Genomic DNA, 54743 nt, shown 5'->3' with positions numbered 1-54743 from the left:
CGGAGTTCCATCAGGCTGTGGTCGAGGTGTTCGACTCCCTGGGGCCGGTGTTGAGGAAACACCCCGAGTTCGTCGACGCGGCGGTATTGGAGCGGTTGTGCGAACCCGAGCGGCAGATCATCTTCCGGGTCCCCTGGGTCGATGATGCCGGGACCGTACAGATCAACCGGGGGTTCCGGGTGGAGTTCAACTCCGCGTTGGGGCCCTTCAAGGGCGGCCTGCGCTTCCACCCGTCCGTGTACCTGGGGATCGTGAAGTTCCTCGGTTTCGAGCAGGTCTTCAAGAACGCGCTCACCGGCATGCCGATCGGCGGTGGGAAGGGTGGCTCGGATTTCGACCCCAAGGGCAAGTCCGACGCGGAGGTCATGCGGTTCTGTCAGTCCTTCATGACGGAGTTGTACCGGCACATCGGTGAGTACACGGATGTGCCGGCGGGCGACATCGGAGTCGGCGGACGGGAGATCGGGTACCTGTTCGGGCAGTACAAGAGGATCACGAACCGGTATGAATCAGGGGTACTGACCGGCAAGGGGATCAGCTGGGGCGGGTCGTTGGTTCGTCCGGAAGCGACAGGTTACGGAGCGGTCCTGTTCGCCCGGGAGATGCTTCGGGCGCGGGGGCTCGACTTCGAGGGACAGCGGGTCATCGTGTCGGGGTCGGGCAATGTCGCGGTTCACGCCATCGCGAAGGCAGAGCACTTCGGTGCGACCGTCGTCGCGTGTTCGGATTCCTCCGGCTACGTCGTGGACGAAGCAGGTATCGACGTCGACCTGCTGCGCGACGTGAAGGAGAATGAGCGTGGACGGATCTCCGACTACGCGCAGCGTCGAGGCTCCGGTGCCCATTTCGTGGCGGGAGGGTCGATCTGGGACGTAGGCGCGACCGTCGCCCTGCCCTGTGCCACCCAGAACGAACTCGATGAGGCAGCGGCCGGATCACTCATTCGTTCCGAGGTGCTGGCAGTTGCAGAAGGGGCGAACATGCCATGTACCCCTCAAGCAGTGGAAGCCTTCCAGCAGGCCGGTGTCCTGTTCGGTCCCGGAAAGGCGGCCAACGCCGGTGGTGTTGCAACCTCTGCACTGGAGATGCAGCAGAACGCCAGCCGCGATTCCTGGACCTTCGAGCATACCGAGCAGCGCCTCACCGAGATCATGGTGGGTATCCATGACAGGTGCGCGGCGACCGCGGAGGAGTATGGCCTGCCGGGAGACTACGTCGCGGGCGCCAACATCAGCGGCTTCGTGAAGGTCGCGGACGCCATGCTTGCACTCGGAGTCGTCTGATCATCGGCGGGCGCTCGCGTCCCGGACTTCGCGGCGAGGGTGTCGGGCGGACCGGACGCAGTCGGACCTCGGTAGAATCGGGGATTGGTCCTTCCCAGCTGGTCTCACAGCGCTGATGCGCTGAGTTGGTGTACCGACGCTGCCCCGGCAGTGCTGCGCCCATCCGACCGAGGAAGCCCCGTGATCAAGACCTACACCTTCGACGACCGCTTCGATGTCGTCCGCTTCGCGCGCTGCGCCGTCTCCGTCCGTGCCAGGAAGAACGTCTCCATCTCGAAGATGGATGCGCTCATGATCCTCCGGCGCAGCTTCGAACTGACGGACAACCGGCAGTACGTCGTCCTGCTCGTGGTCGACAACATCATGGACATCACCGCTGACGCCCGCCACGTGTTGTCCTCGTCACGGAACATTCTTGCCGCGGCGATGCTGGGTCAGGGAGCGATGGACGAGGTTCTCGCGGCACCTTACCTGCGTGCCGTGTACCCGGGCGAGTACTTCACGGACGAAGTCATGGCTCTGCGGTGGCTCGCCGTGATGCACGACCTCGTATGCGCGGATCCTGTTCCACACACCCAGAGTCTCACCGTCGACCTCGACCCGTTCCGTCCGAGGAGATCACGAGTGGGCTGAACCGAGGACATAGCGGGCATGGTTCAGGGCGTTACGCGACGATGCGGTGTGGCGTGGACCCGGCCGGAACCGAGGTGTACTCCCCAACCTCTGCAGCGGGTCATGTGCATTCATCGATACTCCTCGGACACCCGCAGTCTGCACCCGGATGAACGGAACGCCGTGCTGATGGCGTCGTGGTGGTACCAGCTCCCCGAGGGGAACCAGTACCACCACAGCAGGCGGGGGTCTCATGTCCGCTGCCACCTCCTCGATGGGGGCTCGAGGAGCGTCCCAAGTCTAACCGTACAGACCGGTCTGTCTGCCGCGGGTATGATGGCGGTCGATCCTGATTCCGGCAGAAGAGGGCGAATGTCTCCTGTAAGGGAACTTCCTACGGCGAACGCACGACAGCGGATCCTTGACGCGTCCTACGACCTGTTCGTCGAGCGAGGCGTCCGAGCAGTGGGTGTCAACGAGATCATCCGCACCGCGGGAGTCGCGAAAGCGTCGTTCTACAGCCACTTCCCCTCCAAGAACGACCTCGTCATGGCGTTCCTGAGTCGCCGGCAGGAGCTTTTCACCGTCGGTTATCTCGGCGCCGAAGCCCGGAAGCGGGGGGCTTCTCCACACGACCGACTCCTGGCGATCTTCGACATCTTCGACGAGTGGTTCCAGGCGGAGGACTTCACCGGCTGCCCCTACATCAGGGCTCTGGTCGAGCTGGGCGCCGATGATGAAGTGGGTCGGGCCAGCGCCGGCTACCTGCGGGACATGCGCGATGAGGTCGAGAGTACTGCCGCAGCGATGGGACTCCTCGACGTGGGTGACTTCGCGGAATGCTGGATGATCCTCCTTCAAGGGTCGGTCGTCGCCGCCATGGGAACCGGCTACACCTCGGCCGCCAGGATCAGGAAACTCGGGCAACTGCTCATCGCAAGCCACACGCCTGGCAAGGCCGCCCACTGACGCACCTGTAAGACTGAACCCTTACAGGTGCCACCCTTGGCATGGGCTGCGTGGTCGGGGCCTATCCGTCGGTGGGGGAGGCGATGTCGCTGACCACCGGTTCTGGGCCCGGCCCGGCCTCGACACGCACGATGTCCCGTGAGCGACGGAGAAAACCTATGACGGTGGCTGCGACGGCTCGGGGAGCGCTGTGGTGAGCAGCGTGAGGCGCCCCGTCGATGGTGGTCGCTTCACCATGCTGGGACTGGTGGGCGAGCCGTTCGGACCAGGCGGTCCCGGCGACGAGGTCGCGTGAACCCCGGAGCACCAGGACCGGTTGGGCTGCAAGTGGTAATCGCTCCTCGAGGGGATAGCTCATGGCCAGTCTCAGTTGAGCGAGATACCAGCGTGGCCCGCACCGCAGGACGTCGAAGAACTGCACCATGCTCAGCAGCGGTTTCTCGAGGAGCGAGTTGATGCTGAGCGTCAGGGCTTGCTGACGGATGGTCCGGCGCTCGACGTCGACGGCGGCGCCGATCAGTACGAGGTGTGACACAAGATCGGGTCGCAGGAGAGCGAGCTCAGTGGCGCTCTGCACACCCATCGAATGCCCCACCACGACGCAGGTTGACGAGCCTGCTTCGTCGAGAAGCTTCCCGATCAGCTCGGCCGTCGCCGTCGTACTGGAGGCGTGTGCCGGTCGTCGCGTCCACCCGTACCCGGGCAGGTCGATGAGATGGACGTCGCCGTAGTCGGCCAGGAGGAAGCCGAGCCGGCGGAAGTAGCGGTGCGACATGCCGATGCCGTGGATGAGCACGAAGACCGGTGCCGGGTCCTCACTGTCCGGACCTGGGCGGCCTTCGGTGCTGCGTCCTATCAGGTAGGAGCGGCATTGCCGGTCCCCGACGGTGATGCTGCGCAGTTCGACGGCCTTCTCCGGAGAGCGCAGGCTCGGGGGATAGGACCTGACCGAGCGGTTCCTGTAGACGGGCTCGCCCCGCGAGGATTCGGGGGCGCTTGGCGCCCGTAGGGTCTGGAGCGGCGGGTGGTTGCGGACGAGATCCAGGACGGCTGTTGCGATGGTGGAAGCACCGCCCCGGTGAGCGGCGTGTGGCTCGCCCGGTATCTCGACGAGGTGACCGTGCCGGGCGTTGCAGCTGAGCTTGTCGCACCAGTCATGACCGGCGATGATGTCGCGCGTACCGCGGACGATCAGGACGGGACAGCTCACCAGCGGCAGCCTGTCGTCAAGGCGGTAGTCCAGCATGGCGGGCAGTTCCTGCAGGTACCAGGGAATCCCGCACTGGGCGTAGGCGGTCGCGACCATCAGGTTGGTCACGGGCCGCTCGATCAGCGTGTCCACGGCAAGCATGAGTGTGTGCTTCACGGGCGACCGATGCTCGCTGTCGGTAACAGGGCCGATCAGCACGAGGTGGGACACGAGATCAGGACGGCTGATGGCGAGTTCGGTCGAGAACTGCGCCCCCATGGAGTGACCGATCACCACGCACCCCTGTGCGCCCTCCTGATCCAGGGTGTGGGCGATGACGGCAGCATGGTCCGCGACGTCGAGCGGCCGATCGGGCGTGGTTGTTCCGCCGAACCCGGGCAGATCCAGGACGAGGGTGTCCCCGTACTCGATGAGCTTTCGCTCCAGCTTGTCCCAATAGCGGTGGGACATCCCGATACCGTGCACCATCACGAAAAGCGGCCGAACCTGATCCGGCACCGGAGTTCGCCGGGACAGGTGCACCCGAGCCGACAGCGGTTCCCGCCTGGTCGGGACGGTGCTCGTATCGGCTGTCGGTCGATCCGTCACTCCGATGACGCTGGTGGAGGCTGCGGGTGATCCGACACCGTGGTCGGGGAGACATCGTCCACGAAGTCCGCCCTGGGGCGTGGGGGCAGGTCATCGATCAGCTCGTTGAGTGCCACAGCGACCCTGTTCCGTTCGCTCTGGGGCAACAGGTACATGCCGTGCAGGTACGCGTCCAACTCGAGGGGCTCGAGGGCGCCGCCGACACTGTAGTAGTGCAGCCAGAGATCACTGGCCGTCAGGCCTGCCGCATGGGCTGCCCGCCAGGCGCTGCGCTGTTGGGTTTGCTGGGTCATGAAGATGCCTAATCGGGCGTGTGACCGGGAAATGGAACGTGTCTGTGCTCTTCAAAACACACTGGAGAACCGGACGAGCTCCAGATAGACACCTCGTACGGTCGATTTTACCCTCTGCTTCCACGAGCAATCAGCACTGAGTAGCACTCCCGTAACCGTGCTTTTCGTGCCTTCGGTGCAGCCGGCGGCGCCGGAGTGCCCTGTCGCATCGACGAAACGTCCATCCTTCTGGGCATGCTGCGTGATTCAGGACGGGCATGCGTGCACGCGGTGAGGCTCATCACGGGTCGGTGCTCGATTCTCTGACGACCCAGGACCATCAGGGGTCGCTTCAGGGATCCGTGGTGCCGCTCATGGCACGAACCGCGGGTGGCTGACAGGGCCTGCACCTCGCCGACGACGGGCAGCCCATGATCAGGCCGGTCCCGCTGGAGCTTGAAGCGGGAAGGACTGGAGCGGGGGCAGGAGCCGGTTCCGTCCACTGAACGGCACCGGCTCCTGCCCGAGAGGCTTGAGCGCCGGCCGGCTTCATGACCGACTACTAAGCCTACTGATCAGTTGATCATGAACCAGGAGGGGGAGGTCAAGGTCTGGAGCCCAGATTTCCGGCCTCCTGAGAGGGCGCTCCACTGAAGCTTCAGGTCGTCCGTCGGGCACTGCGGTTCCGCGTGCGTCCGATGTCCGGCGTCGCATCGTTCTGTCAGTGGCAGGAGCTATGGTGGCGGAAAGGGGGTTTCCAACCGGCGGACTCGACCACTGCACGTGTTCCTGGAAAGCGACATCATGATCAGCCCGAACGTACAACAGTGGACGGCTGTTCAATCGCTCCGGTCCGCGCGTCTCGAAGTGACGTCGGTGTGGTTCACCTATGCGAGTTTCGGGGGCCAACGCAACCTTCCAGAGGTGGTTGCCTACCTTCAAGGCGCAGAACAGCTACCCATCGTGGACCGGGATCTGGTCGCGCACGCTTTGAACGAGATGATCGACGAGTTCAGGCTTCTGGCAGAGGGCGCTCATTACAGTTCTCAGCAGATCGCAGACCGGTCACCATACCGGGACGCACTGCGTGTTCTGGTCCTCGATCCGGACGGGTACAGGTTCGACAGGCCTGCGGCGACGGCGCCCCGAGGAATCTCCTGTGACGGCCTGGACGCGGGTGACGCGGACGAGCGCGCGGCAGAAGCAGAGGACCGGCGGTGCCGTGCCCTGCATGCGACGGGCCTGCTCGACACAGGAGCCGAGGCCCGTTTCGATCGCATCACTCGGCGCACGCGTGAACATTTCGGAGTGAGCTCCGCCTCGATCGCCCTGGTTGCCGAGGACCGGCAGGTCATCAAGTCGGTCGCGGGACCCGTCGGGCAGGACCTCCCGCGCGCAAGCGCCCTGTGCGCTCGAACCATCGACGCTCCCCGCACCCTGGTCATCATGGATGCCCGCACGGATCCCGAGTTCCGGCACCACCCGCTCGTGGTCGATGGCCCTCACATCCGCTTCTACGCCGGTCACCCGATCACGACCGCTGACGGGTGGCGGATCGGGACGCTGTGCCTCATCGACGAGCAGCCGCGCTACTTCAGTGAGGATGATGCGCGGGACCTCCGACGCATGACCCTGGATGTCCAGATCGAGATCTGGCTGCGCAGCACGCCCTGAGGGCCGGCCGATCCCACGGGGATGATCCCTACGGCCCGGGCGTCATGAAGCCGCTCAGAAGTCGAGGGTGCGGTCGAGGACCTGCGCGGCGGTGTCATGCAGGGTCTGGTTGTGGGACCGGGCGTAGTTGCGTAACCGCCGGAATGCTTCACTGATGTCGACACCAGCGGTATGGGAGATGACGCCCTTGGCCTGCTCGATGGTGATGCGTGAGTTCAGGGCGCGCTGGAGTCGGTCGTTGACGATCCGGCTTTCGCGGAGCGAGCGTTCCTGAAGCAACGCGATGGTCGCCACATCGGTGAGCGCCTGCCCGATCGCGGCGTCTTCCTGACTCAGCGCTCCGCTGGTCCCGCCGAACAGTCCCATCGCGCCGAGCGCACGGCCGTGAAGGCGCATGGGGATGGCGTGGACGGAACGGAAACCCTGATCGAGGGCAGCTCGCTGGAAGGCCGGCCACTGGCCCTTCATCGTTGTGATGTCGTCGACGGTGACTACACCGGCGGTCTTGTAGGCATCGATGCACGGTCCTTCACCGGCCTGCAGTTGCAGGACCTCCACGATCTGGCTTTCCTCGCTCGTGGAGGCCATGACCTGCAGCTCTCCATTCGGGTCCGCCAGCAGCAGCCCTGCCTGGGCAGCGCCCAGCAGGTTGACGGATTGCTCGACGAGAGTGTTGAGCAGTTCCAGGATGTCGTACGGGGCAACGAGGGTGCTGGTGAGCTTGACGAAAGCAGCGCTGATTCTCTCGGGCGCGTAGTGGTCACCATTTCAGAAGTCTAGGTCAGGCCGTCAGATGCCGGTGCGGGCCCACTGGGTGGTGTGAAAGTGATGTTCCTATGGATGACCGTCAGAGCCGTTCCCTGCAGGGTCTGCCGTCGGGCGAAAGCATGCAGGGCGTGACCTGGTCTTCCCGCCGGGATGATGAAGCCCTGACCCACGACCTGCGGCCTGCTGCCCCACATCGATCACACCGGTCGGCGCGGGTGTCGGTCCCGGTGGTGACCTGTGATTTCTTGACAGCCGGCTGGAGAACCAGCGACGCTGAGCTGATTGCCCCAGACCCCGGCAAGAGCCGTAATTGCCATGCCGACCAGGGGGCCCTGTGCCGCAAGTATCCGATGATCCCACCCATGCTCGGCCGCGGCTGTTCCCCGCTGCCAACCAGAATCTGCATCTCCCACCGCTGGTAGGAGGCCTGAGCGATCGGCAAGCGGTCATAGCCGCCATGGTCGCCGGCGGACACAGCTGTCACGACATCGCCGCCGATCTGCTTCTTCCGCTACGGGCCGTTCAAGGGCACCTGTACGAAGCGATCACGACGCTCGGGCTGTCCTCGGTGGCCGAGCTCACCCCTGCTGTCCTGGCAGTGCATTCCATCACCGGTGCGCCGACTGCATCGGTAGGGACCGATCCGGCACCAGCAGGTTCAGCCCATCGACCCGCACCGGTTCCGGGAGACGGCCCCGGACCAACGGGACCGTCAGCCGAACCTCTGCTCGGCTCACTACCCGAGCCTTCCCCCTCCGGTTCCCCGGTGAGTTCGGTGGCGGTCCTCATCGCAGAAGAAGCAGCACAGGTCGTCCAGGAACCAGAGCTGGATGCCACGCTCAGTCGCGAACTAGCTGCTACCAGGATGCTGCTGCAACAGAAAGTGGACAAACTGCAGGAGCTCCAGACGGCCCTGAGGAGTCGGGACACCATCGGGCAGGCAAAAGGCATCCTGATGGAACGACACAGGATCAGTGCGCATCGCGCGTTCACGATCTTGCAGGAGGAGAGCTCCCGCAGCAGCACGAAGCTGGTGAACATCGCCGAGGACCTCATCCACACAGGGGGTGAAGGGGTCGGCGGCTAGTCGGGCCCTGCGGGTCCGGACCTGGCGCAACCGTTCACAGGAGAGACAGGACGAAGGACAGGACGAAACCGGCGGCGGTGCTCATGGCAACCGCGGGGCCGCCGTGTTCGTAGGCTTCGGGCATGAGGGTGTCGGCCAGGGATGCGATCACAGCGCCGGCAGCGAAGGCCAGGGGCAACGAGATGGCTTCCGGGTCCGCACCGGACAGCGGGCCGGCGCCGATCACGACGGCCAGGACCAGCAGTACCGCGCAAGCGCCCCAGAGACCGAGAATGCGCCCCATCGACCGGCCCTGGGCGCGCATGGACGACGCCCCGACGAGGGCTTCGGGGAGGTTCGACACGAAGATCGCGGCCAGCAGGGCCAGGCCGCCGGTCCCCCCGCCGAGCGCCACGCCCAGCGCCACATTCTCGGGTACACCATCCAGGGTGACAGCGGCCAGGAGGGCGAGACCCGCCGCGCCGCGCGTCGATGCTTTGGAGGATGTCTCCTCGGTCGCCGCGGCATCGGTGTCCAGTTTGGCGCTGCCCTGATAGTCGTCCGCCGCTTCCGTGTCGGAACCGGCCTGGGCCCACCGGTCGAGCAGTGCGCTCAGGACCGTGAAGACGAGGGCGCCCGCGAGTAGGCCGAGAGCAGCCCGCCAGATCCCACCCTGTTCGAAGGCATCCTCGAACAGCTCGAACGCCAGCGCGGTGATGAGTGATCCCGCAGCGAAGGACAGGAGGATCGCCAGCACCCGCTTGGGCAGATTGAACCGGGCCCCGACCACCGCGCCGATGATCAGCGCACTGGAGGCCACCACACCGAACAGCAGCGACATCATCATGGGCTCAGTATAGGAATCAGGACCACGGCGTAAAGGAGTCCGTCGACGAGTTCATCAGATGCTCAGCCAGGTCCTCGCGGGACATCCTCGGGGGCTCTATCGGCCGAACCCTTCGGAACCCGATGTACATCGCGCGGCGGAATGACTTTTTCGTGGGTCCGAGTCGGCTTTCGTGAGGTACTTGAACTCACTGCGGTCGCTGTCGGGCAGCGGTGCGAGCGGGCGGGACGCCCGTCGTGGATCAGGAGAAGGACGGGTTGATGATGAATGCGCTCGGCGTGGTTGTGACCGGCATGGGAGCGATGACTCCCCTCGGGGGGACAGTTGCGCGGACCTGGGAGGGTCTTCTCGACGGGCAGTCCGGAATCGGGGTCCTGCACGAGCCGTGGGCGCAGGAGCTGCCGGTTCGGGTCGCCGGGCTCGTCACGGCCGACCCCGCAGCGTCGCTGTCCACCAGGGAGTACCGGAGGATGGATCGCTGCGGGCACCTGTCACTGGTCGCATCGCGTGAGGCATGGGACCAAGCCGGCAGGCCCGCCGTCGAACCTGACAGGCTCGCCGTGGTGATCGGTTCCGGATACGGAGGTCTGGGTACGGTGTTGTCCCAGATCCGGGCCCTGGATGCCGGTGGTTCGCGCCGTGTATCCCCCCACACGCTGACCCAGATGATGGTCAACGGTCCTTCAGCCTGGGTATCGATCGACATCGGCGCGCAGGGAGGTGCGCGGACGCCGGTGAGTGCCTGCGCCTCAGGAGCAGAAGCGATCGCCCAGGGTGTCGAGATGATTCTCTCGGGGGTGGTCGACGTCGTCGTCGCCGGGGGAGTCGACGCCTGCGTCAACGAGCTGGCGATCAGCGGGTTCGCCCAGCTTCGGGCCCTGTCGACGAGCCAGGGGGATCCGGCGGGTGCGTCGCGGCCTTTCGACCGCGACCGGAACGGGTTCGTGATGGCCGAAGGTGCCGGCATCATCGTCCTCGAGCGGGAGGATTTCGCCCGGGCGCGAGGAGCGGGGATCCTCGGTCGGATTGCCGGGGCCGCCGTCACCTCCGACGCCGGGGACATCGTGGCCGCGGACCAGGCCATCCAGCACCGGGTGATGCAGAAGGCCCTCACGGCGGCCGGGCTGGCTGGGTCGGACATCGACTTCGTCCACGCTCACGCCACGTCCACCCCCGTCGGTGACCTTCTCGAGGCCGGCGCGATCACCGAGGTCGTCGGCAACGACGTGCCTGTCACCTCCACCAAGTCCATGACCGGGCACCTGCTGGGAGGAGCCGGAACCCTCGGTGCCATCGCGACCATCGAGGCCCTCCGGACGGGACAACTTCCGGGCACCCTCAACTTCGAGAATCCGGACCCGGACATCCACCTCAATGTCATCAGCACCACGACCGGGTGTGCCGGCTCGAAGGCTGCGATCACCAATGCCTTCGGATTCGGCGGCCACAGCACCGCGCTCGTCGTCACCGCTGCCTGACGGGTCCCTACCGCACTCGTCGTTCTCCCGCGTTCTTCCAGTAGAGTGGATGGCATTATGGACGACCCCCCATCACATAGACCCGTGCCCCTCACCTGCCTGACCGCCGTTCTGTCGGCCGATCGAGGATGGGGGGCGCACCATGTATGAGTTGGTCATGATCGGCGTCGGCCTGATCCTCACCATCGGAACCGGCATGTTCGTGGCCTCCGAGTTCGCGCTCGTGAACCTCGACCGGGGTGACCTCGAAGCCCGCGACGCGCGCGGCGAGAAGGGCCTGAAGCCGACCATCAAGGCCCTGAAGATCACATCGACGCATCTCTCGAGTGCTCAGCTCGGGATCACGCTGACGACCCTGCTCACGGGCTATACCTTCGAGCCTGCCATCAGTTCCCTGCTGCGCGAACCCCTGCTCGGTGCCGGTGTCCCGGAGGGACTCGTGCCCGGGATCGGCGCCGTCGTGGGAATCTTCCTCGCCACCGTGTTCTCCATGGTGATCGGCGAGCTGGTCCCCAAGAACTTCGCGCTGGCCCTGCCGCGGCAGACCGCGAAGTTCGTCGTACCGTTCCAGTCCCTGTTCACCACCGTCCTCAAACCCGTCATCCTGCTGTTCAACAACACCGCGAACAGGATCATCCGCTCCTTCGGCATCGAACCGAAGGAAGAGCTCTCCGGCGCCCGCAGTGCCGAGGAACTCAGCTCCCTGGTCCGTCGCTCCGCGCTCGAGGGTTCCCTGGATCAGGACCACGCGGAGCTGCTGCACCGCACCCTGCTGTTCTCGGACCACACCGCCGACGACGTCATGACGCCCCGCGTGCGCATGGCTTCGATCAGGACCACCGACACCGCCTCGGACATCATCGGGACTGCCCTTGCCACCGGGTATTCCCGCTTCCCCGTGATCGGTCAGGACAACGACGACATCCGCGGTGTCATCCACCTCAAGCAGGCCTTCGCCGTCCCCCTGGACGCGCGGACCATCACGACGGCCGAGACGCTGATGATCGAACCTCTCCGGGTGCCCGAATCCATGAGCGTCGACACCCTTCTCGGGTTGTTGCGAGGTCAGGGACTGCAGATCGCCATCGTCACCGACGAGCACGGCGGCACCGCGGGTATCGTCACCCTGGAGGACCTGATCGAGGAGATCGTCGGTGAACTCGAGGACGAGCACGACCGCACCCGTGTCGGCGTCGTCCGCACCGGTCGATCCATCACCTTCGACGCGTCGCTCCGTCCGGACGAGTTGAAGGAACGCACCGGGATCGACGTGCCCGAGGGCGAGGACTACGACACCATCGCCGGCTACATGACCGACGAACTGGACCGCATCCCGGAGCTCGGCGACGAAGTGGACCTGGGAACCGGTGTGCTCCGCGTCGAGCGGGTCGTCGGCTCCCACGTGGAGCGCATCCGCTTCACGCCCATCGATCAGCCATACGCCGGCGGTGACCCGACCAGCAGCCATGACCGCCTGATCGACACCCTGACGAAGGACGCGACCCCATGAGCGAGTACCTGCCCGGCATCATCTGGCTGTTCGTCCTCCTGGCCGCCAACGCATTCTTCGTCGGGGCGGAGTTCGCCGTCATCTCCGCCCGGCGATCCCAGATCGAGCCGAAGGCCGACGCGGGGAGCAAGGCCGCGAAGACCACCCTGTGGGCGATGGAGCATGCCACGCTCATGCTGGCGACCAGTCAGCTCGGCATCACCGTGTGCTCCCTGGTCATCCTGAATGTGTCCGAACCCGCGATCCACCACCTGCTCGAATACCCGCTGGCCCTGACACCTGTTCCACCCGAGGCCATCGGGGTGATCGCGTTCATCGTGGCCCTGCTGCTGGTCACCTTCCTGCACGTGGTGCTCGGCGAGATGGTCCCGAAGAACATCTCGTTCTCCGTGCCCACCCGGGCGGCCCTGCTGTTGGCCCCACCGCTGGTGTTCGTGTCCAAGGTCTTCAAACCCGTCATCTGGACCCTCAACGGTATCGCCAACGGCATCCTGCGCCTGTTCAAGGTCGAGCCGAAGGACGAAGCGACCAGCGCGTTCACGCTCGACGAGGTCGCGACCATCGTGGAACAGTCCACGAAGGAGGGAATGCTGGCCGACGGCAGCGGTACCCTGACCAACGCCTTCGAGTTCACCTCGAAGACGGTGGTCGACGTCGAGGTGCCCATCGCCGACATCGTCCATCTGCCTGCGACGGCCAGTCCCGCGGACATCCAACGGACCGTCGATGCGCACGGCTACTCCCGCTACATCCTCACCGCCGGCGACGAGCCCGTGGGATATGTGCACCTGAAGGACGTCATGGACCTCACGACACCCGAGTCCTTCGTGCAGCCGGTACCGGCCAAGCGGATCCGCCGGCTCGCCTCCGCCTACACGGGAAGCGATCTCGAGGACGCCCTGGCGACCATGCGTCGCACCGGCGCCCACATCGCACGCGTCCTCGATGCCAAGGGCAACACCACCGGCATGCTCTTCCTCGAGGACATCCTCGAAGAACTCGTCGGCGAGGTCCAGGACGCCACCAGCACCTGAGCAGGGTGACGACCGCTGAAAGCGGCGCGGTGGAACCCAGGGTTCCGCCGCGCCGCTTGTGCTTTCAGCCGCCTTCCATGGCGCTGAGAGCGCGGCCAGTTGTTCTGGTGCTATTGGTCGGGGGACCCGGCCCATATTTCGATCTGTACCCGGGCGGCGCGGAGCCTGAGGTCCCGTTCGTCGGTCGCGGTGAAGGTTCGTGGGTGGTCGTCGATCAGGCACAGCGTGCCGATGCGCCACCCGTCGCTGCTGCAGATCGGGTGACCGGCGTAGAAACGCAGATGCGGGGCGCCGGTGACCAGCGGGTGATCGTGGAAGTCCGGGGACGCGGCAGCATCCGGGATGACGAGGGTCCGGTCGGCTTCGATGGTTCGGGCGCAGAGCGCGGTCTCCCGGGGGAGGTCCTGCCCGATGGGTCCGGTGACGGACTTGATGATCTGCCGGTCATCGGTGATGAGCGCGATCGATGCCGAGCTCACGGCGAAATGATCGCGTGCTTCGGCGGTGAGGCGGTCGAAGCGTGCTTCGGCGCCGGTGTCCAGCAGCCCGGTTTCGAGCAGGGCGTTGCACCGGCGGGATTCGGTGTCGTCCCCGCGGTCCTGAGCCGTCGCGGCTGTGCTGCCGTCGTCGCCGATGCCGTGGGGTTCGGTGCGGGCGGGGCGGTCGAACCGGTACCCGTCGGGGGAGAGGGTGAGCCTGCGCAGGGTGTCGGCGTATCCCGACGCCCCTGCGACGCGGTCGGTGCTGTAGTGGGCGCCGTCGACAGGCAGATCACGGGCGGTGATCAGTTCGTTGATGGCGTGTGCGATCAGGTCCCGGTCGAGGACGGGCAGGACGGTGATGCCGGTGAGGTACCCGGTCACATCCATCTCGTCCCGGTTCCCGCCGCTGCCCAGGTAGGTGGCCCAGATATCGGTGCTGGACAACCCGGCAGCCCGGGCCGTCTGGATGGTCGTCCATTGCTGGAGGTACTCGCTGATCACTGGTGCACTTCCATCTCGGATCGGTGCGGTTGAGCCGTACCGGGTCGTGCTTCACGCTGGTCCTGAAATTCTAGGGCCCGACGGTCATGTTCAACCTGATGAGTTGCTACTCGGGTGTGCTGCACCACACCCTTGCACTACCTGCCGTGGTGGGAGCAAGGCGGCAGGGGAGCGGGCATCATCACCGCGGCCCTGCCACCTCGGCACACACCCGGCCTGCTACTAGATCATCGGGCACATTCCCCAGTAGGACACACATCCACGGCGAAAGACGACCCAAGAAACATCAGCGCGATCCCGTTCCTCACCCCTTCCCCATGCAACGCGCGAGCGATGCGTGGAAAGGTCGAACAGACGAAGGACGTCTTGCGGACCGAGTTCGTTCCCGACCGCAGCGCCATCGACTTCCGCCGGACCCGCTGCGTTCCATGGTCCCGGTGGGTTGCCGGAACGATGCCCTACCCCGCGCCCGAGGAATTGCAGCAGTCGCTGGACGGGTCGGCTGTCGGCGACGCCGCATCCTCCGTGGTGCTGTGCGGGGTGTACCGAGCGGCACTGGGTCCGGTGGGTCGGGAGGTCGACGTCGGTGCGCAGCACGAGTCGCCCTTCCATGCGTCGCGGCCTTCCTTGATGGCGACGGCGGCGATGACCAGGGCGGCGATGGGGTCCGCCCAGGACCAGCCAAGGGTGCTGTTGAGCAGCAGGCCCACCAGCAGGACCCCGGACAGGTAGGTGCACAGCAGGGTCTGCCTGGAGTCCGCGACAGCGGAGCGCGAACCGAGCTCGCGACCGGCCCGGCGCTGGGCCCAGGACAAGAACGGCATGACCGCCATGCTCGCCGCGGCGAGGACGATTCCGACCAGGGAGTGCTGGGGCTCGGACGCTCCGAGCAGGGCGCGGACGGCGTCGAAGGCCACGAACGCGGCAAGACCGAAGAAGGAGAACGCGATCAGGCGCAGTGCGGTCTTCTCGCGGGTTTCCGGGTCGCGGCCGGCGAACTGCCATGCCACAGCGGCCGCGGAGAGAACCTCGACAATCGAGTCCAACCCGAACCCGATCAGGGCGCTCGAGGACGCTACCGTGCCGGCGCTGATCGCGACGACCGCCTCGATGATGTTGTAGCTGATGGTTGCCCCGACGAGAAGTCGGATCCGCCGGGACAGGACTGCGCGGCGCTCCACAGCCGATGCTGGCTGCACCGATCCGGGTGACGCATGAGTGCTCATCAGCAGCACACCGCCCCGACGACGTGGTTCTCCCGGGTGGTGCAGCAGCACTGGACCTCGCTGACAACCACGACGTCGAGCAGTGCGGTCAGGGCGTCGCCGAGTCTCCGGTCTGCGAGCTCGTACCGGACCCGCCGCCCCTCGGGAGCGGCGACGACCAGCCCGCACCCGCGCAGGCAGGTCAGGTGATTCGACAGCCGCTGCTTGCTCACCCCCGCCATCTCGGCCAACTCCCCCGGATAGGACGGCGCATCCCGCAGTGCCAGCAGAACCCGGGCACGGACCGGGTCGGACAAGGCATAGCCGAAACGCGCGAGCACCGAGTAAGGGGCAACTGTGTCCCTGCCCCAATGGTACAGAGGATCGTGTACTAATGGCGGGGCATGTAGCCACAGTGCTGTGCCACTGGACGCAACCGAAGGGGTCGGTGGACGGGCAGATGCTTCTTCGCCTCGCGGGTTCAGAGACTCCTGGTTCTACCGGGGCTGGGGCGGCGATGTGCAGAAGTCAGGGCATGCAGGGACGCTCGGCGAATCTGCGCAGGGGCGATCATTGCCGAAGCCTTGACGTATACCCCCAGGGGGTATAACTTGGTGGCACCTGAAAGGTTGTCTCCCTCAGCAGGGACCTACACAGTGATGGTCTGATAGCGCGATCGCACCGCCGCAGCCTCCGACGGACAAGCTTCCGCCACTGTCTCTTTGCGCCCGGATGACGTCGGCGCCGCCCACAACTTCAGGAGAGCGACCATGAACGCAACGCCCCGGATCCCGATGCCCTCAGGGACATCAGTGCGACCACGACTGATGCAGGTACCCGATGCAAGGGGTGCCGGAGGAAGAGTCACCATGAGCACCAACCAGCAGGACAATCACCCGAACCATCGGGTGTCCGACGCCGAACCGACCCATGGTCAGGCCATGCCCGACGGCCATCCCCACTCGGTACTGTCCACCAGCGAACAGCCCGACCCCCGCGCCAGTACCGGTACCGCCCAGGGCAGTTCGCATGGGCAGCCGCCCTCGCACGCCAGAAGGCACGAACACCCTGCGGGGCATAGGGGACAGGGTGCGGATGATGATCATCAGGTGCACTCCCACGGGGAGCATGCCGGTCATTCGACGGCGATGTTCAGGAATCGGTTCTGGATCAGCCTGGTCCTGGCAATTCCGGTCGTCGCGTTCAGTCCCATGTTCACGATGCTCCTCGGGTACATGCCGCCGGAGTTCCCTGGCTCCCCATTGATCGCCCCGGTCCTGGGCACGATGATCTTCGTCTACGGCAGTACCCCGTTCCTGAAGGGCGGGGTATCGGAGGCGAAGTCCCGGCAGCCGGGCATGATGCTGCTGATCGCTATGGCCATCAGCGTCGCGTTCATCGCCTCGTGGGTCACCACACTGCGCATCGGCGGGTTCGACCTGGACTTCTGGTGGGAACTCGCCCTGCTGATCGTCATCATGCTGCTGGGCCACTGGATGGAGATGCGCGCCCTCGGGTCCGCCGCCGGGGCCCTGGACGCCCTGGCAGCCCTGCTGCCCGATGAGGCCGACAGGGTCACCGGCACCGGCATGAATGCAGATGTCGAGACGGTTCCGGTGAGTTCCCTGGTCACGGGGGACGTGGTGCTCGTGCGCTCCGGCGCCCGGGTGCCCGCCGATGGGCAGATCATCGACGGGACGGCCGAGTTCGACGAATCGATGATCACGGGCGAGTCCCGTACCGTGCCCCGCACGATCGGGGACGCCGTCGTCGCAGGGACCGTCGCCACCGATAGCGCTGTCCGCCTGACGGTGACGGCGGTCGGGTCCGAGACGACGCTCGCGGGGATCCAGCGTCTGGTCGCCGAGGCGCAGGCCTCCTCTTCCAGGGCACAGGCCCTCGCGGACCGGGCCGCGGCCCTGCTGTTCTATTTCGCGCTCGGCGCGGGCATCCTGACCTTTGTCGCATGGATGCTCCTCGGAAGCCCGGATGATGCAGTGATCCGCACCGTCACGGTCCTGGTGATCGCCTGCCCTCATGCCCTGGGACTGGCGATCCCCCTGGTGATCGCCATCTCCACCGAACGTGCCGCGAAGGCCGGCGTGCTGATCAAGAACCGGATCGCCCTGGAACGCATGCGCACCGTCGACGTCGTCCTGTTCGACAAGACGGGGACCCTCACCGAGGGTCGGCACGCGGTCACCGCGATCACCACCACCGAGGACGTCACCGAGGCCGAACTGCTGGCACTGGCAGGAGCTGCCGAGGAGGACAGCGAGCATCCTGTCGCCCGCGCCATCGTCGCCGCAGCCCGGTTGAACCCGGACGCGGTGGACCTCGCGTACGCCGGCACCGGGTTCAGGTCACTGACCGGCCGCGGCGTCCAGGCCATCGTGGACGGCCACGACGTGATGGTGGGCGGGCCGAACATGCTCAAGGAACTCGGGCTCGGCACCCCTGCCGGCATCGCGGACTCCGTGCAGGAATGGGTGGGCCGCGGTGCGTCCGTGTTGCACGTCGTCCGCGACGGTGAAGTGGTCGGTGCGGTGAGGCTGGAGGACGAGGTCCGGAAGGAATCCCGGACCGCGGTGAGGGCCCTGCAGGCCCGTGGGGTGAAGGTCGCGATGATCACCGGGGACGCCCGGCAGGTCGCCGACGTCGTCGGCACTGAGCTGGGTATCGATGAGGTGTTCGCGGACGTCCTGCCCCAGGACAAGGATTCCAAGGTCACCGAACTACAGGCCCGTGGCCTGAAGGTCGCGATGGTCGGCGACGGCGTCAATGACGCCCCCGCCCTGGCCCGCGCCGAGGTGGGCATCGCCATCGGCGCCGGGACGGACGTGGCCATGGAATCCGCCGGCGTCGTCCTCGCCGGGAACGACCCCCGCTCGGTGCTGGCCCTGATCGACCTGTCCCGGGCCAGCTACCGCAAGATGATCCAGAACCTCATCTGGGCCACCGGGTACAACGTGCTCGCCGTCCCCCTGGCCGCAGGCGTGCTGGCCTTCGCCGGGATCCTGCTCTCCCCGGCAGCCGGCGCAGTCCTCATGAGCGTGTCCACGATCGTCGTCGCGCTCAACGCGCAGCTGCTGCGCCGGATCGATCTGGACCCGGAACGCATCAGCACCGACCGGACCAGTGATGGGACAGTGGAGGCAGGGTCCATCAGGGCATGACTTCGGGCTCACCGAGAGACCCCCGCGGTGCACAAGCGTCGGCGGACGGCACGGACAGGGAGGGGACGGGAAGGTTGACCAGGAACCGGGCATTCCATGCCGTTCTCTCCCTGCTGCGTACCGCCGTTCCGTCGGTCATCACCTTCGTCGGTCTGACAGCCGTCATCGTCGGGATCCTCGCGATGCACGTCTGGATGGGTGGCCACGGGTCCAGCTCCCATCACATCGCAGCCCCCGCCACCACGAGCATGACCACCAGTGCGACCACCGGCACGCATGCGGGGGATGAGGTTAGCCAGGTCCACGCCGGTGTCCACGCCGAGCTTCATGTCACGATCACGCCGGCAGGCGCCGTGGCAGCGATCGAGGCGCCGGCCCTGGATGCATTCCGGACCAGTGCCTCCGCCCTGGCCTCGGAGGGCGGGCCGGTCGGATGTGGCGGGGACTGCTCCGACGAGATGATGCTGGGCCTGTGCGTGCTGGCGATGATCGTCGGCATCGTCGGACTGCTGACGCCTGCCGACCGCGTCCTGCTCCCGACCTCGGTCCGGCGGGGTCCTCCTGCGCCATCGCGGGCATCCCGACCTGTGCCCGCGCCGTCACTGACTCAGCTCTGCATCAGCCGGACATAGGATCCGCGGTCCGCACCCGCCCCCTCCCTGGAGCGGTAGGGCCGTTGTCCTGCCAGGACTGCGCCCCTGCGCGCCCACCTGGTTCCCGCCGTACCCGCCGCCTGACGCGGTACGACCAGCTGACACCACTCCCATCCGAGCAATGAAGGACCTGACCACCATGAAGCGTTCCCTTTCCCTTGCGTTCCTGTCCGTGGCCGCCCTCATCTCCCTGTCCGCCTGCGGCCCGTCCTCCGGCGAAAGCATGGAGGGCATGGAGGGCATGGGCGAAAGCTCCGCAGCAGCCTCCAGCGCCACTGCCGAAGCCACCACCGGGACCAGCACGGAGTCGACATCGGGCACGTCCGACGGCGCTATGGCCGAGCACAACGACGCGGACGTGATGTTCGCGCGGATGATGATTCCGCACCACGAGCAGGCCGTGGAGATGAGCGAGATGATGCTCGCCAAGGACGGCATCAGCCCGGAGATCACCGCACTCGCCACGAAGATCGAGGACGCCCAGGGCCCCGAGATCGGGACCATGACCGGGTGGCTGGAAGCCTGGGGCGAGCCCGTGGAACCCGAAGGCGGCATGGAAGGCCACTCGATGGGCGGCTCCGGGTCCATGGAAGGGATGATGAGCGACGAGCAGATGTCCGAACTCGGGTCCGCCGAGGGCACTGAAGCGTCCCGCCTGTTCCTGGAGTCCATGACCGCCCACCACGAAGGCGCCGTCGGCATGGCGCAGGACGAGATCGACAACGGCCAGAACCCCGAGGCGATCGAGATGGCCGAGATGATCATCGAGACGCAGAACGCGGAGATCGCCGAGATGGAGGAGCTCCTCGCGGGCCTGTGACCTGCGTGGGCATCACCTGCATGGCCTTGCCGGCCTTCCCGATTCAGCACGGACGCCCGTTGCCGGGTGACAGGATGGGTCATGTGACGATGCATCCCGCCCTCTCGGACCGGCTTCTTGCACTTCCGTACCACGACCCTGTCCACGACGGTGCGACCGACCCCGTCCTGGTCGCCGATCCGGCCTCTGGATCGTGGCTCATGTTCTACACGCAGCGCCGCGCCGCGGCATCAGGTCTCGACGGTGTGGCATGGGTTCACGGAACCGGGATCGGCGTCGCACGGTCGGACGACGGAGGGATGACGTGGTCCTACGAGGGCGTCGTCGAGGGCCTCGATGCACCGGGCCTGGCGCGGCCGGTCACCCGATGGGCGCCCGATGTCGTCCGGATCGGTGACCGCTGGGTCATGTTCCTGACGCTGCTGGGAGGTCACAGGACCGACTGGACCGGTCCGGCGAGAATCGCCCAGTACACGAGTACCGACCTGCGTGCATGGGCCTTCCAGGCGTATCTCGACCTCGATTCGGAGCGGGTCATCGACGCGGCGGTCACGAGGTGCGGCGACGGCCTGTATCGGCTCTGGTACAAGGACGAGACGAGGGGATCCCGGACCTATGCCGCGGTGACGGCTACTCCGTGTCTGCCATCGACCTGGGAAGTGGAGGGCCTGGTGATCGACGGGAGACCGCACGAGGGCCCGAAGGTCTTCGTGCTCGGGGGGTGGTACTGGATGATCACCGACGAGTGGCGGGGCCTGGCGGTGTACCGGTCGCTGGATGGTGCGGGTGGGTGGGAACGGCAGAAGCGCGACGACGGCCTCGTCCTCAGGATGCCGGAGACCTTCGAGGGCCTCCCGGTCGTGGCACGCCATGCCGACGTGGTGGTGCAGGAGGACCGTGCCGCCATTGTGTACTTCACCCATCCGCAGTGGGCAGGCGCTGATTTGGGGGACATGGAAGGGGAGGCGACCGGCACGGCACATCGCAGAAGCCATATCCGGGCCGCCTGGTTCGACGTGTCCCCGGCCGGCGAACTCCTGCCAAGTGACCGGCCTACGGGTGGGCTTCGATAACGGCCTCGTAGCTACCATCTGAGAATGAGGAGCTTCCCGGGGCCACCCGAGTGGCATGGCGCACCGATCTTCTTCGCAGACGATCCGTCCCGGGTGGAGGCCCACTTCTGCTGGGGCGAGGAGTCGGGCGAACGGCGGTTCTCCCGGGCTAGAACCGGGCGTTGCTGATGAGCTCCTGAGCCCGTTCGGGGAAGAACGTGCCGGCGCCCGGTCCGCCGTTGCAGGTGCCGTCCGACTCGCCGGGAGCCTTGAGCCAGAGGAAGGCATCGACATTCTGGACGCCGGGGGTGAGGGTCGGGAGCTTGCCCAGTCCCTGTCCGGAAGGGTTGCACCACGTGGTTGCCGTGGCGACCCCGTTGCGGCTCGTATCCACGATCATCTTCCACGGAAGCCCCGCGGCCGAGATGACCTTGTTTCCGTAGTCGATGATGGAGGCGTTCGAGTTGTAGGCGGACACGTTCACACTGATGCCGTCGATGGTGACTCCTGCCGGGATGCTCCGCTTGATGCGGTTCGCCATCTCCGCCGGGTCGACCCAGTTGGAAGCGTCGACGTAGACCTTCGCGTTCGGATTCGCCTTCAGCTTCTGTACCGCGTACCGGATGGACTCGACGCGCTCGGTCTGCTGGGCGGCGGGGAGTTCTCCGAGGTGGCCGAGGGCATCCGGCTCCACGGAGACGATGACAGGAGCGGTGCCGATTCCAGCAGCAACGCCGTCGATCCACGCCCTGTAGGCGCCGGGGTTCGCCGCACCGCCTGCGGAGTAGCTGCCGATGTCCCGGATGGGTGCGTTGTAGACGAGCAGGCTGACGACCTTCCCGTTCGCCGCAGTCACCTGCTGTCGAGTATCGGCCTGAGCCTCCTCAGGCGCGCCGCCTGTGTACCAGCGTGCCGTCGGCGTGGTTTTCAGGATGTCGTATCCGGAGAACTGGTCCACCTGTCCTGGACCGTCGTACAGGACGCGCGCGGTCGAGGAGGGCGGTACCGACCCTGCAGCAACAGTGAGGTCCTGTTCGATCGAGGTGAACCGCATCGCCCCCCACGCGTACGAGCCCGCGGGAGGTCCGTCGAACACCATGACCCGGAGTTCGTAGACCCCCGCAGGGAGGGCCGGAAGGGTGAGGTTCTGGGCCGTCGTTCCAGTGAGGTCCCGGCCCTCCAGGAAGACGTCCGCCTTCCTGACATCGTTCTGCCATGCCTCCACGTAGACGACCCTGTTCGCCTGTGACCCCGAGGGTGAAGTGACGGACACGGTGAGTGGAGTCGCTTTTCCGTCAACTGCCGACCCGTAGCTGATCGACGTGTCCCAGGTAGCCGGTGCCGTGATCGGTGAAGGGCCAGGACTCGGGCGGGCGCTGGGTGAGGCGCTGGACGAGGCGCTGGGGCCGGGGCCAGGGGTGGCGCTGGGGCCAGGGCCGGGCACGGAAGCGTCCTTGTCGTTCGCCTCGATCCATGCTTCGACGGCGGTGAGCCGCTGGGCCAGGCACGTCGCGTCGGTAGTGGCGCACGGAACTCTGAAGTCGGGGGCCTTGAGGTCGGTGGCCGCCGCAGCACCGGAGGCACTGACCATCGCCCCGACGGCTGCCAGTGCAACGATCTTCTTGAACTCGAGGGGCATGATGCTTCCTTACGTGTGCTGCGGGTCGGATGGCCTGAGGCCCGGTGGAGTCGCAGGGTCGAGGCGACAGCTGGCTGGGTCGATCCCGGGACGACTAGATATTCGTAGTACGTGGTACAGGTGTTTCAGAAGTGAAAGCGGAAAACTGGCAGAAACCTGCGGCTGTCAAGGGCGGCCGGGGGATCTTCCGTTTCGGAAGACGCGGTGGACAACACCTGAACCTGCGGGAGGGATTCGTCCGACCGGAGCGCGTCGACTCGGGTCGGGCGGAGGACAGGGCATGCCCGCATCAGCCCTTGACCGCAACAGTCGCACCCGGCGTGATGACTTCGTGGAGCCAGGAATGCGCGACGATGGACAGATCACGTCGATCAAGGGGGGGCAGGACGATGATCAGCAAGCAACCACACGAGACGGTGGAGGCATTCACCGCGACGATGCGCGATGGAGTGCTGTGGATCGAATGGCTCGACGGCACGAGCGTCGCTGACGCGGATGCTGTCTCTCTCATCGAGCGTGCCGACACCATCAGCGGGGATGTATGCCCGCCGATGCTCGTCGAACTCAACGGAATGGTGACCCTGACCCGGAACGCACTTCTGAGATTCGCCAAGAACCTGAACATCGCAGCCATGGCCATCGTCGGTCCATCCGCTGTCGACAAGGCCATCGCCGACTTCTTCACGGAAGTCCACGATCCGCCCTATCCCACCAGGTACTTCCAGCACCAGGACAACGCTCTCCGCTGGCTCACGGGTTGCCCGCACGCGTCCTGACCGCCCGCCAAGGTCGCTGATGTGCGCCCGACCGATGTCCGGCGCGGCAGACCAGCCGGCGAGGGACACCCCGGCCATCCTGTCGTCCGCATCGACTACAGGGCCAGGGGTGCGGTGTGGGGCACCGTCGGGGCAGGCTCCACGATGGCGTGCCTGTCCAGCGACCCGGTAGTGCGTGGTGGCGCCGACATGGAGGTGTGCAACCTGTCGTGCCTCACAGCTCGACACTCCGCTCTATGACGAACTGTCTGGCACACTGGCGGGATGAGCGAGCAGAGGCCTTCACCGCAGGAAGTAGCAGCCGGCGACGATGCGATGGCTTCGGCGGGCGACCGATGAGCGGGCAGCCGGCCGTGGGCCGGGGTTTGCCGTCCTCCCACCATGGCGGAGTGGAGCGGGAACGCGATCTCGCCACCGAATTGGCGGAACTCGCCCGGTCGCTGCAGCAGGAGCCGGACGGGGACGCCATCCTCGCAGGCTTCGTCCGCGCAGCCCTGGAGCTGGTTCCGGGAGCCGACGAGGGCTCGGTCAGCGTGGTCCAGGGCCGCAAGAACATCGGTTCCCGCGCCCCCTCGAGTGATCTTCCCAAGCGCATCGACGCGCTCCAGATGGAGACGAACGAGGGCCCATGCCTGGAGGCGGCGTACGAACACCGCACGGTCCGCGTCCCGGACATGGCAACCGAAGACCGCTGGCCCCTGTTCGCCCGCCGCGCCAGCGAGGCCGGCGCCCGCGGCATGCTCTCGGTCCAGATCTGGGTGACCGGCGATGATCTCGGTGCCCTGAACCTCTACTCGTACGAGGCGGATGCCTTCACCGACGAATCGGAGAACATCGGCCTGCTGGTCGCCTCCCATGCCGCCGTCGCGTTCGCCGAGGCGGAGGAATCCCGGCAGCTCAGGGAAGCGGTGGACTCCAGGGACCTCATCGGCCAGGCCAAGGGCATCCTGATGGAACGGCACAGGATCAGCGGCCCGCAGGCCTTCATCGCCCTGTCGGTGGCCAGCCAGCGGACCAACACGAAACTCCGGAAGGTCGTCGACCACCTCATCAGTAGCGGGGAGCTCCTCGGCGGAGATGAGAGCGTCTCGAGCCTCAGGCGCTGACCCGCGTCCCGCGCCGTTTCCGTTGGTGACGTTCGGGGCAGAGCAGCTCCCTCATCGGTGGCACAGGCTGTACGGTGAGGCCGGCCCATACCGGGGTCCGGTATCGGATGAAGAGGAACGCACCCGTGGCGTGGTGGACCGGACTCGCGGCCGGACGAGGTCGGCGCGCCCTGCTAGGCGACTGCGCCGATGCCGGGAACAGACCCGAAACGTACCTCGGGGAGTTCCTCGAAAGCCGGCTTCGCGAACCAGTACCCCTGGAACAGGCGGACACCGGCTGCCTTCAGGAACAGGAACTCCGCCTCCGTCTCGATGCCTTCGGCGAGCACGGTGATGCCGAGCGTCCCGGCGATGCCGAGGATGCCGGTGACGACGGCCTGGCGGGCAGGACTGCCATCGATTCCTCGAACGAGCTTCATGTCGATCTTGAGCAGGTCCGGCTGGAACTCGACCAGGAGCCCCAGTCCTGCGTGACCGGCGCCGAAGTCGTCGATCGCGGTGGTGAAGCCGTGCTTGCGGTACTCCGTGATGATGTTCGTGAGGTGGGCGGTGTCCGCGACCTGCTCGTTCTCGGTGAACTCGAACATGATCGACGATGTCGGGAAGCTGCATCGCCCGGCCGCGAGCAGTGTCGCCCGGAGGCATGCGGCCGGTTCGTACACCGCATTCGGCATGAAGTTGATCGACAGCTTCAGTTCTTCGCCCGCAGGGAACAGGCGCGACGCCAGCTCGATCGCCTTGACCCGGCAGTCCTGGTCGAAGCGGTACTTCTGCTCCGGCAGGATCCGTGAGAGGACGTGGAATGCCCCCTCGCCCGCCAAGCCCCTGACCAGCGCCTCATAGCCCCACACGCGCTCATCGACGGCGTCGTAGATGGGCTGGAAGGCCATGCTGAAATCAAGGTCGAGTTTCGAAGATGTCGCGCAGCCGTTGCATGTCATGCAGAAGGTCCCCTCAATGGTCTCGTCCACCATAGGGCACACTCGGCGGCACCACCTGCATGCCATGCGGAAGATCGGGAACCCGGATCCCGCGTCGGCTCCTTCGCCGGCTGTGGTGGCATCGATGCCGTTCGGCCGGCAGGACTGCTGCGACCGCTACGGTGGGAGAAGACACCCGGGAGGACGCATGCACCCCACCAGTACCCGACCGATGGACGCCCTCGCCCGCGGTGAACTCCCGCCCCTGGAGCGTGTGCGCGACGACGTCTGGGCCCTCGCACAACCGATGCCGGGCGGTCACCTCGCCTACTCCTTCACCTACCTGCTCCTGGGCGCCGATGGCGGCGTCCACGTCATCGACCCCGGGTGGGACTCGGACGAGAACTGGGACCGCCTCGTCGCAGCGCTCGGCGAGATCGTCCCCGGCAGGTCGGGAACCGGCGCGCCAGGAACCGACGCCGTCACCGGTATCACCGGGACGCACCTGCATCCGGACCATGTGGGCATGGCGGCCAGGCTCCGCGCGGCGTCCGGGGCGCAGCTGGCGATGCATGCCGTGGAGCGCCGGGCGCTCGAACAGCACGACACCCGGACTCTCGACCCCGACGAGGCCGTCGAACGGCTCCGTGCATGGGGTGTCCCGGAGGAGCGCCGCGACGAACTGATCCAGCACGTGGACCGGTCTCCCGCAGGACTGGTGCTGGCGGTCGACCGGGAGCTGGCCGACGGGGACCTCCTGCCGATCGCCGGGTTCCGCGTGTCGGTCATGGCCACGCCCGGCCACACGGCCGGCCACCTCTGCCTGCGGGACGACGACCGCGGGCTCCTCCTCACCGGGGACCATGTGCTGCCCACGGTCTTCCCGGGCCTGGGACTCGGGGGAGCGACGCCGTCGAACCCCCTGGCCGACTACCTCTCCTCGGTGGACGCCCTGCGCCCCTACGGCCACTACGAGGCGGCGCCGGGACACGGCTACCGCTTCACCGGGCTCGGGCAGCGGGCCGCCGAGTGCGCCGACCACCAGCTGGAGCGTGCGCGGGAGGTGGCGTCGGTCCTGGACGAGCCGACCATCTGGGACATCGCGTCGCGCCTGACCTGGACCGCCGGGTGGGACGGACTGCACGGGTTCCAGCTGCTGTCCGCGCTGACCCAGACCGCGATGCATCGGGACTACGTGAGCACGCATTCACTGCCCTGAATACTCGACTTTGAGAACTTCCCCACGAGTATGGCTCCGGAGCCCACCGGCGTCTGTACGCTTCCTCCATGAATGCATCGAGAGGGGCTGACGGCGTCGATTTCGACCACGCCATCGAGGTGCTGGAGGAGCAGACGAGTGTGCTGTGGCGGCGTGAGCGGACCACATCGCACGCGCTCGCGAAGAACGTGCACCCGGAGATGGAACCGGCCGCGTACGGCATCCTGATGCTGCTGCAGCGGGAGGGGTCCCTGCGGGCGACGGACATCGCGACGAGCATCGGTGTGGGGAAGCCGTCCGTGAGCAGGCAGCTCGCCGGCCTGGAGCGGCTGGGTCTCGTCAGCCGCCAGCTCGACCCGTCCGACGCGCGCTCCCAGCGCGTCCTGCTGACCCCGCTCGGACAGCAGCAACTCACCGCGGCCCAGACCGGCAGGCGCTCGGCCTTCACCGCGCTGATGCGCAGCTGGAACCCGGAGGACGTGGAGAAGCTCGGACTCCTGATCGCCCGGTTGAACAGCACCTACACGAAGGACACCTGGTAGGGCCTCAGCCCTCGTCCCATCCCGCGCCCTCGCGGAACGTCCCGATGCACTACCCGGCCCGCCACTCTCCGCAGGGACCACGTACTCGAGGAAACAAGCAATGGGCCCACAGTGCCACCGCAGGCGGTGCCCCAGCCGGCGGGCCGTGCGCCGGGTTGTGCGCCGATGGCAGGGCTGCCGGCTGCGCCCGGCGCCCCGCTAGGCCCGTCAAATCGCCGGTGGAGGGCGGCAGCGGATGCAACGCCCCCCGATGCCCGCCTAGATTGGGACCATGGCCGACACGACGCAGCACGAAGAAGCAGAACCGGTGGCGCCCACGCCCCTCGAGCAACTCGCCGAGGCGCACCGGGTGGGTACCACCTTCAAGGGATGGGACGGCGAACCCGCCCGCGTGGCGCCGGAGACCCTCGTCACCGTCCTCGCGGCGCTCGGCGTCGATGCCTCGTCCGACACGGCGATCGACTCCGCGCGGAGGGACGTCGAGGACGGACCCTGGCGCTCGGTGCTGCCCGCCGTCGTCGTGGTGCGTGAGAGCGACGTGGAACCCGTGGTCCTCCACGTACCCGCCGGAGCGGACGTGGAGTTCTGGGCGGTCGACGAGGACGGCGTGCACTACACGGGGACGGTCGGTGAGGCCACCGACACCCGCAGCATCGACGGGCACGACGTCGAACGGCGGCAGGGCACCCTCCCGCATGCCCTGCCCCTCGGCTGGCACACCGTCCACGCCCGTATCGGCGGTATGGAGACCTCCTCCACCTTCGTGGTCACGCCGGACCGGCTGAGCACGACGGCGGCGCTCATGAGTTCCCGCACCTGGGGCCTCATGGCGCAGCTCTACTCCGTCCGCTCCTCGGCATCGTGGGGCATCGGTGACCTCTCCGACCTCGGGCAGCTGGCACAGGCCGCCGCGGAACACGGCGGGGGCTTCGTCCTGGTGAACCCCCTGCACGCGGCCGAGCCCGTCCCGCCGGTGGAACCGTCCCCCTACCTGCCTACGACGCGCCGCTACTTCCACCCCCTCTACCTGCGCATCGAGGACATCCCCGAATACGCACGGCTGGACGACGCCGACCGCGCGCGCGTCGGTGCGCTCGCCGCCGGGTTCACGGAGGCGAACACGGCCACCGACATGCTGGACCGCGACTCGTCCTATGCCGCGAAGCTCGAGGCGCTCGGGCTCGTCTTCGCCGTGAAGCGCGCCGAGCAGCGCCAGCACGACTTCGACGCGTACCGCGCCCACCAGGGGCAGGGGCTGACCGACTTCGCGCTGTGGTCGGCGCTCGCCGAGACATACCCGCCCGGCGCACCGGAATGGGACGACGTCGGCCGTCCAGGCTCGCCGGGTGCCCTGCAGTACGCGGAGCGTCATGCGGCGCGGATCGAGTTCCACGAGTGGCTGCAGTGGCTCCTGGACGAGCAGCTGCAGGAGGCCCAGCTCGAGGCCACCGGTGCCGGGATGCCCATCGGCGTGGTGCACGACCTCGCGGTGGGCGTGCACCCCAGCGGTGCCGATGCCTGGGCCCTGCAGCACGTGCTCGCGTCGGGTATCAGCGTGGGCGCTCCGCCGGACATGTTCAACCAGCACGGCCAGGACTGGAGCCAGCCGCCATGGCATCCGGAACGCCTCGCCGCGTCCGGGTACGGGGCGTTCCGCGACATGCTGCGCAACATCCTGCGCCATGCCGGCGGCATCCGCGTGGACCACATCCTCGGGCTGTTCCGCCTGTGGTGGATCCCGCAGGGCGCAGCGCCGGGCGCCGGGGCGTACGTGTACTACGACCACCGGGCGCTGATCGGCATCCTGGTCCTGGAGGCCGAGCGGGCAGGCGCCGTCGTCGTCGGCGAGGACCTCGGTGTCTTCGAGCCGGGCGTGCAGGAGTACCTGGCCGAGCGCGGTGTCTTCGGCACCTCGATCCTCTGGTTCGAGCAGGACGAGGACGGCCCGCTGGCTCCCGAGGCCTACCGCAAGGGCTGCCTGACGACCGTGACGGTGCACGACCTCCCGCCGAGCGCCGGGTACCTCGCCGGGGAGCACGTGGTGCTCCGTGAGAGGCTCGGTCTGCTCAGCCGTCCTGTGGCCGAGGAGCAGGCCGAGGACCGCGCCGTCCAGGACAAGTTCCTCGCCCTCCTGCGCGAGCGCGGTCTGTTGCCGGAGGGCACGCAGGACGTCCCGCGGACCGTGGAGGCGCTCCACGCCTTCATCGCGCAGACCCCCTCGGTGCTGCTGGGCGTCGCGCTCGCGGACGCCGTCGGGGAACGTCGCACCCAGAACCAGCCCGGCACCAACAACGAGTACCCCAACTGGCGGATCCCGCTCGCCGACGCCGACGGCCGGGCCGTCCTCGTCGAGGATCTCGCCGGGAACGAGCGCTTCGCCTCGCTCGTCGCGTCACTGGGTCTCTCGTCCGACGGCCGGTGAGGCACAGGGGCGATCGCCCGATGGCAAGGACAATCTGATGCCGCAGCCCGTAGCCGCCACATGGTCGGATGGAGGGATGGAGACGCAGGGAACGTACGACGTCGTGATCGTGGGCGGGGGAGTGTCTGGCCTGAGCGCCGCACTCGTCCTCGGACGGGCCAGGCGGAACGTGGTGATCATCGACGCCGGGACGCCGCGCAACGCTCCGGCCGATGCGGCCTACGGATTCATCACGCGGGACGGCACGGCACCCGAGCGGCTGGTCGCGCTGGCGCGTGAGGACCTCGAGCCGTACGGTGTGGACTTCGTCGACGGCAGCGCCGGGAACGCGCGGGAGGTCCCGGAGGGCTGGTCCGTCACCACCGCCGACGGCGTCTCGGTGCAGGGGCGGCACCTCGTCCTGGCCACGGGTCTCCGCGACGTCCTCCCCGACATCCCCGGGGCGAGGGAAGCGTGGGGGCGGGGCCTGCTGCAATGCCCGTACTGCCACGGATGGGAGGTCCGGGACCAGCCCCTCGGCGTGCTCGGGTCCTCCTCGACCTCCCTGCACCAGGCGCTCCTGGTGCGCCAGTGGTCCGAGGACGTCACGTTCTTCCCGCACATGCTGGAACCGCTGTCCGACGACGACGCCCGGAGCCTGCGCACGCGCGGCGTCCGGGTCGTCGAGGGCCGTGTGCAGGGCCTGGCCCTGGAACCGGCCGATGACGACGCACCACGGACCCTGCGCGGCGTCCAGCTCGACGACGGCACCCTGGTCCCCTGCACGGCGGTGTTCTGCGAGCCCGGAGCCGATGCGGCCCTGCCGCTGATCGACGACCTCGGGTGCGAGATGCGCGACGACGGTTGCGTGGTCACCGACGAGGTCGGACGGACCACGGTGGATGGGGTATGGGCCGTGGGCAACGCGGCGGACCCCGCCGCCCAGCTGGTCCCGGCGGCCGGCGACGCCTACCGCGTGGCTGTCGCGGTCAACGCCCTGCTCGTCGACGCGGACTGCAAGGCGTGCCTCGACGCCGATGACGTGGTGAGCGAGGGCGTCTGACGGACTGCCGGGTCGGCCCGGAGGAGCATGTCCCGCCTCTCCCGGCAGGTTCCGCTACTCGGCACAGGAGGCCCGGACACGGGAAAGGCCCCGGCGGACCGGGGCCTTTCCCTCATCCCGCACTCCTACCCCTTCAGGTCGGGGCGGGTGTCATCGTCCTGCGCCTCGAACGGGGTGTCCTCCACCTGGCGCGGATCGCCGCCGCTCGGGCCGGTGGTGCCGCTGACGCCCGTGACGTCGGCGCTCCCGGTGTCCATCGCGGTCACGACCGGAGGCACGTCCAGGGGGAGGTCCCCGCTCGCGCCGACGTCCTTGCCGGTCTTGTTGGGCGCCTTCGCGCCGTCTGCAGCGCCGGAGCCGCCGGAAGCCCCCGAGCCGCCCTTCTTCAGGACGCCCTTCAGGGATTCCTGGACGGCCGGCGCCTTGCTCTTGAGGGTTCCGGTGGTCGAGGAGACCTTGTCCTGCACCTTCGGGTCGTTCCACAGCTTCTGCGCCTTTGCCCGGAGCTGTTCGTAGCTTTCCCGGCCGGCCCGCGTCCCGAGGACGTAGCCGGCGGCCATTCCCGCCGTGAAAACAAGTTTGTTCTTCATGCCGTTCTCCAATCGGTGGATTGCGATGCCTTCGAATCTAGACCACCGCGGTGGCGGGAGCGAGGGGGGATTTACGCTTCTTCGCCTGCGGCCGCGGAAGGTCAGGAGGAGCGGCGGTCCGACTCGGAGACCTCGGGACGCTTCGAAGCAGGCCCGGTCTCCTGGTCGCGGCGATCGAGCTCCTCGGTCAATTCCTCGTGCCGGATCTCCGTCTCCAAGGACGGCTCGCCGTCCTGGGCGTACTCGTGGTCGAGTTCACGGTGGATCTTGCTGTTCAGCACCTCGACCTCGGGCAGGTCGAGATCCCGGAGGTCTTCCGGGAAGTCTTCGGAGGGGGACAGTCTGGTGATCATGGGAACCTGTTCGTGGACGCGGAGGGACACTGGAATCGGGGCCCACTGCAAGACCACCCGGCGCCGGGCACAGCCCGGCACTGGAGAAGGATATCCGCCTGCGACGGGTAACGAAAACCGCCACAGCCGTGCCGTTCCCCTCGGTCGCAGCCGTGCCGTGGGCGTCGGCCACCCGCGTCCGCGGAGGGTCTCCGGTCACGCAGCAGGCATGTCGGTGCCAGGCGCTAGCCTGCCTGGAGAGATCGGATCGGTCAGGGAGGCACATGCCAGAGGGCGACAGCGTCTTCCGACTGGCCGTGCGGCTGAGGAGGTCGCTCGACGACCGCACGCTCAAGCGCGGGGATCTGCGCGTTCCGGCGCACGCGACCGATGACCTCGACGGCATGCGGGTGCTCGGGCACGTCACGTACGGCAAGCACCTCCTCACCCGGTTCGACGCCGGACTCACCCTGCACACGCATCTGCTGATGCAGGGCTCCTGGACGGTCACGGCTCCGGACAGGGTGCTGCCCCGCAGGCTGCTGCCGGAGGCACGCGTGATCCTCGCGGTGCAGGACGGGCCCACGGCCTACGGCCTGAACCTGCCCGTCGTCGATCTCCTGCCCACCCGGGCCGAGGACGACGTCGTCGGGCACCTCGGTCCCGATCCGCTGCGGGACGACTGGTCCGCGGACGAGGCCGTCCGCAGGCTCGGGAGCAGCCCGGGCGAACGCGTGGCGGCGGCCCTGCTGGACCAGCGCAATGTCGCCGGCTTCGGCAATCTCTGGGCGAACGAGCTCTGCTTCCTGCGCGGAGTGCATCCGGACACAGCCATGGCCGATGTCGACATCCCGGCGCTGGTGGCGCTCGGAGCCCGATGCCTGCGTTTCTCCGCCACACAGCCCGGCGCCCACCAGGTCACCACGGGGAACACCCGCAAGGGTGAGCAGCACTGGGTGGCGGGCCGGGCCGGGAAGCCCTGCCTGCGGTGCGGCACCACAGTACTCGTACGGGCCGAGGTGCCCGGAGACCCCGGACGCCGTCGTACCTGGTGGTGTCCGCGCTGCCAGCCGTCCAGGTCCCGGGACTGACACGGCAGGAAGCCGGCGGCCCAGCCGGCCGCTGGCCTGCTGGGAATTTCCCGTGCCCTGGACCACAATGGTCCTGCCACGGATTTGAGGCGCCGCGGCGGTCGTGCTGAGGGGACCAGATGAAACAGAGAGCGGCATTCACGAACACCATCGCATTGCAGATCGAGGAATTCACGCCGACCTTCGAGGCCCAGGTCGGCCCGGAGCTGGCCGCGGTCTTCGCCCGCGAGCAGGAGGACCTCCGCCGGGCGGGACCTCCCGCCGGGATCGCGCAGCCGGGTGACAGGCTCCCCGACGCTCCCCTGTACGACTCGGACGGGCGGCGGACGCGGCTGCGTGAGGTGCTCGGCGCCGCGGCGGCCATCATCGTCTTCTACCGCGGCTCGTGGTGCCCGTACTGCAGCATCGCCCTCAGGACGTACCAGCGCGAGCTCCGGCCGGTCGTCGAGGCCTTCGGGACCCGGCTCATCGCGATCAGTCCGCAGGTCCCCCGGGTCTCGGTCACCGCTGCCCGCGAGGAGGGACTGCACGTCGCACTGTACTCGGACGAGGGTAACGCCCTCGCCGCGCACCTGGGCATCGTGACGGTACCCAGCCCGGAGTCCATGCGCGCGCGGGCCGTCCTCGGCATCGACGTCGCAGGGTCCAACATGGACCACACGACGGCGATCCCCTTCCCTACGGTGGTCGTCGCCGATGCCACCGGCACCATCCGGCTCATCGACGTGCGGGTGGACTACACCACCCGCACGGAGACGTGCGACATCATCGACGCCCTCATCGCCCTGTAACCTCCCCTTCCTCCACGCGGCATCCACGCACGGCCGTGATGCGCCACCTGCAGTCGCTCCCGCGGCGGAGTGCGGAACCGGCATAGACTGCTCCCAGGAGCCCGCAGCCAGCGCGCCCCCGAAGCGGTTCAGCCACCAGCCGTCACACCTCCAGATGCCCCGAACGGGGTTGGAAGCTGCCGCCGTGAAGATCGCATCCATGTCGCCCCACCCCTGCCGTCACCGGACACCGCCGAGGCCCGGATGAGGGAGGCCATCAGGGGGCCGGGGACCCAGGAGCAGCAGCGCCGGCTCACGGCGCTCGCCATCGAGAGCTCTCGACTCACCCTGCACGAGGTCTGGCTCCGCTACTTCGAGTACACCGGCGTGGCGGGGCAGACCGAGCTCGAGGCACACCTGCAGGGCCTCATGATGCTGCCGGTGGAACAGGCGGACATCCTCTCCCACGCGGTCAACGAGCTCATCGACGAGCTCCCGCCCAGGCCGCGCGCGCCCTACAGCGACGACCCGTCGCCGTAGGGCTGCGGGGGTCCCCGGCACAGGCTCAGTCCGGGGCGGTGCTGGCCCTGACCACGAGTTCGCTCCGGGGCATGGATCGCGTCTGGATGTCTCCGGTGTCGAGCAGGGCGAGCAGCAGTTCGGCGGCCACCCGCCCCTGCATGCCCGGGTTCCGGAACAGGGCCGTGACCGACGGCGACGCGAGCCTGCAGTGCAGCGAATCGTCCCAGCTCACCACCGCCACATCGTCAGGGCACCGCAGCCCGAGCTCGCGGAGGGCGAGCAGGCCGCCCATCGACATGAGGTCGTTGCCGAAGACCACGGCCGTCGCCGCCCGGTGGGCGGGCCCCTGCACGAGCGCGACGACGGCGTCGTGGCCGGCGTCGAGCGCGTAGTCGGCCTCGAACGGGACCACCTCCATGCCGTGTGCATCCGCGGAGGTCCGCACGCCCCGGATGCGCTCCTCCTCGTGCAGGAACGCCCGCGGGCCGGATATATGCGCGATCCGGCGGTGTCCGCGCTGGTGCAGGTGCTCCACGATCGTCGCGGCGTCGGCCGCATGGTCCGTCGTCGTCCCCGAGAAGGGCGTTCCCCACTCCGCCTCAGGGGCGCCGTGCAGGACGAACGGAAGCCCCAGCCGGTCCAGCAGGGCGGGCCGCGGATCGTCGTGCAGGTGGTCGAACAGCAGGACGCCGTCCACCTTGCCCTCCCCGGCCCAGCGCTCGTAGGTCCGGCGCTCCTGCGCCGGGTCCTTGCCCACCATCCGCAGCATCAGCGCCATGTCGCCCTCGGCGAGGGCGGCCTCGATGCCGGCCAGCATCCCCATGTAGTAGGGCTCGGTGCCGATCAGGAGGGGATCGGCGGACAGGACCATCCCGACGGCTCCGGCCCGTGACCGCGAGAGGGCACGTGCGGACGAGCTCGGGTACCATTCGAGTTCCTCGGCGAGGTCCAGGACGCGGCGCCGGGTCAGCTCGCTGACACCGGGCTGGCCATTGAGCGCGTAGGACACGGACGCCTTCGAGATGCCCAGCCTCTTCGCCAGACCCGCAATGGTTTCCTTGGCCATGGCTTACACAATAGCCCGGGGTTCTGCTTGACCCGCCCCGGCATATCGCTTAGGTTCGTGTGAGACCTGAACCGGTTCAGTGATCCCTTTTCTCAGCGAGGAGAATCCTCTGTGACGTATTCACTCCAGCTCTACACACTGCGGACAGCACTGGGGGATGATCTGCCGGGCACCATCAAGCGCGTCGCCGCACTCGGGTACACCGCCGTCGAGCCCTACAACTTCGTGGCCACCGCGGACGAACTGGCGGCGGCACTCTCGGCGAGTGGACTGTCCGCCCCGTCGGGCCACGCCCCGCTGCTCCGCGAGAACCAGGACGAGATCTTCGAGGCCGCGCGCAAGCTCGGCATCGGCACCGTGATCGATCCCCACGTGGAGCGCTCGCACTGGACCACGGAGGAGGACATCCGGGCCACCGCCGAGGCGCTCAACCGGGCCGCGAAGAAGGGTGCCGAGTACGGCATCACCGTCGGCTACCACAACCACGAGTTCGAGCTGGAGGAGCGCATCGACGGCGTCTCCGCCCTCGAGGTCCTCGCCGGTCACCTCGACCCCGAGGTGGTCCTCGAGGTGGACACCTACTGGGCGGCCGTGGGCGGCGAGGACCCCGCCGACCTGCTGCGCCGGCTCGGCGACCGTGTGCGCTTCGTCCACATCAAGGACGGCCCGCTCACCAAGAACGACAAGGAGCAGGTGGCCGTCGGATCCGGCAGGATGCGCGTCTGGGACGTGCTCGACGCCGCTCCCGGTCTTGAGGCCGCTGTCGTCGAGCTCGACGATTTCGAGGGCGACATCTTCAGCGCCGTCGCCGACAGCCTCGCGTACCTGGAAGAGGGAAAGAAATGAGCGCTCGATCGGAGAGCCGGCGCACCGGTCCCGTCGGAGTCGCCGTCATCGGCGCCGGAGTCATCAGCAAGGAGTACCTGACCAACCTGACGAGCTTTCCCGACGTCACCGTGCACATCGTCGCGGACATGTTCGAGGAGGTGGCTGCAGCGCGCGCGGCGGAGTTCGGCGTGCAGGCCTCCGGCGGCGTCGAGGACGCCCTGAACCACCCCGACGTCGAGATCGTGGTCAACCTGACCATCCCCGCGGCACACGTCGAGGTGGCCACCGCCGCCGTCGCCGCGGGCAAGCACGTGTGGAGCGAGAAGCCCTTCTCGTTGGACCGCGAGAGCGGCATCGGCCTGCTCAAGACGGCCGACGCCGCCGGGCTCAGGCTCGGTTGTGCGCCCGACACGTTCCTGGGTGCCGGCCTGCAGACCGCGCTGCGCCTCGTGGCGCGCGGCGACATCGGCGTCCCCCTGACGGCGCTGACCCTCATGCAGTCCCCGGGCCCGGAGTCGTGGCACCCCAACCCGGCCTTCCTCTTCCAGGAGGGCGCCGGCCCGCTGTTCGACATCGGCCCCTACTACCTGACGACGCTCGTACAGACCTTCGGCGCCATCACGAAGGTGGCCGGCTTCGGCTCGAAGTCCCGCGAGACCCGGACCATCGGCTCGGGCCCGAAGGCCGGAGAGGTCTTCGACGTGACCGTCCCGTCCCACGTCAGCGCCATCGCGCAGTTCGCCAACGGGGAATCGTCGCAGAGCATCTTCAGCTTCGACTCCCCGCTGAAGCGGGCCGGCTTCGTCGAGGTCACGGGCACGGAGGGGACGCTCGCGTTCCCCGACCCGAACGACTTCACCGGAGACCTCGTGCTCACGCGCCGCGGAAGCGACGAACCGGAGGTCATCCCCGCCGTGGGCGCGACGTCGACCCGCGGCAGCGGGGTGCTCGAGATGGCACGGGCCCTGCGCGAGGGACGCCCGCACCGCGCCCAGGGCGAGATGGCCTACCACGTGCTCGACGCCATGGTCTCGATCTCCGAGAGCGTCGCCACCGGTGAATTCATCTCACTCACCAGCACGGCAACCGCCGCCGAGCCGCTTCCCGAGGACTGGGACCCGTACGCCTCCACCCTCTCCTGATCCCGGCGGGCGCCTCGGACCAGCTCCGTGGCGTCCGCCGTCCAGGCGCGACGGCGACCGTCGCGCCCATCTCCCCCCGGTGCCGGTCTGCCCGGCGCCCTACGAATGGACTTCCAGATGACGTACAGCCCTGCTGATGATCGATACGAGTCGATGCCGTACCGGCGGGTGGGGGCCAGCGGTCTGCACCTGCCGGCGGTGTCGCTGGGACTGTGGCACAATTTCGGCGACGACAAGGCGTTCGGGGTGCAGCGGGACATCCTGCGGCGGGCGTTCGACCTCGGGGTGACGCACTTCGATCTGGCGAACAACTACGGGCCTCCGGCGGGCAGCGCGGAGACGAATTTCGGCCGGCACCTGAAGGACGACTTCCGGCCTTTCCGGGACGAGCTGGTGATCTCCACGAAGGCCGGGTACGGGATGTGGCCGGGTCCGTACGGGGAGTGGGGGTCACGGAAATACCTGCTCTCCAGCCTGGACCAGTCGCTGGAGCGGATGGGCCTCGAGTACGTGGACATCTTCTACAGCCACCGCCCGGACCCCGACACCCCGCTGGAGGAGACCATGGGGGCCCTGGACACCGCGGTGCGGTCCGGGCGTGCCCTGTACGCCGGGATCTCCTCGTACTCGCCCGAGCGCACCATCGAGGCAGCGCGGATCCTTGCGGATCTGGGCACACCGCTGCTGATCCACCAGCCCTCGTACTCGATGCTCAACCGGTGGACGGAGAACGGGTCCCCGAACCTCTACGAGGCCCTCGAGCAGGCCGGGGCAGGCTCGATCGCCTTCTCCCCGCTGGCCCAGGGGCTGCTCACGGGCAGGTACCTGAACGGGGTGCCCGAGGACTCCCGGGCCGCGGCCGGGAAGTCGCTGGACAAGGAGCAGCTGAGCGCGGAGAACCTGGACCGCATCCGGGGCCTCAATGCGATCGCCGAAGGTCGGGGGCAGAGCCTGGCGCAGATGGCGATCGCGTGGGTGCTGCGGGACCAGACCAAGGGCACCCCGGTGACGTCGGCACTGATCGGGGCCTCCAGCGTGCGCCAGCTGGAGGACAGCCTGACCGCCGTGACGAACCTCGACTTCACGCCCGGGGAGCTGCACGCCATCGACGAGTTCGCCGTCGAATCCGACATCAACCTCTGGGCCGGCGCCCTCGAGGACTAGCCCGAAGGCATGATCACCGTGCCGGGCGTGCCGACGCAGAAACGCCCGGCACGGACCAGGGCTCGGCGTCGAGTTCGATGAGGGCACCGCCGCGTCCTTCCCGTACCAGCAGGCCTACCTTCCCTACAACCGCCTCTCCGACGGCACCGTCCACGACTGGTGAGTGTCCCGCCCGCGGAGCCCGCGGTGCACTGGCGTAGGCTGGAATCCTGCGGACACGTTCGCGCCACCTCAGGCGCCGTCCGCGAGGAGGCAGAATTGGTACAGCGCATGGCAGACCCCACGTATCGGGCCCAGCAGTGGGAACAACGCTACGACCCTCAGATCGAGGACGTGAACCGGCTGTGCGACGCGCTCGCCGAGTCGAAACCGGGATCGACGGTGCCCTACATCGATCCGATCCACGACGTGGACGGCTGCAAGATCGTCAGTCTCTTCTCAAGCCCGGGAGCATCGTTGCCCTCGGGCTTCGTTTCGTTCGAGAACGACGACCCGAGTTCCATCCGCATGGCCGGGATCTACGAGGCCGTGGGCCTGCGACCGGACGCGGTCATGCCGTGGAATGCCTACCCGTGGCTCCTGCCCGAGGGCAAGGAGCGGGCACTGACCATGGAGCAGATCTCCGACGGCGTCAAGCCCCTGCTGACGTTCCTGCAGCAGGTTCCTCGGGCCTCGGCGCTCGTGGCGCACGGTGCCGACGCCCACAAGGCGGCACGTCGGCTCATGAAGTTGGAGAACCGGGCCATCTCGAAGCGCGGCTTCAAGATCTACGAGGTGCGCTCGCCGGGCGAGCGTGCGTTCAAGGGGACCCCAGCCAACCAGGAGCAGTGGCTCAAGGACATCCAGGTGGCCTACACCGACGCCATGGGCCGCGCGGGCATCCGCGCACGGCAGTCCATCTAGCAGGGCCGCACCGGGGGCCGTCGCGGGGCCGTATGACGCCCCGTGAAGGTCCTCAGGCCTGGCGCGGTTGAGTGGTCCGTCCGAGCGACAGCCCGCGGAGGGTCGCCGAGATATCCTCGAGGGACTGCTGCACCCAGGCGAAGGCTTCCTCGTCGGCCCTGTGGGACTCGGTGGCCGGCGCGCAGGCCCTGTGCGCGAGGGCGAGGCGGGCGATGGTCTGCTCGAGGGTCTCGAGCAGTTCGGCCGACTCGAGGGCGAAGTGGTCGGCCGCGGCGCGGACGTCCTGCACAGCTCGACCCACGGGCGTCGGGATGAGCCTGGTGCGGTGGAGGCTGGAAGCATCGGTGGGCGTGACCGACTGGCACTGTGTACTCATGGATGAAAAGACCCTCGCTGGTCAGGACGGCGCCCGTTGGATCGCATGGGCAGAAGACGGTGTCTAGGACAGTCTGCCACCCGGTGTGCGCCCTGCTCGCCACTTCAGGCGCAAGAATCTCGCAAGGTACCGGGCGGTAGCCGATCCTCAGGGCAGCGCCTGCGGTGGACGGCTCTGGCGGATGTCAGGAGGGCCGGCTCCCTGTCGAGGGCCGGAGTGCACTGTGTCCCGATCGGGAAGGCCGGCGTCCGGCCGGTGCCACGTGATGGTGCCGTCAGCGGAACGCACACCCACGAGCGTCAGGCCCGACGGGCCGATCGCGTAGGCGTAGGTGTCGCCCCTGCCGAGGATCGGCAGTTCGCGCTGCCGGGGCTCGGGGCTGCCCGTGCCTGGCTCCCGGACGGGCCGGCAGAGCGAGACCGTGCCGTCCTCGTAGGTGAGACCCACAGTGATGCTGATACCGCGGGCCCGATCCGGCACGGTGAAGTAACCGGTGGCGCGGCGCGGCAGGACGGACGGCGTCGAGGGCAGCCCACCGTCCTGCCCGGCCACGGTCACGGCCCTGCACACGCTGAGGGGTCGGTCGCGGACCTCCACGGCCTTCCCGGGCGGTGACGATTCCCCGCGGGGCACGACGTTCGCGACCACCACGAGCAGGGATGCGACGCTCCCGGCGAGATAGGCGGCACGGCGACGGCGGGGCGGGGCCGGCCCGGGGGGCCCAGAACGGATCGGATCGGCGGAGCCGTCCTCCTGGCGGCTCCCGAGGTCCACGACGACCGGCCGCGGGGAGGCTGCGCCGGGTCCCGGCGTCCCGGGCCCACTGGCCGATGCCACGACATCCGCCTAGGTGAAGTTCTCCGTCACCATGAACTCGTGGCCGCGCTGCACGAGTTCCTCGAGGACACCGAGGTCGATGGTGGCGAGGGAGGATACGTACAGGCAGCCGGCGCCGCGCCGGTGCCTGCCGAGCTGCGGCAGCAGCAGCTCCGCTCCGGGAGCGGAGAGCAGGCCGTACATGGCCTGCGCGGAGGCCCGCGGGGAGAACCCCACGGCCAGGGCGTCACCCTCGTGACCCGAGGCGTACCTGTAGTGGTACCGCCCGAAACCGATCATCGACGGACCCCACATGACGGCCGGTCGGCGCGTCACCCGACCCATCAGTCCGAGCAGCAGCTCGGCGTCCCTGCGGCGGGTCGGATGCGTCAGGGCGCCGATGAAGGCCGCCGGATCCTGCTCCGTCGGCTGTGTGCTGAGTTCGGCCATGGGGGTCGCCTTTCCCGGCGCACGTGCGGTTCCGTGCCACCACTGTAGAACCGAAACGGGCAAGCCAAAAGTGTCAGTCCGGCCCGATAATCTGGACCTATCACCGCCACCCCGAAGGGTCGAATGCTCCAGGCCAGCAAGTTGCTCCAGATCAGTCGGATCTACGTCGAACCGGCCGCAGCCGCGCTGCCCCGCGGTCAGGAGATCCTTGCGCGATGGCCGGAGGCCGATGTCGTCGAGGTCGCCAGCCACTGGCGGATCCCCGAGCTCAGCGGCGACGAGGCGAACGTGCGCCGGTGGGTCCGCATCAAGACCGAGGCACTGATCATCGGTGTCAAGAAGTCCCTGACCGCCAAGCCCAACGGCCGGTCCGCCGACTTCATCGCCCCGTCCACGGCGAACGGCTGCGCCATGGCGTGCGCCTACTGCTACGTGCCCCGCCACAAGGGGTACAGCAACCCCATCACCGTCTTCGCCAACATCGACCAGATCAGCGGCTACCTCGAGCGGCATGTCGCGCGCCAGGGCATCAAGCTCGAACCCAACCAGTGCGACGACCGCGCGTGGGTGTACGACATCGGGGAGAACAGCGACTGCTCCGTGGACGCACTCGTCAGCGACAACGTGCGGGACCTCGTGGACCTGTACCGCGAGCTGCCCACCGCGAAGCTCTCCTTCGCCACGAAGTACGTGAACCGGGACATGCTCGCGTGGGACCCCCAGGAGCGCACGCGGGTCCGTTTCTCGCTCATGCCCGAGCGGTTGGCCCGGACCGTGGACGTGCGCACCACGCCCGTCGCGGAGCGGATCGCCGCGATCAACGACTTCGTGGAGGCGGGCTACGAGGTGCACGTGAACTTCTCGCCGGTGATCATCACGCCCGGCTGGCAGGACGACTGGCGGGAGCTCTTCGGGCAGCTCGATGCCGCCCTGTCGCCGGCGGCGAGGCAGCAGCTCGCGGCGGAGGTCATCTTCCTGACGCACAACCAGCAGCTGCACGAGGTCAATCTGGGGTGGCACCCGCAGGCCGAGGAGATCCTGTGGCGCCCGGACCTGCAGGAGACCAAGCAGTCCCAGAACGGCTTCACCAATGTGCGCTACATCGCCTACGAGAAGCGCGGATACCTCGACGAGTTCCTGCGCCTCGCCGCGACGGACCTGCCGTACTGCCGGATCCGCTATGCCTTCTGATCCGGCGGCCCTCCCCGCGCACTCCGACCGCCGGGTCGCGCGCCCATGAGTGCCGGGTACCGTGCCCCAGGGCTGCCGCGCCCGGTCATCATGGACCAGTTCTGGGGCGATGCCGTCTTCCTGCACTGGAGAATCGAGGCGCATGCGGTGGCCCCCTTCATGCCTCCCGGGGTGGTCCCCGACGAGGTGGACGGCTCATCGTGGGTGGGTCTGATCGGGTTCCGTATGGTCGGGGCAGGGCTGGGCCGGGGGCTGCCCGTGCCGTACTTCGGCTCCTTCACCGAGATCAACGTCCGCCTCTACTCGCGGGGCCCGGACGGCACCCGCGGCGTCGTCTTCGTGACGCTCGACGCCTCGCGCCTCGCCGTCGTGCTCGCCGCCCGGGCCGGCGGGATCCCGTACGTCTGGTCCAGGTGCACACCGCTGGTACGCGGCGAGGGCGGGCAGCGGGAGTACGGGTACGACGTCGTGCGGTACCGGCGCCAGGCGATGTCCCGCTTCGCGGTCCGGCCGGACACGGACAGCACCGCCGACGACCGGCTGTCGCTGGAGCTCACGGCGCGTTTCGGCCTGCACAGCACGTTCGCCGGCCGCACGATCTACATCCCCAACACGCACACCCCCTGGCTGCTGCACCCTGCCACGCTCACGGAGTTCGACGACGGCCTCCTCGGCGCCGCGGGTCTGCCCGTACAGGGGCCGCCGGCATCGGTCCTGTTCTCGCCCGGCGTGCAGACGCAGTTCGGCAGGCCACGCGTCGTGCATCGCTGACGGTCTCGCCGCGGTACCCGCGCCGTCGCCGAGAACGGCACCGCGCGCGTCCCCAGCCCGACCGTCCGCCGATCCGGTACGCCGTCCTGCAGGCCATGTCGGGCCCCACCGTCCCAGCAGCTCGAGACGGTGGGGCTTCCAGCCGGGCTCGAGGACCGCCGTTGTCCGCGATAGGCGCTAGGTTCGCCCCATGGCTATCGCGCGTCTCCCCACCACTGTCCTCGACTGTCCCGACCCCGCGGTACTCGCGGCATTCTATGGCGAGCTGCTCGGCTGGAGCAGTGAGGTGGAGGACGACTGGGCGGAGATCCGGGCCGACCACGGGCAGAGCATGTGCTTCCAGAAGGTGGAGCGCTACACCGCTCCGGATTGGCCCTTCGCCGAGCGGCCCCAGCAGGCGCATCTGGACATGATGGTGGACGACCTCGACGACGCCGAGACGGCCGTCCTGGCCCTCGGCGCGGTCAAGCACGCCTATCAGCCCGGGACGACCTTCCGCGTGTTCCTGGATCCCGCCGGCCACCCCTTCTGCCTCTGCATCAGCTGACGCCTCCCCGGACGCCCCGGCGTCACCGGGGGTCGAGGGCGTACGAGGACGTGCGGCTTTGGGGCTGTCCGTCCTGTGGCGGTGTGCGACACGCCGCTCTGCCGTCGTTGTGCGCAGGAAGCCCCGGTATCCGGTCCACCCGCGGCTCCGGCACGGCTGGGGCGGCTGGGGCACGGTCCGGGCGCGGCGATCGCCCGGGGCAGGCCGCTCAGTCGAGCGTGATGCCGGACGGGCGGATGCTGAGCGATTCGACCGTGGATTCACGGGTGGCGTCGACGGCGAGCCGGACGGCCCTGGCCACCTGGTCGGGCTGGATCCACGCCTCGGGCTGGTAGTCCTTGCCCTCCCACGCGTGCAGTTCCTCCTGCATGTCGGTGGCCACCCTTCCGGGATGGATGGAGCTGACCCGCACGCCGTTCGCCCGCTCCTCCTCGCGCAGGGCGTCCGTGAAGGCGCGCAGCGCGAACTTCGTGCCGCTGTAGACGGCCGACCCGGCGCCCGAGCTGTAGCCCGATCCGCTGTTGATGGCGATGACCTGGCCACCGGCCGCACGCAGCGCCGGCAGCAGGGCACGGGTCAGGGATGCGGCCGCGAAGACATTGACTTCGAAGCTCTCCCGCCAGGCGTCGTCGGACAGTTCCGCCACCGAGCCCATGCGCAGGACGCCTGCGGAGTGGATGAGGACGTCGATACGGGGGATCCCTGCGACAGCAGCGGCCACCTGGCCGGCGTCGCGCAGCTCGGCCGCGAACGGCTCCGCGGACGGGAACGACGACGACAGTTCCGCGAGGGCGGTGAGGTCGCGTCCGCCGAGGAGCAGGTGGTGCGTCGGCGCGAGTTCATCGGCAATGGCACGCCCGATGCCGCGGGACGCACCGGTGATGAGGGCGACGGGGTTCGAGGACATGGTGCAACCCTAGCAACGCGCGCTGCACCGGCCGGTTGCGGTCGTCGTCGTTTCTGGCCAGGGCACCGAACGCGGTGGGCTCGGAACGCAGCCGAGCGGGTTCGTTGACATTAGTGGCGCTCATCACTCATGATCACCAGACAACAAATGTTCACTGGGGGACAACTCACGATCTGAGAAGGGCTCCATGCCTAACGAGAACCTGACGGAGGACGTCGTCCTCACGGCGGCGACCGCCCTGGTCGCCGCCTTCCGTGCCACGGACACCCGCGCCTACTTCGACTCCTTCGCGGAGGACGCGACCTTCGTGTTCCACACGGAGCAGCATCGGCTCGATACCCGGGCCGCGTACGAGCAGCTGTGGGCCGGCTGGGTCGCCGAGGGCTGGCGCGTGACCGGGTGCATCAGCAGCAACCAGCGGGTGCAGCTCCTCGGCGAGACGGCGGTCTTCACCCACGACGTCGAGACGACCACCGCCGCCGCCGGCGTCTCCACCACGACCCGGGAGCGCGAGACGATCGTGTTCCGCCGCTCCGGTGCCGACGTCGTCGCCGTCCACGAGCACCTCAGCCCGGTCCCCGCCGACTCCCCGGAAACGAGCGCGTCATGACCGAGATCCGATCGGGCTCGGCCTACCGACGCCTGTCCGACCACCTCGACAACCACTCCGACGGGTACGGACCTCTCCGGGGCACCCTGGGGACCGCGCGCATGGGGATGATCTGGCTGGCGGCCAACCTCGTTGTGACGACGCTGCTGACCGGGACGCTGTTCGTCCCCGGCCTCAGCTGGGGACTCTCGGTCGCCATGATCGTCCTCGGGACGCTGATCGGCGGATCGGTGCTGGTGCTGGTCGGCAACATGGGCACCCGGACCGGACTGCCCACGATGTCCCTCACGAAGGGGTCCTTCGGGCTCCGCGGGTCCTTCCTGCCGGTCGCCGCCAACGTGGTGACCCTCATGGGCTGGAGCTGGGTGCAGGCGATGCTCGCCGGGGTCACGGTGAACTTCCTGGTCGAGCAGGCCACCGGCTTCTCGAGCCCCGTGCTGTTCTCCGTCCTGTGCCAGCTGCTCGTCGTGTGCCTGGCGATCTTCGGCCACACGGGTATCGCGCGCGTCGAGCCGTGGCTCGCGCTCGTGATCCTCGCGTTCATGGCCTACATCTTCACCACGGCGTTCCTCGCCCACGGCCCGGCCGACTTCTCCGCCATCCCGCAGGACGCCGCGGCCGGATGGACGCCCGTCGCCGCACTCGACGTCGTGATTGCCACCGCGATCTCCTGGACCGTCCTGTCCGCCGAGTTCAACCGTCTCGCCCGGACGCAGTCCGCAGGAATCATCGGATCCGGCATCGGGTACACGCTGTCCACCGTGCTCGCCATGACCCTGGGCGCCACCGCCATCGGCTACGTGGTGCTCGAGGGCGGCGAAGCCGTGCCGTTCGACCCGACGGTGATCGTCGCCGCGTTCGGAGCCCCGCTGGCCGTCGTGATTTTCCTGTCCGTCATGGCGACCAACACCATGGTGGTCTACGGGATGGTGGCCTCCGTGGTGAACATGGCGCCCTCGCGCAGGGTCACGTTCCTGCCGACGGCGATCGTCCTCGGCGGGATCTCGATCCTCGGGTCCACCTGGCTGGCCCTCCTGAACCAGTTCACCGCGTTCCTCACGGTGATCGGCGCCCTCTTCATCCCGGTCTTCGCCATCATGATCGTCGACTACTATCTTGTGCGCTCACGCCACTACGGCCGGGACATCCTGCGGGGGCACGGCGGCGAGTACTGGTACTCCGGGGGCGTCAATGTGGCGGCCGTCGGGGTGTGGCTCGTCGGAGCAGGCGCGTCCCTGCTCCTGACGTACGTGGTGCCCAGCCCGATCGGGGCCACCATCCCCACCTTCGTGCTGTCCGCCCTGCTCTACTTCGCCTGGGCGGCGGCCACCGGGCGGATCGACCGCACGCGGCGCCCGCACGTCCACCTCCTGGACCTGCCGGAGACGCCGCAGGCGCATGCGGATCACTGATCTCTCCCAGCCCATCCGCACGGGGATGCAGGTGTACCCGGGCGATCCGGAGGTCACCGTGACCACGGTGGCGACCGTCGCCGACGACGGGTACCAGGTGGCGTCCCTCCATGCCGGGTCCCACACCGGCACGCACCTCGACGCACCCCTCCACTCGATCCTCGGCGGCGACGCGGTGGACGGCATCGACCTGGCACGTCTCGTGGGGCCGGCGCGGATCATCGGGTGTGGCGCCCTGGACCCGCACTCGGTGATCCACCGGGAGGACGTGGCCGACCAGCTGCACGACCTGGCGGGCATCTCCATGGTGCTGTTCCGCACGGGGTGGTCCGAGTACTTCGGTTCACCCCGGTACCTCGAGCATCCCGTGCTCGCGGTCGGGGTGGCCGAAGCGCTGCTCGCGGCAGGCATCACAGTGGTCGGCGTCGACACGCTCAACCCCGACTCCACCCTGCACAACGGCGGCCACCTGCCGTTCCACACCGTGTTCCTCGGGGCAGGCGGGGTGATCGTCGAGAACCTCACGAACCTGGGTGCCGTCGACTGGGAACGCCCGCTGGTCTCGGTGCTCCCGCTGGCGCTCGCGGGTGCGGACGGCGCCCCCGTCCGCGCTGTGGCGATGGGCCCGGCCGGCGACTGAATCCACGGCATCGGCGCGAGCCCGTGGCAGGGCCCCGGGGGACCCGCCACGGCCCCGTCAGGGGCTGGAACCAGCCCCTGACGGGTCCTAGCTGTCCTCGCCCGCACCCCGGTAGGCCGTGCTGCCCGAGCGCACGGGACCGGCGAGCACCGGGAAGCGACCGGTGAGGCCGTTGCGCTCCTCGGCAGCGGCATAGATGCCCCTGCGCGCTGCGAACCAGCCGAGCACCAGCAGCGGGACCAGCAGCAGAAGGGAGCTGAGCACCCAGCGGCCGGTTTCGGAGAAGCCCATGGTCACGAGGACGAAGAGTAGGAACGCGAGCGTCAGGTAGGCCGTGAACGGGGCGCCGAAGAGCTGGAAGGCCGGCCGTTCGAGCTTGCCCTGCCGTGCGAGGCGGTGCAGCTTGATCTGGCACAGGATGATGGTGGCCCACCCGCCGATGATGCCCAGCGCGGAGATCTCCAGCACGATCTCGAAGGCCTGCGACGGGACGAGGGCATTGAGGCCCACACCCAGCAGGGTCACGACGGCGGTGAGCAGGATGCCGCCGTAGGGGACGCCGTTGGCGCTCATCTTCCCGGTGAACCGGGGAGCGGAACCGTTGACGGCCATGGAGCGCAGGATGCGTCCGGTGGAGTAGAGGCCGGCGTTGAGGCTCGAGAGGGCGGCCGTGAGGACCACGAAGTTCATGATCGACGCGGAGATGGCCCCGGCGTCGGGGCTGCCGATGTGCGAGAAGAAGGTGACGAACGGCGACTCACCCGACTTGTAGGACGTGAAGGGCAGCAGCAGCGACAGGAGCAGGACGGAGCCCACGTAGAAGACGGCGATGCGCAGGACCACGGTGTTCACGGCCTTCGGCATGACCTCGCGGGGATTCTCGGTCTCGCCCGCGGCGGTGCCCACGAGCTCGATCGCGGCATAGGCGAAGACGACGCCACTGATCGCCAGCATGGGGGCGATGGCGCCGGTCGGGAAGATGCCGTCGTTCGCGGCCCACACGGTGAGGCCGGTCTCGCCGACGTCGGTCCTGGCGCCGGTGACGATGAAGATGATGCCCACGATCAGGAACAGCACGAGTGCCGTCACCTTCACGAGCGCGAACCAGAACTCCATCTCGCCGAAGAGCTTCACGGAGACGAGATTCAGGGCCAGCACCACCACGAGCGCAGCCAGGGCGATGCCCCACTGCGGGACGGCCTGCAGGGGTTCCCAGAACTGTGCCCAGAACTTCACGTAGAGGGCGGCCGCGGTGACGTCCACGATCGAGGTCATGGCCCAGTTGAGGAAGTACAGCCACCCGGCGGCATAGGCCATCTTCTCGCCGTAGAACTCGCGGGCGTAGGAGACGAAGGAGCCCGACGACGGCCGGTGCAGCACGAGTTCCCCCAGGGCGCGGAGGATCAGGAACGCGAAGAACCCGCAGATGGCGTACACGAGGATCAGGGCCGGCCCGGAGCCGTTGAGGCGTCCTCCGGCCCCCATGAACAGGCCGGTGCCGATGGCCCCGCCGATCGCGATCATCTGGATCTGCCGGGGCTTGAGCGTCTTGTGGTACCCGGCCTCCTCGCTCTCGAACGACGGCGCGGACGGTCCCGTGCCGGTCCCGGGGCCGGAGGCGCCCGCGACGATGTGCTGCGAACCAGCTGACATGGTGTTCCGATCACAAAGGGTCGGAGCATCCGGGGGATGCTCCGACGACGGTCGAACGCTCGGGAGATCCGAGCAAACCGAACCAATGTTACCGAAAGGTAACACCCGCGCAGGACGGGGCCGGGGGCATGGTGCTGCGCGGATGCCCGCGTTCCTGGGAGGAGCGCGGGCATCCGGAGGGGCGAGGAGGGGTCAGTCCGTCGTCGAGAGCGCCGCGATCTCGTCGGCCGTGAGCTCGAGCTCCACGGCCTGCGCCGAGTCCTGGATGCTCTCGGGACGGGAGGAACCCGGGATCGGGATGACGGTCGGGGCCAGGGCCAGCTCCCAGGCCAGGCACACCTGCTGGGGGCTCACACCGTGCCTGTCCGCGATCTCCTGGAACGGCGTGAACTGCTCGCCGAGCCCGCCCGCCTTCTTGATGCCGCCGAGGGGACTCCAGGGCAGGAACGCGATGCCGTTCTCGCCGCAGTACCTCAGCTCGTCCTCGCTGGAGCGGAACGCGGGGGAGAACTGGTTCTGCACCGACGCCAGCCTGTCGCCGAGGATCTCGTTGGCCAGGCGGATCTGGTCCACGGTGGCGTTGGAGATGCCCGCCATGCGGATCACACCCTCGTCCAGGAGGTCCTTGAGGGCGCCGATGGAGTCCTCGTAGGGGACGTCCGGATCGGGGCGGTGGTACTGGTAGAGGCCGATCGCGTCCCCGCCGAGCCGGTGGAGGGATGCCTTCGCCGCCTCCTTGAGGTAGTCCGGGCGACCGTTCAGTGTCCAGGAGCCGTCACCGGGGCGCAGGTGGCCGCCCTTCGTCGCGACGAGGACCGTGGAGCTGTCCGCACCGTAGCTCGCCAGGGCCTTCGCGATGAGCGACTCGTTGTGGCCCACCTCGTCGGCGTCGCGGTGATAGGCGTCGGCGGTGTCGATCAGGGTGATACCGGCGTCGAGGGCGGCATGGATGGTGCGGACGGAGCGGTCCTCGTCGGGACGTCCCTCGATGGACATGGGCATACCGCCCAGGCCGAGGGCGCTGACGGGGATTCCGCCGAGTGAGCGTTGCTGCATAGTCGTTCTCCTTGGGATAGACGTGCCGACCACATGGTAAGCATGCTTCCTAACGGGCCGCGACCGGAAACAGTCCTAGTCCAGCGTGAACAGCCTGCGGACCACGCGTCCTTCCGCGAGCGCGTCGAGGCTCTCGTTCAGGTCGGCCAGGGGGCGCGTGTCGGTGTGGAGCAGTTCGACGGGCAGGCGCCCCTGCCGCCAGAGGTCCAGGTACGCGGGGATGTCGCGCTCGGGGACGGCGTCGCCCATGTAGGAGCCGAGCAGCCGGCGTCCCGTCCCCGCGAACTGCAGTGCCTGCGTGGTGAGCTGCTGGTCGGGGTGCGGCAGGCCGACGGACACCAGGGCACCTCCGCGCGCGAGCAGCCCGAGGCCCGCCTCGATCACGCGTGCGCTGCCCACGGCTTCGACGACGACGTCCGCGCCGCCGTCGGTCGCCTCCCGGACCAGTCCCGCGGCGTCCTCGGGCGCTCCCGCGAAGTGCGCTCCGCAGCGCAGGGCGAGGTCCTGCTTCGAGGACAGCGGGTCGATGGCGATCACGGTCGTGCCCGGCACCTGGGCCGCGGCCATCACCGACATGAGCCCCACGGCGCCGAGACCGAACACCACGACGGACTGCCCCTCCTGCACCGCGGCGGTGTTCAGGACGGCGCCGATCCCCGTCAGCGCGGCGCAGCCGAACATGGCGGCGATGTCGAAGGGCACGTCGTCGTCGATCTGCACCACGGACTCGCGGGCGACGACGGCGTAGTCGGCGAACGCGGAGACGCCGAGGTGGTGGTTGACACGCTCGCCGTCGCCGGTCCGCAGCACGGCCGGCCCGTGCAGGAGGTCACCGCTCGCGTTGGCCTCCGCTCCCCGGTAGCAGAGCGCGGGACGGCCCGCGGAGCAGGCACGGCAGGAGCCGCACGCCGGGACGAACACGAGGACCACGCGGTCGCCGGCCTCGACGTCGTCGACGCCGTCGCCCACCGCCTCGATCACGCCCGTGGCCTCGTGACCGAGGGCCATGGGCAGCGGTCGGACACGGGAGCCGTTGATGACGGACAGGTCCGAGTGGCAGAGGCTGGCCCTGACGATGCGGACCAGCACCTCGCCCGCGCGGGGCTCGGGCACGGGAACCGATTCCAGGGACAGGGGGTTGCTTCCCGCATAGGGAACTGGCAGTTCGGCGGCGCGGAGCACTGCGGCGCGCATCATCGGGCTCATGGCATCCCCTCATCACGGCTGTACGGACGGCGCCAGTCTAGATGTGGGCGGGACCGTTCAGTACCGTTACGGGCACAACCGGATGTGCGAGCACGACGGACCGAGGCCGGCACACGACTCCGAGGAGAGCTGCAGCATGGAAGTACCGTTCTACGTCTGGACCGCCACGGTGATCGGTATCGTGGGCCTGCTGCTGTTCGACTTCTTCTTCCACGTCCGCAAGGCCCACACGCCGAGCCTGCGCGAGTCGGCGATCTGGTCCTCCATCTACGTGGGGATCGCGCTCCTGTTCGGCGTCGGCGTGCTCGTGTTCGGCGGCCCCACCATGGGCACCGAGTACTTCGCGGGCTATGTCACGGAGAAGGCGCTGTCCGTCGACAACCTCTTCGTGTTCCTCATCATCATGTCGAGCTTCCGGGTGCCCCGGGCGGACCAGCAGAAGGTGCTGCTGTTCGGCATCGTGTTCTCGCTGATCGCCCGCACGGGCTTCATCTTCCTCGGGGCCGCGCTCATCAACAGCTTCGCGTGGGTGTTCTACATCTTCGGGCTGATCCTCCTGCTCACCGCCGGGAACCTGCTCAAGCCCGGCGGGCACGACGACGAGGGTGAGAGCGTGATCATCCGCCTCGCCAAGCGCTTCCTGCCGGCGTCGGAGCACTACGACGGCGACAAGCTGTTCACCATGGAGGACGGCAAGCGCGTGCTGACGCCCATGCTGCTGGTCATGGTGGCCATCGGCGCCACCGACATCCTGTTCGCCCTGGACTCCATCCCGGCGATCTTCGGACTGACGCAGAACACGTTCATCGTGTTCACCGCCACGGCCTTCTCCCTCATGGGGCTGCGGCAGCTGTTCTTCCTCATCGACGGGCTGCTGGACCGCCTGATCTACCTCTCCTACGGACTGGCCGTGATCCTCGGGTTCATCGGCGTGAAGCTCATCCTCCACGCCCTGCACGAGAACACCCTGCCGTTCATCAACGACGGCGAGCACGTGAACGTCGTCGAGATCAGTACCGGGCTCTCGCTCAGCGTGATCCTCGGCGTGCTGGTCGTCACCGTCCTGGCCTCCGTCCTCAGTCCCAAGGGCAAGGCGAAGAACGCCATCTCGGGCGCCAAGCGCCATGCCACCGAGTACCTGGACCTCAACTACGAGACGGACATCACCGAGCGCGAGAAGATCTTCGCCAGGCTGTGCGCCGAGGAGGAGGACCTCAGGCGGCTTCCCGAGAAGTACAAGCGCCTGATCCGCAACGAGACCGCGTTCATGGAGCTGCTCCGCAAGGCCCACGAGCAGCACGACGACGCCCTCGAGCGCCAGCCGGGCCGGTAGGGCTACTTCCGCTCGCCGGAGACCGTGCGGCCGATCACGCCACTGTCGAGGATGTCGGCGAGGAGCTCGGCGGGAGCGCCGGGCGGGAGGGGGACGCCCGGACGGCCGGGGTGCGCGCAGGCGTCGAGGCCTGCCAGGAAGCGTGAGCCGAAGGTGTCCGCGGCGTGCGGGGCCACGAGGGTGTCCACCTCGAGGCTGAGGGGAGCGGTGTCGACGTACCAGGCGTCGTCGGACTCGTGGGCGACGTCGAAGCCCGCGACGTCGAGGAAGTCTTCGTCGCCCCCCGCGATCCAGGAGTAGGGTGCGCGGCACAGGCCCGCCTCCTCGTCGGGGAGCGTGTCGTCGATGAGCTCGTTCACGGCCTGGGAGACGAGGTCCGCGTCCTCGGTGTCGAGCGCGTACAGGCCGGCGAGGTAGGCGTCGAATTCGAAGTAGTCGGTGAGACCGCCCATGTTGCAGTAGTGCATCCACGTCTCGTAGGCGGACAGTCCGGCGAATTCCATCGCCGTGCGGGTGTCGTGGCTCTGCATGTCGTCAACTCCTCGTCGCGGCCCTCTGCTGAGCCCACTACCGATACTGCCGAACGCACCTCAACTCAACCGGCTGGCCCTGCTCAGTTTTGGCGCAAGTCGCCGCGGTATCTCAAGGCAGGACGGGGAGAGCTCGGGGACGACACATCCGGGCGGCCGTCGGCATCGAATTCTCCCCGGTACCGTGACCCGCGTCACAGGACGCGGCGGGTGCTGGTGAGGTGGTTCCGCAGTGAAGGCAGTGACACAGCAGTGGCTGACCCGGCAGGTCCTCGTCGAGGCGGACGTCGACGCCTTCGAGGCGTGGGTCGTGTACGTCGGCCTCGGCGGCACGAGCGCCGGCATCCTGGTGGACGGCTACCTGCACGGACTGCTCCCCGCTCCATCGGCCGACCGGGACCTGATCGCCCGGGCGGTGAACGTTCTCCTGGCCGAGCGGCCGCGGCACGGGCGGCGGGCACCACTGCGGAGCGAGAGGGTCTGGCGGGATGCCGAGGAGCCGTTCGCGTCCTACGGGGACTCCGCGGTGCAGCCGGCGGATCTCGTCGGCCCCCTGGTGGGCCCCGCCGAGGCGGAGGATCTGCGGGTCGAATCGCTCGGGCGGACAGGGCTCCTGGGCCTCGCCCACGAGGAGCAGCTGGATGTGATCACGGCGGAGGCCGCGCGCCGCTTCCCGGGATGCTCGTCCGCGCTCCTGCTCGTGGCGGGCGAGCGGCAAGTGGTCCGGTCGGCCTGTGGGAGCTTCCATGCCGACGGCCCGCGCGGCGCACTCCTGGCCCGCTGCACCCTCGACGGTCCGGGCCCGTTCGTCGTCACGGACGCCCTGCAGGACCCGCGGATGGCATCGTGTCCCGCGGAGGCGGGCGAGCCTTCCATCGGCTTCTACGCCGGCCGCCCCGTCCACGGACCGGGCGGCTGGCGCATCGGATCCCTCTGCGTGGTCGCGGCCACGCCACGCGGGTTCTCCCCGGAGGACGCCCGGTCCCTGCAGATGCTCGCGGCGTCCGTGCAGGGACTGATCCGCGTGCAGGTCCCTCCGGTCAGTGGATGAGCTTCAGGCCGATGACGCCGCCGACGATCATGAGCAGGAAGACGATCTTGAGGAGTGACGCCGGTTCTGTGCCCGTGGCCATGGCGTAGACGACGGTGAGGGACGCCCCGATGCCCACCCAGACGGCGTAGGCTGTCCCGACGGGCAGGGTCCGCATGGCGTAGGCGAGCCCCGCCATGCTGGCGACGATGGCACCGGCGAACACGAGCGTGGGTGCCAGTCTGCTGAAGCCGTCGGACTTGCCGAGGGCGGTGGCCCACACGGCTTCGAGGACTCCGGAGACGACGAGGACGATCCAGGCCATGATTCTCTCCCTGGGCCGTCTTGTCGCACACCGGGTACGGCACCCATCGTCCGGGAGGCGGTGGGTGACCGCCTCACCCTCCATGGTGGCACGCATCGGCGGGGGCCACCGAGCCGGGAATGGTGATCCCGGACACCGGGATCAGCCGACGGTGACCCGGCCGCCCTCCACGCTCCAGCGCCCGTCCAGGCGCACGTTCTCCAGGAGCCGGCGGTCGTGCGTGACGAGCAGCAAGGCTCCGGTATAGGAATCGAGGGCGTCCTCGAGCTGCTCGATCGCCGGCAGGTCGAGGTGGTTGGTCGGCTCGTCCAGGACCAGGAGGTTGACGCCGCGCGCCTGCAGCAGGGCGAGCCCTGCGCGCGTCCTCTCACCGGGGGAGAGAGAGCCGACGACGGCGCGCACCTGATCCGCCTTCAGCCCGAACTTCGCGAGCAGCGTCCGGACCTCACCCTGCGTCAGCTCCGGCACCAGGGACTCGAAGGCCGTGCCGAGGGGGAGGGCGTCGTCGAGCTGCCCGCGCGCCTGGTCGATCTCGCCGACGGCAACGCTGGAACCGAGGGAGGCCACGCCGCCGTCCGGTTGCTGGTGGCCGAGGAGGAGGCGCAGCAGCGTCGAC

55 protein-coding genes and 1 riboswitch (2 of these 56 running past the window's edge) are annotated in these 54743 nt (G+C 68.3%); of the genes, 33 read left to right on the top strand and 22 right to left on the bottom strand.

Annotated features, from left to right (window positions below; translation table 11 throughout):
• From gdhA to ACX80N_RS03260, 3 genes are all read left to right on the top strand, one after another.
• Positions 1-1283, top strand: partial view of an NADP-specific glutamate dehydrogenase gene (gene gdhA / locus ACX80N_RS03270; RefSeq protein ID WP_105032140.1) — the 3' portion only. It extends 58 nt beyond the left edge of the window; only the last 1283 of its 1341 coding nucleotides appear in the window; the start codon falls outside the window, past its left edge; it ends in the stop codon at positions 1281-1283.
• Positions 1284-1463: 180 nt separating this feature from the next.
• On the top strand, positions 1464-1916 hold the full coding sequence (locus tag ACX80N_RS03265) for a DUF7793 family protein (RefSeq protein WP_459338253.1): 453 nt from the start codon (positions 1464-1466) through the stop codon (positions 1914-1916).
• A gap of 315 nt (positions 1917-2231) precedes the next feature.
• On the top strand, positions 2232-2864 hold the full coding sequence (locus tag ACX80N_RS03260) for a TetR/AcrR family transcriptional regulator (protein ID WP_459338252.1): 633 nt from the start codon (positions 2232-2234) through the stop codon (positions 2862-2864).
• 61 nt (positions 2865-2925) lie between these two features.
• Here ACX80N_RS03260 and ACX80N_RS03255 read toward each other — a convergent pair whose 3' ends face one another.
• Positions 2926-4572, bottom strand: a complete 1647-nt coding sequence (locus tag ACX80N_RS03255) for an alpha/beta fold hydrolase (RefSeq protein ID WP_459338251.1) — start codon at positions 4570-4572, stop codon at positions 2926-2928.
• Between the two features lie 86 nt (positions 4573-4658).
• The gene (locus tag ACX80N_RS03250) at positions 4659-4955 is read right to left on the bottom strand and encodes a hypothetical protein (protein ID WP_105031820.1); all 297 of its coding nucleotides are present in this window, start codon (positions 4953-4955) and stop codon (positions 4659-4661) included.
• Between the two features lie 762 nt (positions 4956-5717).
• On the opposite strand from ACX80N_RS03250, the gene ACX80N_RS03245 reads away from it, so the two are divergent.
• Entirely contained in the window at positions 5718-6608 is an 891-nt protein-coding gene (locus ACX80N_RS03245; protein WP_459338250.1) for a GAF domain-containing protein, read from the top strand.
• Positions 6609-6662: 54 nt separating this feature from the next.
• Here the strand turns inward: ACX80N_RS03245 and ACX80N_RS03240 are convergent, their stop codons facing one another.
• Positions 6663-7253, bottom strand: coding sequence for an ANTAR domain-containing protein (locus tag ACX80N_RS03240; protein ID WP_459338472.1), 591 nt, complete (start codon positions 7251-7253; stop codon positions 6663-6665).
• 457 nt (positions 7254-7710) lie between these two features.
• On the opposite strand from ACX80N_RS03240, the gene ACX80N_RS03235 reads away from it, so the two are divergent.
• The gene (locus ACX80N_RS03235; protein ID WP_459338249.1) at positions 7711-8463 is read left to right on the top strand and encodes an ANTAR domain-containing protein; all 753 of its coding nucleotides are present in this window, start codon (positions 7711-7713) and stop codon (positions 8461-8463) included.
• A gap of 34 nt (positions 8464-8497) precedes the next feature.
• Here the strand turns inward: ACX80N_RS03235 and ACX80N_RS03230 are convergent, their stop codons facing one another.
• The gene (locus tag ACX80N_RS03230) at positions 8498-9289 is read right to left on the bottom strand and encodes a ZIP family metal transporter (RefSeq protein WP_105031816.1); all 792 of its coding nucleotides are present in this window, start codon (positions 9287-9289) and stop codon (positions 8498-8500) included.
• Between the two features lie 260 nt (positions 9290-9549).
• Between ACX80N_RS03230 and ACX80N_RS03225 the strand changes: the two genes are divergently transcribed.
• The 3 genes from ACX80N_RS03225 to ACX80N_RS03215 all read left to right on the top strand — a co-directional run bounded on the left by ACX80N_RS03225 (position 9550) and on the right by ACX80N_RS03215 (position 13311).
• A complete protein-coding gene (locus ACX80N_RS03225) occupies positions 9550-10767 on the top strand; it encodes a beta-ketoacyl-[acyl-carrier-protein] synthase family protein (RefSeq protein ID WP_459338248.1) in 1218 nt (405 codons plus the stop codon).
• A gap of 142 nt (positions 10768-10909) precedes the next feature.
• The gene (locus ACX80N_RS03220; protein WP_105031815.1) at positions 10910-12277 is read left to right on the top strand and encodes a hemolysin family protein; all 1368 of its coding nucleotides are present in this window, start codon (positions 10910-10912) and stop codon (positions 12275-12277) included.
• The gene (locus tag ACX80N_RS03215) at positions 12274-13311 is read left to right on the top strand and encodes a hemolysin family protein (protein WP_105031814.1); all 1038 of its coding nucleotides are present in this window, start codon (positions 12274-12276) and stop codon (positions 13309-13311) included. The genes ACX80N_RS03220 and ACX80N_RS03215 overlap by 4 nt, the downstream gene beginning before the upstream one ends.
• A 110-nt stretch (positions 13312-13421) precedes the next feature.
• On the opposite strand, the gene ACX80N_RS03210 is transcribed toward ACX80N_RS03215, so the two are convergent.
• From ACX80N_RS03210 to ACX80N_RS03200, 3 genes are all read right to left on the bottom strand, one after another.
• Positions 13422-14294, bottom strand: coding sequence for a GAF domain-containing protein (locus tag ACX80N_RS03210; RefSeq protein WP_459338247.1), 873 nt, complete (start codon positions 14292-14294; stop codon positions 13422-13424).
• 458 nt (positions 14295-14752) lie between these two features.
• Positions 14753-15520 carry a cation transporter gene (locus ACX80N_RS03205; RefSeq protein WP_459338246.1) on the bottom strand — a complete coding sequence of 256 codons (768 nt, stop codon included), beginning with the start codon at positions 15518-15520 and terminating at the stop codon, positions 14753-14755.
• Entirely contained in the window at positions 15520-15879 is a 360-nt protein-coding gene (locus ACX80N_RS03200) for an ArsR/SmtB family transcription factor (RefSeq protein WP_459338471.1), read from the bottom strand. Before ACX80N_RS03200 ends, ACX80N_RS03205 begins: the two co-directional genes overlap by 1 nt.
• Before the next feature lie 561 nt (positions 15880-16440).
• Between ACX80N_RS03200 and ACX80N_RS03195 the strand changes: the two genes are divergently transcribed.
• From ACX80N_RS03195 to ACX80N_RS03180, 4 genes are all read left to right on the top strand, one after another.
• Entirely contained in the window at positions 16441-18675 is a 2235-nt protein-coding gene (locus tag ACX80N_RS03195; protein ID WP_459338470.1) for a heavy metal translocating P-type ATPase, read from the top strand.
• 74 nt (positions 18676-18749) lie between these two features.
• Complete coding sequence (locus ACX80N_RS03190; protein WP_459338245.1) at positions 18750-19307, top strand: hypothetical protein; 558 nt, start codon at positions 18750-18752, stop codon at positions 19305-19307.
• 160 nt (positions 19308-19467) lie between these two features.
• Complete coding sequence (locus tag ACX80N_RS03185; RefSeq protein WP_459338244.1) at positions 19468-20148, top strand: DUF305 domain-containing protein; 681 nt, start codon at positions 19468-19470, stop codon at positions 20146-20148.
• Positions 20149-20237: 89 nt separating this feature from the next.
• On the top strand, positions 20238-21221 hold the full coding sequence (locus ACX80N_RS03180) for a glycoside hydrolase family protein (RefSeq protein ID WP_459338469.1): 984 nt from the start codon (positions 20238-20240) through the stop codon (positions 21219-21221).
• Between the two features lie 148 nt (positions 21222-21369).
• Here the strand turns inward: ACX80N_RS03180 and ACX80N_RS03175 are convergent, their stop codons facing one another.
• Positions 21370-22839 carry a glycoside hydrolase family 6 protein gene (locus ACX80N_RS03175; RefSeq protein ID WP_459338243.1) on the bottom strand — a complete coding sequence of 490 codons (1470 nt, stop codon included), beginning with the start codon at positions 22837-22839 and terminating at the stop codon, positions 21370-21372.
• A gap of 389 nt (positions 22840-23228) precedes the next feature.
• Here ACX80N_RS03175 and ACX80N_RS03170 point away from each other — a divergent pair, with 389 nt between their 5' ends.
• Positions 23229-23615, top strand: coding sequence for a DUF7793 family protein (locus ACX80N_RS03170; RefSeq protein WP_459338242.1), 387 nt, complete (start codon positions 23229-23231; stop codon positions 23613-23615).
• Between the two features lie 389 nt (positions 23616-24004).
• Entirely contained in the window at positions 24005-24721 is a 717-nt protein-coding gene (locus ACX80N_RS03165; RefSeq protein WP_459338241.1) for a GAF and ANTAR domain-containing protein, read from the top strand.
• 173 nt (positions 24722-24894) lie between these two features.
• On the opposite strand, the gene ACX80N_RS03160 is transcribed toward ACX80N_RS03165, so the two are convergent.
• The gene (locus ACX80N_RS03160; protein ID WP_459338240.1) at positions 24895-25611 is read right to left on the bottom strand and encodes an EAL domain-containing protein; all 717 of its coding nucleotides are present in this window, start codon (positions 25609-25611) and stop codon (positions 24895-24897) included.
• Between the two features lie 238 nt (positions 25612-25849).
• Between ACX80N_RS03160 and ACX80N_RS03155 the strand changes: the two genes are divergently transcribed.
• The 4 genes from ACX80N_RS03155 to ACX80N_RS03140 all read left to right on the top strand — a co-directional run bounded on the left by ACX80N_RS03155 (position 25850) and on the right by ACX80N_RS03140 (position 30866).
• Positions 25850-26860, top strand: a complete 1011-nt coding sequence (locus ACX80N_RS03155; protein ID WP_459338239.1) for an MBL fold metallo-hydrolase — start codon at positions 25850-25852, stop codon at positions 26858-26860.
• Positions 26861-26928: 68 nt separating this feature from the next.
• The gene (locus ACX80N_RS03150) at positions 26929-27402 is read left to right on the top strand and encodes a MarR family winged helix-turn-helix transcriptional regulator (protein WP_105031806.1); all 474 of its coding nucleotides are present in this window, start codon (positions 26929-26931) and stop codon (positions 27400-27402) included.
• Positions 27403-27673: 271 nt separating this feature from the next.
• Positions 27674-29824 carry a 4-alpha-glucanotransferase gene (malQ, locus tag ACX80N_RS03145; RefSeq protein ID WP_459338238.1) on the top strand — a complete coding sequence of 717 codons (2151 nt, stop codon included), beginning with the start codon at positions 27674-27676 and terminating at the stop codon, positions 29822-29824.
• 76 nt (positions 29825-29900) lie between these two features.
• Positions 29901-30866 (top strand): NAD(P)/FAD-dependent oxidoreductase, encoded by a 966-nt coding sequence (locus ACX80N_RS03140; protein WP_459338237.1) that lies wholly within the window; start codon positions 29901-29903, stop codon positions 30864-30866.
• Positions 30867-30991: 125 nt separating this feature from the next.
• On the opposite strand, the gene ACX80N_RS03135 is transcribed toward ACX80N_RS03140, so the two are convergent.
• A complete protein-coding gene (locus tag ACX80N_RS03135; RefSeq protein WP_459338236.1) occupies positions 30992-31456 on the bottom strand; it encodes a hypothetical protein in 465 nt (154 codons plus the stop codon).
• 101 nt (positions 31457-31557) lie between these two features.
• Positions 31558-31809 carry a hypothetical protein gene (locus tag ACX80N_RS03130; RefSeq protein WP_170068227.1) on the bottom strand — a complete coding sequence of 84 codons (252 nt, stop codon included), beginning with the start codon at positions 31807-31809 and terminating at the stop codon, positions 31558-31560.
• Positions 31810-32072: 263 nt separating this feature from the next.
• On the opposite strand from ACX80N_RS03130, the gene ACX80N_RS03125 reads away from it, so the two are divergent.
• From ACX80N_RS03125 to ACX80N_RS03115, 3 genes are all read left to right on the top strand, one after another.
• On the top strand, positions 32073-32879 hold the full coding sequence (locus tag ACX80N_RS03125) for a DNA-formamidopyrimidine glycosylase family protein (protein WP_459338235.1): 807 nt from the start codon (positions 32073-32075) through the stop codon (positions 32877-32879).
• Positions 32880-32998: 119 nt separating this feature from the next.
• Positions 32999-33670, top strand: coding sequence for a peroxiredoxin-like family protein (locus tag ACX80N_RS03120; protein ID WP_105031801.1), 672 nt, complete (start codon positions 32999-33001; stop codon positions 33668-33670).
• 243 nt (positions 33671-33913) lie between these two features.
• Positions 33914-34189, top strand: coding sequence for a hypothetical protein (locus tag ACX80N_RS03115; RefSeq protein WP_105031800.1), 276 nt, complete (start codon positions 33914-33916; stop codon positions 34187-34189).
• Positions 34190-34214: 25 nt separating this feature from the next.
• On the opposite strand, the gene ACX80N_RS03110 is transcribed toward ACX80N_RS03115, so the two are convergent.
• Positions 34215-35237 carry a LacI family DNA-binding transcriptional regulator gene (locus ACX80N_RS03110; protein WP_459338234.1) on the bottom strand — a complete coding sequence of 341 codons (1023 nt, stop codon included), beginning with the start codon at positions 35235-35237 and terminating at the stop codon, positions 34215-34217.
• A 111-nt stretch (positions 35238-35348) separates the two neighbouring features.
• Here ACX80N_RS03110 and ACX80N_RS03105 point away from each other — a divergent pair, with 111 nt between their 5' ends.
• The 4 genes from ACX80N_RS03105 (at position 35349) to ACX80N_RS03090 (ending at position 39274) form a co-directional block, all read left to right on the top strand.
• Positions 35349-36083, top strand: coding sequence for a sugar phosphate isomerase/epimerase family protein (locus ACX80N_RS03105; RefSeq protein WP_459338233.1), 735 nt, complete (start codon positions 35349-35351; stop codon positions 36081-36083).
• On the top strand, positions 36080-37207 hold the full coding sequence (locus ACX80N_RS03100; RefSeq protein WP_459338232.1) for a Gfo/Idh/MocA family protein: 1128 nt from the start codon (positions 36080-36082) through the stop codon (positions 37205-37207). Before ACX80N_RS03105 ends, ACX80N_RS03100 begins: the two co-directional genes overlap by 4 nt.
• A gap of 117 nt (positions 37208-37324) precedes the next feature.
• Positions 37325-38371 (top strand): L-glyceraldehyde 3-phosphate reductase, encoded by a 1047-nt coding sequence (gene mgrA / locus ACX80N_RS03095; protein WP_459338231.1) that lies wholly within the window; start codon positions 37325-37327, stop codon positions 38369-38371.
• 270 nt (positions 38372-38641) lie between these two features.
• A complete protein-coding gene (locus ACX80N_RS03090; protein WP_105031794.1) occupies positions 38642-39274 on the top strand; it encodes a uracil-DNA glycosylase family protein in 633 nt (210 codons plus the stop codon).
• Between the two features lie 52 nt (positions 39275-39326).
• Here ACX80N_RS03090 and ACX80N_RS03085 read toward each other — a convergent pair whose 3' ends face one another.
• The 3 genes from ACX80N_RS03085 to ACX80N_RS03075 form a co-directional block, all read right to left on the bottom strand.
• On the bottom strand, positions 39327-39650 hold the full coding sequence (locus tag ACX80N_RS03085) for a hypothetical protein (RefSeq protein WP_157940215.1): 324 nt from the start codon (positions 39648-39650) through the stop codon (positions 39327-39329).
• Positions 39651-39797: 147 nt separating this feature from the next.
• Positions 39798-40487, bottom strand: coding sequence for a hypothetical protein (locus ACX80N_RS03080; RefSeq protein WP_459338230.1), 690 nt, complete (start codon positions 40485-40487; stop codon positions 39798-39800).
• A gap of 9 nt (positions 40488-40496) precedes the next feature.
• Positions 40497-40916 (bottom strand): DUF1801 domain-containing protein, encoded by a 420-nt coding sequence (locus tag ACX80N_RS03075; protein ID WP_105031791.1) that lies wholly within the window; start codon positions 40914-40916, stop codon positions 40497-40499.
• A 123-nt stretch (positions 40917-41039) separates the two neighbouring features.
• Between ACX80N_RS03075 and ACX80N_RS03070 the strand changes: the two genes are divergently transcribed.
• The 3 genes from ACX80N_RS03070 (at position 41040) to ACX80N_RS03060 (ending at position 43425) form a co-directional block, all read left to right on the top strand.
• Positions 41040-42107: a spore photoproduct lyase family protein gene (locus ACX80N_RS03070; protein WP_459338229.1), complete on the top strand. Its 1068-nt coding sequence runs from the start codon at positions 41040-41042 to the stop codon at positions 42105-42107.
• A gap of 45 nt (positions 42108-42152) precedes the next feature.
• On the top strand, positions 42153-42878 hold the full coding sequence (locus tag ACX80N_RS03065) for a YqjF family protein (RefSeq protein ID WP_459338228.1): 726 nt from the start codon (positions 42153-42155) through the stop codon (positions 42876-42878).
• Positions 42879-43068: 190 nt separating this feature from the next.
• Positions 43069-43425 carry a VOC family protein gene (locus tag ACX80N_RS03060; protein WP_459338227.1) on the top strand — a complete coding sequence of 119 codons (357 nt, stop codon included), beginning with the start codon at positions 43069-43071 and terminating at the stop codon, positions 43423-43425.
• A 208-nt stretch (positions 43426-43633) separates the two neighbouring features.
• Here ACX80N_RS03060 and ACX80N_RS03055 read toward each other — a convergent pair whose 3' ends face one another.
• Complete coding sequence (locus tag ACX80N_RS03055) at positions 43634-44332, bottom strand: SDR family oxidoreductase (RefSeq protein ID WP_459338226.1); 699 nt, start codon at positions 44330-44332, stop codon at positions 43634-43636.
• Between the two features lie 187 nt (positions 44333-44519).
• Here ACX80N_RS03055 and ACX80N_RS03050 point away from each other — a divergent pair, with 187 nt between their 5' ends.
• From ACX80N_RS03050 to ACX80N_RS03040, 3 genes are read left to right on the top strand one after another with little or no spacing between them, the layout of a single operon-like run.
• Positions 44520-44942, top strand: a complete 423-nt coding sequence (locus ACX80N_RS03050; RefSeq protein ID WP_459338225.1) for a nuclear transport factor 2 family protein — start codon at positions 44520-44522, stop codon at positions 44940-44942.
• On the top strand, positions 44939-46354 hold the full coding sequence (locus ACX80N_RS03045) for a purine-cytosine permease family protein (RefSeq protein ID WP_105031785.1): 1416 nt from the start codon (positions 44939-44941) through the stop codon (positions 46352-46354). The genes ACX80N_RS03050 and ACX80N_RS03045 overlap by 4 nt, the downstream gene beginning before the upstream one ends.
• Positions 46341-46994, top strand: a complete 654-nt coding sequence (locus ACX80N_RS03040) for a cyclase family protein (RefSeq protein ID WP_105031784.1) — start codon at positions 46341-46343, stop codon at positions 46992-46994. Before ACX80N_RS03045 ends, ACX80N_RS03040 begins: the two co-directional genes overlap by 14 nt.
• Before the next feature lie 87 nt (positions 46995-47081).
• Here ACX80N_RS03040 and ACX80N_RS03035 read toward each other — a convergent pair whose 3' ends face one another.
• From ACX80N_RS03035 to ACX80N_RS03025, 3 genes are all read right to left on the bottom strand, one after another.
• Entirely contained in the window at positions 47082-48647 is a 1566-nt protein-coding gene (locus ACX80N_RS03035) for an amino acid permease (protein WP_459338224.1), read from the bottom strand.
• 192 nt (positions 48648-48839) lie between these two features.
• Positions 48840-49703, bottom strand: a complete 864-nt coding sequence (locus ACX80N_RS03030) for an aldo/keto reductase (RefSeq protein ID WP_105031782.1) — start codon at positions 49701-49703, stop codon at positions 48840-48842.
• 75 nt (positions 49704-49778) lie between these two features.
• Positions 49779-50897: an alcohol dehydrogenase catalytic domain-containing protein gene (locus tag ACX80N_RS03025; protein ID WP_459338468.1), complete on the bottom strand. Its 1119-nt coding sequence runs from the start codon at positions 50895-50897 to the stop codon at positions 49779-49781.
• Between the two features lie 148 nt (positions 50898-51045).
• On the opposite strand from ACX80N_RS03025, the gene ACX80N_RS03020 reads away from it, so the two are divergent.
• Complete coding sequence (locus ACX80N_RS03020; RefSeq protein WP_459338223.1) at positions 51046-52242, top strand: TerC family protein; 1197 nt, start codon at positions 51046-51048, stop codon at positions 52240-52242.
• A gap of 2 nt (positions 52243-52244) precedes the next feature.
• Here ACX80N_RS03020 and ACX80N_RS03015 read toward each other — a convergent pair whose 3' ends face one another.
• Complete coding sequence (locus tag ACX80N_RS03015) at positions 52245-52772, bottom strand: hypothetical protein (protein ID WP_459338222.1); 528 nt, start codon at positions 52770-52772, stop codon at positions 52245-52247.
• Positions 52773-53004: 232 nt separating this feature from the next.
• On the opposite strand from ACX80N_RS03015, the gene ACX80N_RS03010 reads away from it, so the two are divergent.
• Entirely contained in the window at positions 53005-53823 is an 819-nt protein-coding gene (locus ACX80N_RS03010; RefSeq protein ID WP_459338221.1) for a GAF domain-containing protein, read from the top strand.
• On the opposite strand, the gene ACX80N_RS03005 is transcribed toward ACX80N_RS03010, so the two are convergent.
• Positions 53813-54127: a DMT family transporter gene (locus ACX80N_RS03005; RefSeq protein ID WP_105031778.1), complete on the bottom strand. Its 315-nt coding sequence runs from the start codon at positions 54125-54127 to the stop codon at positions 53813-53815. The genes ACX80N_RS03010 and ACX80N_RS03005 overlap by 11 nt on opposite strands.
• Before the next feature lie 9 nt (positions 54128-54136).
• A riboswitch (guanidine-III (ykkC-III) riboswitch) is annotated at positions 54137-54205 on the bottom strand.
• 63 nt (positions 54206-54268) lie between these two features.
• A protein-coding gene (locus ACX80N_RS03000) for an ABC-F family ATP-binding cassette domain-containing protein (RefSeq protein WP_459338220.1) crosses the window boundary here: on the bottom strand, positions 54269-54743 show its end. The gene runs 1163 nt beyond the window's last position; only the last 475 of its 1638 coding nucleotides appear in the window; its start codon lies beyond the right edge, outside the window; the stop codon is at positions 54269-54271.

This window comes from Arthrobacter sp. MDT2-16, from assembly GCF_054510925.1.
The sequence above is the reverse complement of the archived record's forward strand: the minus strand, read 5'-3'. Positions and strand labels throughout refer to the sequence as shown.

Excerpts from the sequence above, each read along its gene's own strand:
- ACX80N_RS03055 (WP_459338226.1), bottom strand. The coding sequence starts at position 44,332 with ATGTCCTCGAACCCCGTCGCCCTCATCACCGGTGCGTCCCGCGGCATC.
- ACX80N_RS03180 (WP_459338469.1), top strand. The coding sequence starts at position 20,238 with ATGCATCCCGCCCTCTCGGACCGGCTTCTTGCACTTCCGTACCACGAC.
- ACX80N_RS03050 (WP_459338225.1), top strand. The coding sequence starts at position 44,520 with ATGCCTAACGAGAACCTGACGGAGGACGTCGTCCTCACGGCGGCGACC.
- ACX80N_RS03250 (WP_105031820.1), bottom strand. The coding sequence starts at position 4,955 with ATGACCCAGCAAACCCAACAGCGCAGCGCCTGGCGGGCAGCCCATGCG.
- ACX80N_RS03160 (WP_459338240.1), bottom strand. The coding sequence starts at position 25,611 with ATGGCCTTCCAGCCCATCTACGACGCCGTCGATGAGCGCGTGTGGGGC.
- ACX80N_RS03140 (WP_459338237.1), top strand. The coding sequence starts at position 29,901 with ATGGAGACGCAGGGAACGTACGACGTCGTGATCGTGGGCGGGGGAGTG.
- ACX80N_RS03040 (WP_105031784.1), top strand. The coding sequence starts at position 46,341 with ATGCGGATCACTGATCTCTCCCAGCCCATCCGCACGGGGATGCAGGTG.
- ACX80N_RS03100 (WP_459338232.1), top strand. The coding sequence starts at position 36,080 with ATGAGCGCTCGATCGGAGAGCCGGCGCACCGGTCCCGTCGGAGTCGCC.
- ACX80N_RS03175 (WP_459338243.1), bottom strand. The coding sequence starts at position 22,839 with ATGCCCCTCGAGTTCAAGAAGATCGTTGCACTGGCAGCCGTCGGGGCG.
- ACX80N_RS03230 (WP_105031816.1), bottom strand. The coding sequence starts at position 9,289 with ATGATGATGTCGCTGCTGTTCGGTGTGGTGGCCTCCAGTGCGCTGATC.
- ACX80N_RS03035 (WP_459338224.1), bottom strand. The coding sequence starts at position 48,647 with ATGTCAGCTGGTTCGCAGCACATCGTCGCGGGCGCCTCCGGCCCCGGG.
- ACX80N_RS03060 (WP_459338227.1), top strand. The coding sequence starts at position 43,069 with ATGGCTATCGCGCGTCTCCCCACCACTGTCCTCGACTGTCCCGACCCC.
- ACX80N_RS03030 (WP_105031782.1), bottom strand. The coding sequence starts at position 49,703 with ATGCAGCAACGCTCACTCGGCGGAATCCCCGTCAGCGCCCTCGGCCTG.
- ACX80N_RS03045 (WP_105031785.1), top strand. The coding sequence starts at position 44,939 with ATGACCGAGATCCGATCGGGCTCGGCCTACCGACGCCTGTCCGACCAC.
- ACX80N_RS03205 (WP_459338246.1), bottom strand. The coding sequence starts at position 15,520 with ATGAGCACTCATGCGTCACCCGGATCGGTGCAGCCAGCATCGGCTGTG.
- ACX80N_RS03225 (WP_459338248.1), top strand. The coding sequence starts at position 9,550 with ATGATGAATGCGCTCGGCGTGGTTGTGACCGGCATGGGAGCGATGACT.
- ACX80N_RS03220 (WP_105031815.1), top strand. The coding sequence starts at position 10,910 with ATGTATGAGTTGGTCATGATCGGCGTCGGCCTGATCCTCACCATCGGA.
- ACX80N_RS03015 (WP_459338222.1), bottom strand. The coding sequence starts at position 52,772 with ATGCAGAGCCACGACACCCGCACGGCGATGGAATTCGCCGGACTGTCC.
- ACX80N_RS03185 (WP_459338244.1), top strand. The coding sequence starts at position 19,468 with ATGAAGCGTTCCCTTTCCCTTGCGTTCCTGTCCGTGGCCGCCCTCATC.
- ACX80N_RS03005 (WP_105031778.1), bottom strand. The coding sequence starts at position 54,127 with ATGGCCTGGATCGTCCTCGTCGTCTCCGGAGTCCTCGAAGCCGTGTGG.
- ACX80N_RS03085 (WP_157940215.1), bottom strand. The coding sequence starts at position 39,650 with ATGAGTACACAGTGCCAGTCGGTCACGCCCACCGATGCTTCCAGCCTC.
- ACX80N_RS03075 (WP_105031791.1), bottom strand. The coding sequence starts at position 40,916 with ATGGCCGAACTCAGCACACAGCCGACGGAGCAGGATCCGGCGGCCTTC.
- ACX80N_RS03170 (WP_459338242.1), top strand. The coding sequence starts at position 23,229 with ATGATCAGCAAGCAACCACACGAGACGGTGGAGGCATTCACCGCGACG.
- ACX80N_RS03135 (WP_459338236.1), bottom strand. The coding sequence starts at position 31,456 with ATGAAGAACAAACTTGTTTTCACGGCGGGAATGGCCGCCGGCTACGTC.
- ACX80N_RS03115 (WP_105031800.1), top strand. The coding sequence starts at position 33,914 with ATGAGGGAGGCCATCAGGGGGCCGGGGACCCAGGAGCAGCAGCGCCGG.
- ACX80N_RS03215 (WP_105031814.1), top strand. The coding sequence starts at position 12,274 with ATGAGCGAGTACCTGCCCGGCATCATCTGGCTGTTCGTCCTCCTGGCC.
- malQ (WP_459338238.1), top strand. The coding sequence starts at position 27,674 with ATGGCCGACACGACGCAGCACGAAGAAGCAGAACCGGTGGCGCCCACG.
- ACX80N_RS03195 (WP_459338470.1), top strand. The coding sequence starts at position 16,441 with ATGCCCGACGGCCATCCCCACTCGGTACTGTCCACCAGCGAACAGCCC.
- ACX80N_RS03020 (WP_459338223.1), top strand. The coding sequence starts at position 51,046 with ATGGAAGTACCGTTCTACGTCTGGACCGCCACGGTGATCGGTATCGTG.
- ACX80N_RS03260 (WP_459338252.1), top strand. The coding sequence starts at position 2,232 with ATGGCGGTCGATCCTGATTCCGGCAGAAGAGGGCGAATGTCTCCTGTA.
- ACX80N_RS03070 (WP_459338229.1), top strand. The coding sequence starts at position 41,040 with ATGCTCCAGGCCAGCAAGTTGCTCCAGATCAGTCGGATCTACGTCGAA.
- ACX80N_RS03150 (WP_105031806.1), top strand. The coding sequence starts at position 26,929 with ATGAATGCATCGAGAGGGGCTGACGGCGTCGATTTCGACCACGCCATC.
- ACX80N_RS03130 (WP_170068227.1), bottom strand. The coding sequence starts at position 31,809 with ATGATCACCAGACTGTCCCCCTCCGAAGACTTCCCGGAAGACCTCCGG.
- ACX80N_RS03110 (WP_459338234.1), bottom strand. The coding sequence starts at position 35,237 with ATGGCCAAGGAAACCATTGCGGGTCTGGCGAAGAGGCTGGGCATCTCG.
- ACX80N_RS03065 (WP_459338228.1), top strand. The coding sequence starts at position 42,153 with ATGAGTGCCGGGTACCGTGCCCCAGGGCTGCCGCGCCCGGTCATCATG.
- ACX80N_RS03090 (WP_105031794.1), top strand. The coding sequence starts at position 38,642 with ATGGCAGACCCCACGTATCGGGCCCAGCAGTGGGAACAACGCTACGAC.
- mgrA (WP_459338231.1), top strand. The coding sequence starts at position 37,325 with ATGACGTACAGCCCTGCTGATGATCGATACGAGTCGATGCCGTACCGG.
- ACX80N_RS03025 (WP_459338468.1), bottom strand. The coding sequence starts at position 50,897 with ATGCGCGCCGCAGTGCTCCGCGCCGCCGAACTGCCAGTTCCCTATGCG.
- ACX80N_RS03120 (WP_105031801.1), top strand. The coding sequence starts at position 32,999 with ATGAAACAGAGAGCGGCATTCACGAACACCATCGCATTGCAGATCGAG.
- ACX80N_RS03125 (WP_459338235.1), top strand. The coding sequence starts at position 32,073 with ATGCCAGAGGGCGACAGCGTCTTCCGACTGGCCGTGCGGCTGAGGAGG.
- ACX80N_RS03155 (WP_459338239.1), top strand. The coding sequence starts at position 25,850 with ATGCACCCCACCAGTACCCGACCGATGGACGCCCTCGCCCGCGGTGAA.